The sequence below is a fragment of the Variovorax sp. 20P10.2.4 genome, from assembly GCF_058244205.1.
This window is the reverse complement of the sequence record NZ_JBZAYE010000003.1, coordinates 1-52,757: the sequence shown is the minus strand read 5'-3', so window position 1 is coordinate 52,757 and position 52,757 is coordinate 1. Positions and strand designations below refer to the sequence as shown.

The following is a 52,757-nucleotide window of genomic DNA, read 5'->3' as shown; positions in this document are numbered from 1 at the left end:
CACCACCGCCTGATGGCCCTGCTGCGCGACAGCGCCCGCACGCGCGCCGTGCTCGTGGTGCTGCACGACCTGCATGTCGCCAGCACCTGGTGCGACCGGCTCGCGCTGCTCGGCCAGGGCCGGCTGGTGGCGACCGGAACGCCCGCCGAAGTGCTGAGCGACGAACGCCTGGCGCAGGGCTATGGCCCGGGCATCGCCGCCTTCTCGAGCGGCGGCCTGCGCTTCTTCACGGCCGCCCCCGCGCCATGACCGCGCCCACACTGCGCATCGACCTGGCCGGCTGGTCGCGCGAGGCCACGCTCGGCCCGTCGCGCGAGTTCTTCGCGCTCTTCGAGGAGGCCGAGCGGCTGGGCTTCGATGGCGCGTGGTTTCACGAATTCCGCCTGCTGGCCGAAGGCGGCCCCTATCCCTCGCCGCTGCTGCTGGCCGCCGCGCTGCTCGCGCGCACCGAGCGCCTGCGCATCGGCGTCTCCGCGCTGGTGGTGCCGCTGCACCATCCGCTGCTGCTGGCCGAGGAGATCGCACAGCTGGCGTTGCAGAGCGATGGCCGCTTCGATGCGGGCCTGGGGCGCGGCACCGACGCATCGACCCTGCGCGCGCTCGAGATCGATCCGCAACAGACGCGCGAGCGCTTCGCGCACGGCTGCCGGCTGGTGATCGCGGCCCTGCGCGGCGAGAGCGTGTCGTCGAGCGACGGCCCCTGGCGCTTCGAGGCGCAGCAGATCCGCCATCTCACGACCTCGGCACCGCCGCTGTACATCGCGGGCTCGACCGAGGAGACGATGCGCTTCGCCGTCACGGAGGACCTGCCGCTGCTGTTGAGCCTGGAGCCACCGGAGCCGGCGCAGCTCGCGCATGTGGAGGCGGCCTTCGCTTCGCTCGACGCTGAAGCGATGGCGCAGCGACGTGCTTCCTTCCTGGCGCGCTCCTCGCTGTCGCGCTATGTCTGCATCGGCGCATCACCGGCCGAGGCGCGGCAGCAATTCGATGCGCTGCTGCCCCTGCTCCACCGCCGACGCGAGCATTTCGCGATCTTGCGCGGGCAGGCGCCGGGCACCTTGCCGATGCGCGATCCTGCCGAGGTGCTGCGCACGCAGGCGATCGTCGGCGATCCGGCTTCCTGCCTGGAACAGATGCAGGCCCTCACCGCACGCACCGGCATTCGGCAACTGCGCTGCGTCTTCAATGGCAACGGGGTGCTCGACCGCGCGGTGGCCATGCGCGGAATGCGGCTGTTCGCGCAAGAGGTGTTGCCGGTGCTCAAGCGAGACTGAAGAAACCGCCTTATCCTCCTGCGGGCCCACTCCCCTGGTACCTCGCATGCCCGCCTCGCCTTTCACTTCCGACGACCTCGCATTCCTGGGATCGCTTCTCGCCACTGCCGCCCGCGAGGAAATCATGCCGCGCTTCCAGACGCTCCACAGCGTCGACCGCCGGCGCAAGACCTCGTCCTTCGACATCGTGACCGACGCCGACGAAGCCTGCGAGGCCGCGGTGCTCACGGCCTTGCGCGCGCGCCATCCCGAGGCCGTGCTGATCGGCGAGGAGGCCTGCACGCGCGACCCCGCGCTGCTCGACGCCATCGACGACGCGGAGCTCGCGTTCATCGTCGACCCGCTCGATGGCACCAAGAACTTCGCGAGCGGCCTGCCGCTGTTCGGCACGATGGCGTCCGTGACCGTGCGCGGCGAGGTGGTCGCCGCGGCGATCCATGACCCGGTGCGCGCCGACACGGCCTTCGCGATCCGCGGCGGCGGCGCGTGGATCGAATCGACCTCGGGCGCGAAGCAGCAACTGCAGGTGGCGCCGGCCGTGCCCGTCGAAAAAATGGAAGCCATCGTCGGCACGAACTTCCTGCCCGAGCCGCTTCGCAGCGAAGTCAACGCGCGGTTGTCGCGCCTGGGCATGACCAACTGGTTCCGCTGCGCCGCGCACGAGTACCGGCTCGCGGCCGCGGGCGACATCGACGCCCTGTTCTACAACAAGCTCATGCCCTGGGACCATGCAGCGGGCTGGCTGCTGCATCGCGAAGCAGGCGGCTACGCGGCGCATCACGACGGGTCGGCTTACCGGCCCGCGCACCGGACCGGCGGGCTGATCTGCACCGCCGATCGCGCGGGCTTCGACGCGGTGCGCGCGGCCTTGCTGGGCTGATTCTCGCTTCTGCGGCACCGCCCTCGAAGTGCCACCGCCCCTTCGGCTCTAGAACCGCCCCTGCCCGTCCCCTGTGCGGTCATGCACCCACCGCATGGCTTGCTGCTGGCCATGCCGCAAGGCCTCTTCGGCGGTCGCATAGGGATCGGCGTCCTGCGGCAAGCGCGTTGGCTGGTCGGGCTGCGCCATCCAGTCCACCGCCACATTGCAGGTCCCGCGCGGATCCGGCGCGAGCACCAGCCGGAAGGCATGGCCGCCATAGACAAAAGCGTGTTCATTGGTCATTCGAAAGTCTCCAGACTGTCGCCCGCGGGCGAGCCAACGCGGCACCGCCACGGTCACGAGCATCGTGCGGAAGCGTGAACCCGTCCATGACGATGCTCATGGAGTGATCGTCTCTACACGCTAGAAGGCGGGCGGGGTCCGCAGCGCACGAGCTTCGCCCGCGCGGGCGTAGGACGTTCAGCCATCGGATCGGCTGTGCGCCGCGCCCTGCCGCGCGAAGCGCGGAACGCCTACGCGTCGAAGTCTGGCGAGGTCCGAGTGTTCGGCTCCATTCATTCAACCCAACGACCCAAGAGACACGCATGGCCGATGCTGCCCCCGGCACAGGACACGACAGTCCACAGACCACCGACGACCCGCCAGCGAGCCAGTTGCGACGCATTTCCGTCCACGTGATCGAATCCGACCCTGGCCGCTACTTCTGGGTGCTCCTGGAGCAGGGCGCCGACCCGTCGAGCTGGCGCGAACTGCTGGCGAGCCAGCGGCCGTGCAGGCATTGGAACCATGCCCTGACCGACGGCATGGCCGCGCTGATGGACCTCGCGGGCGACGTGCGCGAAGGGCCGCGAGAGAGCGGCACGGCCAAGCCCTGCGCCACGAGCGCGCCGGATGTCTCCTTGCGCAACTGGTAGCTCCGCGCGGCGCCGCGGCCGGACCCGGATCCCTTCGTCACTCCGACCGCTCGGCCCTGGAAATGGCGGCCCGGCCTTCGGGCGTGATGCGAAAGATGACCGAGGCGCCCTGCGTCAGCGGAACGTCCGGGGGAGGAAGCTGTGCCTCGACCAGCCCCGCTGCTTCGAGCACGATCGCGTTGCGGATGTCGGCCTCGTCGTGCAGCGCGAGCGGAAACTGGCAATCCTTGATACGGCGAAGAAAGTCCATGGGTGTTGCAGTCCCTGCGGCAGGCGAGAAGAATAGATCAGGAATCGGAGAAATCTTGGGGCAGTCCCACGACCTCGCCCGGTGCCCGGACGGTCTCCATCCGCTTGTCGGGCCCCTCGTTGACCGCTTTGGAAGCACGCCTCGCACGCGGCTGGCGCGTCGGCATGTCGTCGAAATGCTCGGGCTGCTGTCGCCGAGCGCGTGCCAATGCCGAATGCCCTTCCGCCGTCACTTCCAGCACGACCGCGCGCGGAATGTAGACATCGCCCGAGCGTTCCCGCACCGGGGCATCGAAGCTCGCCTTGACGAGGTTGGCGGCGTTCAGGCCGAGCAGCCGCTCGATGTCATCCCTCGACGTGCATTCGGCGGGCAGTTGCTGCTGCCCAAAACATGAAAGCAGCTTCATGCTGGCCAGCACGCGCAGTTCGCGCTCGCTCAGTGTCTTTCTACGCACCCGGCCGACCTTCGGTTGCAGGACCCGCGGCGGCCATCTGCTCGCGCGCCTGCAGCGCTGCCGCTTGAAGACGCTCCGCCGTCAGGGCGGCGGCATCCGCCGTCATCGTCACGGCGACCCCATCGGGGCCATCGAGGATCACCACGCCATCCTCGGCAGTGGCGTGGCCGGCGTCTTCGCGCGGTCCGGGAATGGTGCGGCGATCGCTCATGGAATGTTCCCGGTGTGGCCGACCGCGCGCGCCGCGGTCTGGGGGTTGAGGTACAGATAGTGAGGGTCGAACCGCGCTCTTTCGACCAGGCCGTTCAGGTCCAGGATCTGCACGTTGGCCCCGCGGACATTGCACAGGCCGGATTCGCGCAGCTCGCGCAACACGCGATTCACATGGACATTCGTGAGGCTGCAGACCTCGCCGATATCGGCCTGCGTCATGGGCAGCGAGAAGGCGTGGCCTTCGGACGCGCCGATCGCCAGCAGGCGGGCATGGGTCTCGCACAGGAAGTGCGACACGCGCTGCAGCGCGTTGAGGCTCGACAGGCGATAGATCCACTGCCGGTGCATCGCCGCGTCCAGCAGCGTGAGAAACCACAGCCGCCGGGCGAGGCCGGGCTCCGATGCCTGGATGGCTTCCAGCGAAGCATGGCGAAAGACAGCGACGGTGATGTCGGTCAACGCGGCGACATCGTGGTCGAGCTCCTTCAAGGCGTAGGCATGCAGGTCGACGAAGTCGCCGGGCACATGCAGCGCCACCGGGTGGCGCCGGCCATCCGGCGCATCGACATGGCGTGTCATGAGTCCCTTCACCAGCAGCGTGCTGATGTCGACCGGCACGCCCTGGCGAACGACCAGGCTGCCGGCCGTGTAGGTCTGCGTATGGGAGATCGCGCCTTCCAGCAGGCTGCGTTCGGCGTTGGAGATTTCCGCAGCACGGTTGCGAAATACGTTCTCGGTCAGCATGGAAGATTCCTTGTCATGGATGGTGCCCCGCATCGCGGCACGGCGCATTAACCTGGATCAAGTTTGAGCCTGTATCGGCTGTGCGGTGCAAACAGGCGTGGAAGGGGCCTTTGTCCTACGAATGAGCGCATCGCCCGTCCTCAGAGTTCGCGCTCCACCACGACCGAACCCAAGCGAGGACCCATGTCCAAGAAAAAAGCCACCCCTTCCGTTGCCAACCTCGATGCGGCGCGCGCGGCGGCCCGCAACACGGACAGCGGTCCCGCTGCACCGGCGCCCGCGGCCGCGGGGAAGGACGACCTTCCCGCGCAGAAGATGATCGATGCGCAGGCGCTTGCCGCCGCCATGCCCGCCAATCCGAACAAGGCGCTCGAGCATGGCCTGGCGAATGCGCAGTCCGCGCCCGTGGGCGCGACCGCCACACCGGCATCACGATTGCCTACGGGGAGCACGCTCTCGGAGGCCAATGCCTCGGCCAAGACGGGCAGTGCCGCGCTCGAGGGCGTGAACGCGACCATCGACACGCTGGACCGCGTGCGGGTGGACTCCTCGGGCCAGACGCTCACCACCAACCAGGGCGTGCCGATCGCCGACAACCAGAACTCCCTGAAGGCCGGTGCGCGCGGGCCGGCGCTGCTCGAGGACTTCATCCTGCGCGAGAAGCTCACGCACTTCGACCACGAGCGCATCCCCGAGCGCATCGTGCATGCGCGTGGTTCAGGCGCGCACGGCTTCTTCGAAGCCTACGAGCCGCTCACGAAGTACACCAAGGCCGCGCCTTTCAAGGAGGCGGGAAAGATCACGCCGGTGTTCGTGCGCTTCTCGACCGTGGCGGGCGAACGCGGCTCCAAGGACACGGCGCGCGACGTGCGCGGCTTCGCCGTCAAGTTCTACACCGACGAAGGCAACTGGGACCTGGTCGGCAACAACATGCCGGTGTTCTTCATCCAGGACGCGATCAAGTTCCCCGACCTCGTCCATGCCGTGAAGCCCGAGCCCCATCACCAGATGCCCCAGGCCGCGAGCGCGCACGACACCTTCTGGGACTTCGTCTCGCTGATGCCCGAGTCGACCCACATGCTGATGTGGCAGATGTCGGACCGCGCGATCCCGCGCAGCTACCGGATGATGCAGGGCTTCGGGGTCCATACCTTCCGCCTCGTCAACGACGCGGGCGAGTCCTTCCTCGTCAAGTTCCACTGGCAGCCCAAGCTCGGCACCCACTCGCTGGTGTGGGAGGAGGCGGTGAAGATCTCGGGCGCCGACCCGGACTTCCATCGCCGCGATCTGTGGGAGGCGATCGAAGCCGGCGAGTACCCGGAGTGGGAACTGGGCCTGCAGATCTTCACCGAGGAACAGGCCGAGCAGTTCAGCTTCGACATCCTCGACGCCACCAAGCTGATTCCCGAGGAGCTGGTGCCGGTGCAGATCGTCGGGCGCATGGTGCTCAACCGCAACCCCGACAACTTCTTCGCCGAGACGGAGCAGGTGGCCTTCTGCACCGCGCACATCGTGCCCGGGCTGGACTTCACCAACGACCCCCTGCTGGCAGGCCGGATCCACTCCTACGTGGACACGCAGATCAGCCGTCTGGGCGGACCGAACTTCCACGAGCTGCCGATCAACGCGCCGATCGCTCAGGTGCACAACAACCAGCGCGACGGCATGCACCGGCAGGCCATCCACCGCGGCCGTGTCGCCTACGAGCCGAACTCGCTGGCGGGCGGCTGCCCGTTCCAGGCCGGCGCCGCGCAGGGCTTCACGAGCGTCGCCAGGCGCCTGGATGCGAAGGAGAGCGCGGACAAGGTGCGCATCAAGCCCGAGAAGTTCGCCGACCACTACACCCAGGCCCGGCTCTTCTTCGAGAGCCAGTCGGAAGTCGAGAAGGCCCACATCGGCAACGCGTTCCGCTTCGAGTTGTCGAAGGTGACGGTGCCCGCGATCCGCGAACGCGTGGTCGCGAGCCTCGCGAATGCGTCACCCGAACTGGCGGCGCGGCTCGCGCAGGACCTGGGCATGGCATTGCCCGCGCCCCTGCCCAAGGCGCTAGAGAACCCGCCGCGACCCGAGGTCGAGGTCTCGCCGCCGCTGTCACTGCTGGCCCGGCCGGGCGATGGCGGCATCCGCACGCGCAAGGTGGCGATCCTGATCGCGCATGGCGTGGAAGGAACGTCGCTCGCGAAGCTGATCAGCGCGCTGGTCGAGGCTGGCGCCGTGCCGCGCCTCGTTGCCGCGAGGCTCGGGACCTACAACGGCGCCGCGGGCGAGCGCTTCGAAGCGGACGCCACGATGGAGAACTCGCCGGGCTTCCTGTTCGACGCGCTCGTCCTGCCCGATGGCGCCGCGGCCGTGGAAGCCCTGGACGCCGATGCCCACACGCTGGAGTTCCTGCGCGCGCAGTACTGGCACTGCAAGACGATCCTGGCCTTCGGCGCCTCGGAAGCCCTGCTGGCCGAGGCTCAGATCCCGCTGGCGCTGCCCGACGGTTCGGCGGATGCGGGGCTGGTCCTCGCGGACGCCGCCGACGCGGATGCGGCGATCGCGGCCTTCATCGCCGCCATGCCGCTGCGCCATTTCGAACGCGAGAACGATCCGCCGAAGAACTGATGCGTGCTCGTCGCGCCGCGGTGGCGCGCGAGTTCCGGATCGCCTCCACCGAGGCCCTCCGAGGCAGGACCCTGATCGGAATCGACATTCCCGCGCGGCAAGGGCGCGTGCTGTTCACACCGGCACGCGTGCTTCGTCCTTGTGCCTCACGCAGTACTCGAGCGCCGCCTCGAGCATGGGCCAGTTGGCGAACACGTAGACCCGTTCGACCCTGTCCCAGCGCCCACCGAATTCCTTGAGCGTCAACGCGAGCCCGGAGAGGCTGCCCAACACGGCGGGTTTGGATTTTCCATAGGGCTCGCAGTGTTCGGCCACTGTGCAGCCAAGCCGCGCCGCGAGGCCCTGTACGCGGTCCGTACCGCTCGGTGGAGAAAGAAGCATGCGCGGATTTTCGCAAAAGCCCGGCGCACGATGTTCTTCGCCGTATCCCCCAAAGGTGGGGTTGCCAATCGCGTGATCGGTGTTCGGGCTGCATCGACCACCGAGCGTTGCCTCACGATGAGGGCAGCTCGATCGAAGCCGACAGCGGTACCGCATCGATTCGCTCGGCGCTTGCGATCACGATCGCGCGGTCGTCCCGGCCAGCGCTCTCGGAGAGGGTGCGCCACAGGAAGCGAATCGAGTTGGCATCGAGCGCCGCGGTGGGTTCGTCGAGCAAGGTGAGTGCGCGTCCCGACGCGAGGGCAGCCGCCAGCCATACCTTTCGCTTCGACCCGGTGGAGAGCATGTACATCGGCTTCTCGAGGTGCGGCGTCAGGGAGAAGCCCTCCACGAGGGCGCGCCACTTCGCTTCATCGAAGCCTGGATCGCCGGCACTCAACGACGCGGTGCACCGCGTCGCCGAGATGTCATTGAAGGCGTCGGTCTCCGGGTCGACGAAGAACACGTTCCGGCCATAGGTGTCGGGGTCCTGGTCCAGGCGCGCTCCCGCGAGGTCCAGTTGGCCTTCGCCGCGAAGCTTCCCCGCAAGCAGCCGGAGGACCGTCGACTTGCCGCTCCCGTCGCCACCGTAGAGCTGGGTCAGCCCGGCGCCGACGCTGGCGCTCCAGGCGGACAGGAGCGCGGGCCGACGGGGGTAGGCGAAGCTCAAGTTCTTGACGACGAGGATGGGCGCGGTCGACGCTGGGTTCATGCCTCGACCCTACCGCAAAACCGGCGCGCGCCGCGCCCGCCGGGTCGACGGCGGCCCGACGATCTCAGGACGCCGCAATCACCGGAAAGTCCGTCCCCAGCCACTTCTGGTACAGCTTGTTGAGCTCGCCATTGGCGCGGTTGCGCGCGACGAACTCGTCGAGCGTCTTCTTCAGCTCGGCCTGGCCGGGCCGCATGGCGATGGCCATGACCTGCTCGCGTACGGTGAACTTCTTCTCGTAGGTATCGGGCGGCACGCGCTTGGCAATCTGCGCGGCGACGGTGGTGGAGCAGCCGATCGCATCGACCTGACCCGAGATCAGCGCCTGCATGCCCGAGGCATCGTCGTCGAAGCGGCGGATCTCGGTGCCCTCGGGCGCCATGGCGGTCAGCGCCACGTCCTGGACGCTCGCGCGCGCCACGCCGATGCGCCGCCCCTTGAGGTCGGCCGCGCTCTTGATGTCAACCTTCTTCGCGCCATACAGGATCACGGTGGCGGTCGCATAAGGCGCCGAGAAGTCGACCTGCTTGGCGCGCTCGGGCGTGATCGCGAGCGAGGCGACGAGCAGGTCGACCTTGTTCGTCAACAGGAACGGGATGCGGTTGGGGCCGGTGACGGGCACGAGGTTCAGCTTGACGCCGAGGTCCTTGGCCAGCAGCCGCGCGACATCGGCGTCGTAGCCGTCGGGCTGGTTCTGCGCATTGGTGGTGCCGTAGGGCGGAAAGTCCACGAGCAGCCCGATCGTGAGCTGGCCCTTCTTCTGGATTTCCGCGGCGCTTTGCGCCACGGCGGCACCGGACAGGCCGGCCATGGCGGCGCCGGCCGCGACCGCCAGCAGTTGCCGGCGCGACATCGAATCGAACATGTGAGTCTCCTTGTGAATGGGTCGGCAGGGAACGAGGGAGGGGCGAAGTAGGCCCGTCACATCACGCCGAAGGTCTCGAAGGCCTCGACCGTGCTCATCCCGTTGCGGATGGCGGTGCGCACCGCGTTCTCGGTGCTGGCCTTCTCGAGCGCGCGGCGGAAGGCCTCGACCTCGGCCTCCTTCGGCACGATCAGCACGCCGTCCTGGTCGCCGAACACGATGTCGCCCGGGCGAATGCGCACGCCCTGGATCTCCACCGGCACGCGGTAGTCGACGACCTTGCCGCGCGGGCCCTGGTCCTGCGAATAGCCGCCGAGCGAGAAGACCGGCAGGCCGAGCTCGAGCACCTCGTTGGTGTCGCGCGAGTAGCCGTCGAGCACCGCGCCCGCGGCCTTCAGGTGCTGGGCGCGCGTCGTCATGAGCCCGCCCCAGAGCGCGAACTGCGGCGCGCAGCCGGTCGCGACATAGACCTCGTGGGGCTTCAGGTCGTCGAGCGCCTGGAACAGCAGCCCGAAGGGCTGGCGGCTCAGCGGCGTCTTGCCCTCGGGCTCGGTGCGCGCGAAGCAGTTGGTCTCGAGCACCGGCATCGCGCGGCCCGCGATCACCATCGAGCGCTCCACCGGCCGGATGGCCGGCGGCAGGAACTGCCGCAGCAGCCCCATGGTGTCGAGGATGTCGCCCACGACGGCGGGGAACAGCTTGGTCTTCATGAGCTGGAACAGCTCGTCATCGTCTTTCCACATGCTTGTCTCGTTCATTCGTTCAGCCAGTCGATCAATGGCCTGATTGAACGAGGCGCCCGCCTGGGTCGCAAGCTCTCACCCTATATGATAGGTAGCGATGACCGCCCATCCCTTCGTCCTGGACAAGCTCGAGCGCGTGCCGCTCTCGGAGCAGGCCGTGCAGAGCCTGCTGGGCTACATCGAGCGCTCGCGGCTGGCGCCCGGCGCCGCGCTGCCCGGCGAAGGCCGGCTGGCCGAGATCCTCGGCGTGAGCCGGCCCGTGGTGCGCGAGGCGCTGCGCACGCTCAAGGGCATGGGGGTGGTCGACATCGCCAACGGCAAGAGCCCGATCATCCGGCGCGACCTCGACGCCACCGCGATGTCGATCTACTTCGCGCGCGCGCTGCAGGTGCTCGACAACTCCACCGAGGACCTGATGGCCGTGCGCGCGGCGCTCGAAGGCCAGTCCGCGGCGCTCGCGGCCGCGCGCCGGCAGCCGGCCCAGATCGAGCGCATGACGGCGCTGGTGACACGCATGCAGGGCTGCCTGCGCGACCCGGCCACCTATGCGGCGCTCGACACCGAGCTGCACGTCGAGATCGCGCGCGCCAGCGGCAACCCCTTGCTGTGGCAGATGATCGGCTCGATCCGCGCGTCGCTGGAATCTCAGTCGCGCCAGGGCATGGAGCGGCGCAAGACCCGCAAGAGCCTGCAGCAGGTGCAGGACGGCCACGCCGAACTCGTGGCCCGCATCTGCGAAGGCGACGTGGCCGGTGCCGCGGCTTCCATGCAGGCCCACATGGCCGCGGCGCTGCATGCGCTGCTGCGCGAACCTCAGGCGTGATCGGTCGAGCGCGTCACCGCCTCCCAGGCATCGATCTCATCGGACATCGCCGCGAGCTTGGCGCGCACGAGCCCCAGCGCGTCGGTGCCCAGCAGCAGGTGCGCCGGCGGATTCGGCGCGTCGACCAGCGCGAGCAACGCCTGCGCCGCCTTCGCGGGGTCGCCGGTCTGCGCCCCGCTCTTGGCCTGCCTGGCCTCGCGGATCGGATCGAAGAGCGCGTCGTAGTCCGCGATGCTGCGCTCCGATCGCACCATCGAGCGCCCGGCCCAGTCGGTGCGGAAGGAGCCCGGCGCGACGGCGGTGACATGGATGCCGAAGGCCGCGACCTCCTTGCCGAGCACCTCGGAGATGCCCTCGAGCGCGAACTTGCTGCCGCAGTAGTAGGCGATGCCGGGCATGGTGATGAAGCCGCCCATCGAGGTGATGTTGACGATGTGGCCGCGGCGGCGCGTGCGCATCGCGGGCAGCACGGCCTTGATCATCGCGACCGCGCCGAAGACGTTCACGTCGAACTGGCGTTGCATCTCGGCCAGGCTGGACTCCTCGAGCGTTCCCTCGTGCCCGTAGCCCGCGTTGTTGACCAGCACGTCGATGGGCCCGTGCTGGGCGAGCAGTTGGGGAACGGAGCGATCGATCGCGTCGAAATCGGTGACGTCGAGCACCACGGCATGCGATCGGCCGGGCGCGCTGCGCTCGAAGGCTTCCTTGTTGCTTTCATTCCTGACGGTGCCGAGCACCGTGTGGCCCTGCGCGAGGGCGGCTGCCGCGAAGGCTTTTCCGAATCCCGAGTTGACGCCCGTGATGAGGAAGGTTTTGGGTGTGGTCTGTGTCATGGTCGGCTCCTTGAAGATCAGGCACCGATCGTAGAAATCGCAGCACGGTCGCGATATGCCGAGTCGCACACATGGCTTGCCTAAAACTGCAAAGCCGTGGACCCGGCGGCCCGGCTGTGGCAGATTCGCGGCTCCCATGAACGACGCTCATCCACGCAACGCACCGCCGAAGGTCTCCCATGTGCAGCAGCAGATGGTCGATCTGGTGCAGCCCCTGGCGCCGATCGAAGGCTACAACCTGACCGTGCTGCCCGATGTCCGGATCCTCCGGTCCGACCGGCCGCTGGCCCGCGCGCCGGTGCTCTACGAGCCCGGCATCGTCATCGTGCTGCAGGGCCGCAAGCGCGGCTTCCTCGGCGACGAGGTCTATCTCTACGACGCGCAGCACTACCTGGCCGTGTCGGTGCCCGTTCCCTTCTCGATGGACACGGACGCCTCGGCGCAGGAGCCGCTGCTGGCGATCTACTTCCGCCTCGACTTCCAGGTCGCGGCGGAACTGATGATGAAGCTCGACGAGCACGGGTTGGCCGAAGGCGCGGCGCCCAAGGGCCTGATGTCGACCCCGATGGACGAACGCCTGGCCCGCGCCGTGCTGCGCTTCCTCGAGGCGATGAACTCGCCGCTCGAGGCCCCCATCCTCGGCCCCGACCTGGTTCGCGAGATCTACTTCCGCGTTCTCACCGGCGAGCAGGGCAGCGCCATCCGGGCCTCGCTCACGCGCCAGGGCCACTTCGGCAAGATCGCGAAGGCCATCCGCACCATCCATGCGCGCTTCGACCAGAAGCTCGACATCGACGGTCTCGCCGACGAAGCGGGCATGAGCCCTACCTCGTTCCACGCGCACTTCAAGGCCGTCACGTCGACCTCGCCGATCCAGTACCTGAAGACCACGCGCCTGCACCAGGCCCGGCTGATCATGGCCCGCCACCAGGTCACGGCCGCGCATGCCAGTGCGCAGGTGGGCTACGAAAGCCCCTCGCAGTTCAGCCGCGAGTTCAAGCGCATGTTCGGTCGCGGCCCGGCCGAGGAGGCCGCGCGCATGCGCGAGGCGTTCGCGCGGCCCGATCCCTCGCCACATGCGCTCTACGTGGCCGCGCACTGAAGACCATGACGCCGCTTCCACCGCTCAACCCGCTGAAGATGTTCGAGGCCGCGGGGCGCCTCCTGAGCATCTCGAAGGCGGCCGAGGAACTGTTCGTGACACCGGCGGCCGTCAGCCGGCAGATCCGCGTGCTCGAGGAGTTCCTGAACTTCCAGCTGTTCCGGCGCGAGCATGGCGGCCTGTCTCTCACGCCCGCGGGCGCGAAATACCTGTCGGAGATCACGCCCCTCTTCATGGCCTTGCGGGAGACCACCAACGCCGCGATGGGCGGCGGCTACCGGCGGCGCGTGCTGCGGATCCGCTCGCCGGCCACCTTCGCGGTGCGCTGGCTGATTCCGCGGCTCGCGGGCTTCCATCAGCTGCACCCGGGCATCGACGTCCAGCTGACCGCATCGGCGGCACCGCTGGACTTCAGCCGGGAGGACATCGACGCCGGCATCGAACTCGGCGACGGCCACTGGCCGCGGCTGATCGTGCAGAAGCTGGTGCCGAACGAACTCGTGCCGGTGATGGCGCCGCGCGCGGGCGCCGCCGTTCCGCGGGAGCCGCGCGCGCTGGCCTCCGAGACGCTGCTGCACTCGCTCGCGCGCATCGACGACTGGGCGCTGTGGCTGCGCGCGGCCGGCGCGCCTGGCGTCAACGCCTACCAGGGCATGAAGTACGAGACCTCGCTGCTGTCCTACCAGGCGGCGGTCGAGGGGCATGGCGTGGCCATGGCGCAGAAGGCGCTGGTCGAGAAGGACCTCGCCGAGGGAAGGCTGGTGATGCCGTTCGGGCTCGCGCTCGATCGCGGCGACCACACCTACTACTTCGCCTCGCCCCGCGAGCGCGACGAGTCGGTCGAGCTGGCCGCATTCCGGCGCTGGCTGGCGGACGCGGTCGCCGCGTCGAGCACTGCGGTGCCCTCGGCGCTTTAACAAAAAGTCAAAGCCTCGGCAGCAAATGTCGTTTGCCCGCCGGGCAGCCGATTTCTATTCTCGAGCCTCGTTGAAACCACCCCCTGAGGGTGGGCGCCGGCATACCGCCGGCTTCGAGAACAAGAGGCAAGAACAGATGTTGGGAACCAGTTTGGCCGGGCTGCGCGTGCTCGACTTCTCGCACGTCGTCGCGGGTCCGTTGTGCGGCATGCTGCTCGGCGATCTCGGCGCCGAGGTCGTCAAGATCGAGTCGCCCGAAGGCGAGATGGGACGGCGCATCGGCCCGCCCTGGATCCACGGCGAGAGCGTGATCTCGCTCAGCGTGAACCGCAACAAGCAGGGCCTCGCGGTCGACCTCAAGACACCGCAGGGCCGCGACCTCGTGCGGCGCCTGATGGCCTCCGCGGACGTGGTCGTCGAGAGCTTCAGGCCCGGCGTGATGAAGCGATTCAGTCTCGACTTCGACAGCGTGCGCGACGCCAATCCCTCGCTGGTCTACTGCTCGATCTCGGCCTACGGGCAGCACGGTCCTTCGAGTGGCAAGGCCGGCGTCGACGGAATCATCCAGGCGGTCGCGGGCTTGATGAGCACCCTCGGCCCGGCGGGGTCGCCGCCCTCGAAAGTCCCGAGCCCCATCGCCGACATGGCGACCGGCTACTTGGCGACCATCGCGATCCTCGGTGCGCTCGTTCCGGTGCGGCAGGGACGCGAGGGCCAGCACATCGACGTCAGCCTCTACAACGCCACGCTGATGCTCCAGCAAGTGGGACTCGCGTCCTTCCTCGCCAGCGGCATCGAGCCCGGCAAGAGCGGAAGCGCCGCACCGTATGCGGCACCGAACGAAGCCTTTCCGACCGCCGATGGCTGGATCATGGTGGCGGCCTACCAGCCCGAGCGATGGAGCGCGCTTTGCCATGCCATCGGCCAGCCCGCGCTCGAGAAGGATCCGCTGTTCGCGGACAACGTGTCGCGGGTCGGGCATCGCGATGCGCTGTTCCAGCAACTGGCCGCGGCGTTCCAGCAGCGGCCCACCGAGGCCTGGCTCTCGACGCTCGAAGCGGTGGACATCCTCTGCGCGCCGATCGCCGGCTATGCGGAAGTCACGTCCTCGCTCCAGTACCGCAGCAGCGGCGTCGAAACCGTGATCGAGCATCCGATCGCCGGCGCGGTGCGCATGCCCGGATTCGCGATCGGAAACCCAGGCGGCGATGGCGTGCGCGCCACACCGCCACCGCTCGTGGGACAGCACTCCGCGGCGGTGCTCGCGGCCTACGGCATCCCCGACGAAGAGATCGACGCGCTGTTGCGCTGCGGCGCGATCGCCACCCCCGCCACCCCCATCACTCCCTCCCGAAGCATCGCCGCATGACCTCCTCCCCTTCCGACCTCGTCGCATCGCGCATCGACGGCCCCGTTCTCACGATCACCATGCAGTCCGCCGCCACCGGCAACGCGCTGAACCTCGCGATGACCTCGGCGCTCGCCGATGCGCTAGAGCGCGTCAACGCGCACGAGGAGGTCCGCTGCGTGGTGCTGTGCGCCAGCGGCAAGAACTTCTGCACCGGCGGCAACGTCAACGACATGCGCGACGGCACCGACCTGATGGCGGGCAGCACGACGCAGGTGCGCGAACGGCTGCTCCAGCGCCTGCATCGCATCACGCATGCGGTCCACCGCATCGAGGTGCCGGTCATCGCCGCGGTCAACGGCCTCGCGATCGGCGCGGGCTTCGACCTGTCGCTCATGTGCGATGTGCGCCTGTGCAGCGAAGAGGCGCGCTTCTCCGAGAGCTTCCTGCGCCTCGGGCTGGTGTCGGGCATCGGCGGCGCCTGGTTCCTGACGCGCCTCGTCGGCCTGTCGAAGGCCATGGAGCTCACGCTGACGAGCGAGTTCATCGACGCGCAGACCGCCCTGCGCCTGGGCGTCGTTTCCCAGGTGTTCGGCGCGGGCCAGCTCCAGGAGGAAGCACGCAGGCTCGCCGAGCGGATCGCAAAGAACCCGCCGCATGGCATGCGCATGGCCAAGCGACTCGTTCGCGACGCCAGCCAGTCGACGCTGGCCGGCGCACTCGAGCAGGCGGCCTCGATGCAGGCCATCCTGCTGTGCGGCGACGAGCACAAGAACGCGGTGCGCGGCTTCCTCGCGAACGAGCGCGGCGCCCGGTAGCCACCGAGAACGAGCAAGACAGGAGACAAGCAGATGAACAAGACCACCAGCCAGCTTTTCCGCCTCGTCCGTGCGGCCTGCGTCCTCGCGGCCGCGACGATGGCGATGCACGCCGTGTGGGCGCAAGCCGCCCCCTATCCGAGCAAGCCGATCGTCCTCGTCGTTCCATTCGGCGCGGGCAGCGCCACCGACCAGCTCGCGCGGGCGGTCGGCGCCACCGTCGCGGAACGCCTCAAGCAACCGGTCGTCGTCGAGAACAAGGGCGGCGCGAGCGGGCTCATCGCGAGCCAGGAGGTGGCCCGGGCCGCGGGCGACGGCTACACGGTGCTGATCACGACCAACACCACGCAGGTCGCGAACCCGCACCTGTTCAAGAAGCTTCCCTACGACCCCGTGAAGGACTTCAAGCCGGTGACGGGCCTGGGCCGCGGCGGCATGGTGCTGGTGGTGCGACCGGATTCGCGCCTGAAGAGCCTCGCCGACGTGATCGCCGCCGCGCGCGCGGCACCGGGCAAGCTCTCGTTCGGCGCCGGCAACTCGTCGAGCCGCATCGCCGGTGAAATGTTCAAGCAGATGAGCGGCACGGACCTGCTCTACGTGCCCTATCGCAGCAACCCCAGTGCCATGACCGACCTCATCGGCGGGCAGCTCGACATGATGATCGTCGACACCGTGACCGGCATTCCGCAGATCGAGGGCGGGCGCCTGCGCGCGATCGCCGTCTCGTCGGCCAGGCGGGTGCCGGCGCTCGCCGGCGTGCCCACCTTCGATGAATCGGGCATCAAGGGCTACGACCTCGGCTACTGGTTCGCCGCCTATGTGCCGGCCGCCACGCCGGCGCCCGTGGTGTCGAAGCTGCGCGAGGCGTTGACCGCTGCCGTCGATGGACCTCGGACGCAAAGCTTTCTGCAGGCTTCGGGCGCCTCCGCGTGGACGACGGAGCCCGAGGAGCTCGCAAGATTCCAGGCCACCGAGTCGCGCCGATGGAGCGAGGTCATCAAGGCCGCCGGCATCGAGCCGGAGTGACGCACGCGCGGCTTTACTGAGGGCTGGTCGTGCGGCCCTGTCCCGTGGCTTGCGTGTTGGGGTTCTCGCCCATTCGGGAACCCGTCGTCGAGCTCGTGCCGGGGCGCGCCTTCTGGTTCGACGCCTTGCCCTGCGGGTTCAGGTTGCCACCCGACATCGAATTGCCCTGGCTGGTCGCGGAAGGCTGGGTGGCGGCCGAGGTGCCGCCATTCTTCGGTTGCGTCGCGACGCTGTCCGAGCTGTTCAGGCCCGGCCCGCCGCCACCACCGCCGCTGCCACCGGACTGGGCCAGGGCGGGCACGACGGCCAGCGCGAAACTGCTTGCGCAAAGGATTCGGGTGATTCGGTTCATGGAGAAGACTTTCGTGAAGTGGTGAAGAGAAGACTTCAATGAACCGCCATGCCGCATCGGCCCGGGTGGGGCATCCGCGCCCTCCCCTGTCAGCCAACGCGCACGCAGCGCGACCCACGCCATGAGCCGCCGGTTTCCTACGGCCGAGGCGCGAGGGCGCGGGCACGGTACCAGGCATGGCCTCCTCCTCGACCCGCACCGCCCGCTCGCCCGGTCTTCTCAGCCTGTGCAAGGACGCCGTGATGGCATGGATCGACGACTTCGCGCCGAGCATGGGCGCGGCGATCTCGTACTACACGATGTTCTCGCTGGCACCGCTGCTGGTGATCGTGATCGCGGTGGCCGGCGCGCTGTTCGGCGCGGAAGCCGTGCAGGGCCAGATCGCGGCGCAGCTCTCGGGCCTGATCGGCGCGGAAGGCGCGCTCGCGGTGCAGGGGCTGATCCGCAGCGCCAGCGAACCCTCGCGCGGGCTGGTGGCCGGCGCGATCAGCATCGTCGTGCTGGTGGTCGGCGCCACCACGGTCTTCGCCGAACTGCAGAGCGCGCTCGACCGCATCTGGCATGTGCCCGAGCGCGTGAAACCGCAGGGGGTGTGGGGCATCCTGCGCGCGCGCGTGCTGTCGTTCGGACTGATCCTCGGCCTCGCGTTCCTGCTCATGGTCTCGCTCGTGGTGAGCGCCGCGCTGGCCGCCCTGGGAAGCTGGAGCGCCGCGCTGCTGCCGGGATGGGAGGCGCTGCTGCAGGGTGTCAACATCCTCGTCTCGCTCGCGATCCTCACCGTGCTGTTCGCGATGATCTTCAAGTTCATGCCGAGCGCGCCCATTGCCTGGCGCGACGTGTGGATCGGTGCCGGCGTGACTGCCGTGCTGTTCGAGATCGGCAAGGTGCTGATCGGCCTGTACCTCGGCAAGAGCGGCGTCAACGAATCCTTCGCGGCCGCGGGCTCGCTGGTGGTGCTGCTGGCCTGGGTCTACTACGCGGCGCAGATCTTCCTGCTGGGCGCGGAGTTCACCAAGGTCTATGCCAATGCCCACGGCTCGGTGGCCGCGGGCAAGGCGCAAGCGGCCACGGAAGAAGCCGCGCGGCAGGCGGAAGTGGGCACGGACAGCCAGGGTCCGAGCGGGCGCGTGCCGTCGGCGGATGTCCGTCGCGCGCCGCGCAGGCTGGCATCGCCGCTGGCCATGTTCGCCGGTGGCGCGCTGTTCATGGCGCTGGCGATGCGCCGCACGCGGCGGATCAGGCCGGCGCGGGCACCGCGAAGCTAGCGGGGCCAGCCGCCGCGAGTCCGGCGGCCCTCTTGCGCGACGCGCGCCGGCGGCTCACGTAGTCGGGATGAAAGCAGCGCCGACTGCCATCTTCGAAGGCCACCGTCACCATCCCGTCGGTCGACGACACGACGACGCCGGCGCCGAAGCGCTTGACCTTCACGGGATCGCTCTCGGCGAAGGGCATGCGCTCGCGCGTCGCGGTCTTCGCGAGCTTCGCGGTCTGCTCGCTCACCACGATGGGCTGCACCATCGCGGCCTCGTGGGCCGCGATGCGCCGGCAGTTGTCGCAGGTGCCGCAGCGCTTGGCGGTGGCCGAGGGGTCGAGGTCGTCGAGCAGCAGCTGCCAGCGGCACTGGCCCGACTGCGCATAGGCCAGCATGCGCTCGAGGGTCTCGCGGTCCTGCTCGCGCCGCGCCTTGTAGCCGTCGAGCATGGCGCCGAAGTCGGCACGCTCGGCCATCGCCTGCCGCAGCGCGATGCGCCCGCGCCGGTCGATGGCGAGCAGCTTCTGCTGCCGCAGCAAGGCGATCGCCGCCTGCATGCGCGTGCGCGGACGCTCGAGCGCATCGAGCAGGTTCGCGGCGGTCCAGCCTTCGGCCGTTGGTGGCTCCGCGAGCAGTTGCCGGTACACGGCATCGAGGTCCTCGAGCTGCGGATAGCGGCCCGCGAGAAAGAACTGCTGCACCGACCGGTCCTTGGCATGGAACAGCAGCACGCAGCGTGCGCGCTCGCCGTCGCGCCCCGCGCGGCCGGCCTCCTGGTAGTAGGCATGCAGGCTCGACGGCATCTGGCAATGCACGACGAAGCGGATGTCGGGCTTGTCGATGCCCATGCCGAAGGCATTGGTCGCGACCATCACGCGCGCACTGCCCGCCATGAACGCTTCCTGCGCCTCGGCGCGCTCGCGCGCGCCGAGCTTGCCGTGGTAGAGCGCAACCGATTGATCGGCCGCCTTCAAGGCATCAAAAGCCTCCTGCGCGGCCTTCACCGTAGCGGCGTAGACGATGCCGCTTCCGGCCTCCTCGCGCACCAGTTCGACGATGCGGCGCTGGCGATCCGGCTCCTGCGTCATCTGCTCGACCGCGAACTGCAGGTTGGCGCGGTAGGCGCCGGTATCGATCAGGCCGGCGCGCGGAATGCCCAGGTTCTTCATGACGTCCGCCGCCACCTCCTCGCCCGCGGTGGCCGTGAGCGCGAGCACGGGCGGGCCGCCGAGCGCACGGACGGCCGGACCGATCTCGAGGAAGGCGGGCCGGAAGTCGTGGCCCCATTGGGAAATGCAATGCGCTTCGTCGACCGCGACCAGCGCCACGGGATGGGTCGACAAGCGTCGCACGAACGCGGGGTCCGACAGCCGCTCGGGCGTGACCAGCACGATGCGCGCACTGCCGTCGTCGATCGCTTGTTCGGCCCGTTCCAGCTCTTCGGCGCCCAGTGCGCTGTTGACCTGCACGGCGGCAATGCCCAGCGCGCGCAGCTTGTCGCACTGGTCCTTCATCAATGCGATGAGCGGCGACACCACCAGCGTGCGGCCCTCGAGCAGCAGGGCCGGCAGCTGGTAGCACAGCGACTTGCCGGCGCCGGTGGGCATCACGGCCAGGGTCGACCGGCCCGCCATCACGCGCTCGATGACCTCGGCCTGGCCCGCGCGCAGGCGGGCATGGCCGAACACGTGGCGCAGCGTGTGCTTCAGGCGCGCGGCCGCATCGGGAACGCCTGGCATCAGACGGTCTCTTCGTCGTCGTCCTCGCCGTCGTTCTCGTCGGCAAGTTCTTCGGGATTCAGCGCTTCGGGGTCGTCGACGGCGTCGGCGACTTCCGTCGCGGCGTCCGGGAAGACGCCCACGCGGTCAGGCAGGATGTCGGCGTTGGTCGCCGGCTCCTCGCCGCCGTCGATGACGGCGCGGTCGTCGCCCGCGGCATCGCTGCCGCTGTCGCTGGAATCGCTGGGGCCGAGGGCGTCGGCGTCGGTGCCCTTGGGGGCGGTCGGGGCGTGCTCGCCGCCGAGAATGCTGCTGGTTGCCATGTGCGTCGTTTCCTTGAAATCCTTGGGAGACAGACGCACAGACTGGGAGCCATCGGGCGCGGCGGAAGTAGGAAATTCGCGCATCCGGGCCGCCATCGATGTCTACGGCTGCGGATCGCCTCGACGGGCGCTTCAGACCGGCGGGTAGTTCCCGGTCCCGTCGGGCCAGCGCGTGAGCACCTCGTGGCCCTCGGGCGTGACGGCCACCATGTGTTCCCACTGGGCCGACAGCGACCGATCCTTGGTCACCACCGTCCACCCGTCGGGCAGGTGCCGGATCTCGCGCCCGCCCGCGTTGAGCATCGGCTCGATGGTGAAGACCATGCCCGGCACGAGCCGCAGGCCCTCGCCGCGGCGTCCGTAGTGCAGCACCTGCAGGTCCTCGTGGTAGACCTGCCCGATGCCGTGGCCGCAGAACTCGCGCACCACGCCGAAGTGCTCGCGCTGCGCCACCGACTGGATCGCATGGCCGATGTCGCCCAGCGTGGCGCCCGGTCTGACGGCGAGGATGCCGGCGCGCATCGCCTCGTAGGTCGTCTCCACCAGCCGGCGCGCGAGCACGCTGGGCGCGCCGACGAAGTACATGCGGCTGGTGTCGCCGAACCATCCGTCCTTGATCACGGCCACGTCGATGTTGACGATGTCGCCCTTCTTCAGGATCTTGTCGGGCGAGGGAATGCCGTGGCAGACCACCTGGTTGACCGAGGTGAGGATGGTCTTCGGATACCCCTGGTAGCCCACGTTGGCCGGGACGAGGCCCTGCACGTTCACGATGTAGTCGTGGCAGATGCGGTCGAGCGTTTCGGTGCTCACGCCCGGCACCACGTGCGGCTCGATCATGGCGAGCACTTCGGCCGCGAGCCGGCCGGCCTGGCGCGCCTTCTCGATCTCCTCGGGGGACTTGATGTGGATGCCGGATGCCATGGGTACTCAGTCGCCGTATATACGAAACATATATGAATCATACATGCTTCGTTGCATCGACCCTCGCCCGGACGGATGTGCCGACATGACACGGGCGCTGCCTATACTGGTTCGCAGGAGGGGAACATGCTGTCATTCATCCGCCGCCTTTTCGACCGGAAGCCCGGCACCGAACAGGTCGCCCGATTGCTCCTGCAGGAGCTGCAACGCCTTCTCCCCGAAGAGAAGCTGGTCCTCGATCCCGAGCAGTTCCTGATCCGCCGCGCCGACGGCGGCACGATCTACCTGCACAACCTCTACACCGACTACTGCCAGGCCCGGCCGGCGGAGCGCCGCGAGCAGATCGCGCGCTTCGCGCTGGGGGTCGCGGGCATCGGCAGCGACCGGCCCGCCGATTTCGACGAGGCCCGGCCGCGGCTGCTGCCGATCCTGCGGCGCCTCGCCGGCGTGGACCTCGCGCGGATCTCGCACGGCGACTTCTCGAAGAAGCTCGAGGACACCATGGTGTGGACCCCGTTCTCGCCGACGCTCGGCGCGGCTGTCGCCATCGACAGCGACCATGCGATCGCGCAGGTGAGCCCCGACGACCTCAAGCGCTGGGGCATCGGCTTCGAGCAGGCCTTCGAGATCGCGGTCGACAACCTGCGCCACAAGGCCGCCCCGGCCTTCGGCCAGCTCGCGCCCGGGCTCTACGTCTCGAACTACGGCGACTACTACGATGCCGGCCGCATCTTCGTGCACGAGCTGGCCTGGCAGCTGCCGCTCGACGGCGACCCGGTGGCGATGGCGCCGAACCGCACCTGCCTGCTGGTCTGCGGTGCCGGCGATGCGGACGCGCTCGAGAACATGATCGCCACCGCGCGCCGGGTGCTGCGCGAACAGTCGCGCCCGCTGAGCGCCGAGATGTTCAGGCTGCGCGACAAGGCGTGGTCGCTGTGGACGCCGCCCGGGCAGGCTGGCGTGCAGCTCACGGCGCTGTTGCGCGAGGAAAAAGCGGTCGACTACAACGACCAGCAGGAGGTGCTGGAGAAGGCCCACGTGGCGGCGGGCGTCGACGTCTTCGTCGCCAAGCACAGCCTGCTGCAGCGCGACTCCGATGGCGCCGTGATCAGCTATGCCGTGCTGCCCAAGGGCGTCGACACCTGGCTGCCCGAAGCCGACCTGGTCTTTCTCTGCGAGGTCGCGGGCGAAACGCCGACCATCGTCGCGTGGCCGCATTTCGCCGAGCATGCGGGCCACCTGATCGAGCGGCTGCCGCTGGCCGTGCCGCGCTGGAAGGTGCTCGGCTATCCCGAGGGCGACTGCCTGCGGCGGCTGCAGGAGCTGGCGACGACGGTGGAGGCCGTGCGGCTCCAGTAGGCGGGCCGACATCGGCGACGGACGCCATCGCGTTCAATCCGCCGCGTCCGGACTGGGTCCGCGTTCGACCAGCGTGCGCAGCGCCATCTGCGTGCGCGTTCCTTCCACCCCTTCGACCTCGTGGATGCGCGCCAGCAGCACTTCCAGCGCCTGCGCATCGCGCGTGCGCACCTTCAACAGGAGGCCGCTGTCGCCAGTGACGATGTGGATCTCCTCGATATCGGGAAGCGATTCCAGCGCCGCGATCTGGCGGGCACGCTTCACGGTGCTGGTGATCACCTGCACGAAGCACAGCAGCGGCCGCCCCAGCTTCGCGCCATCCAGCCGCGCCACGGTCGCGACGATCACCCCGTCGCGTTTGAGCCGCTTCACCCGCTCGTGCACCGCGGGCGCCGACAGATGAAGCAATTCACCCAACGCGGCATAGCTGAGCGTGCTGTCGTTCGCGAGAAGCCCTAACAGTCTTCGGTCGACAGCATCCAGGCGGGCGGGTGCCTTGCTCTCCGGTTGAAGCTGGTTCGTATTTTTGGCCATGGTCATGAAAGCGCTAGGGCAGCTGAATGATGTTCGGGAGAATAAGCCAAAGACAGAACATCATTCGGTGAACAACATGCCTGCACTTTCGGACCTCGCCCTTCCTCTCTCAGCGCCGGAGGGGGGCCCGCCCAGCCGCCTGCTCGGAGAGGTGCCACCGGACGCATGGGCACGGGTCCTGTCTCGCATGAGCCCCATCGGCCCTTCATCCCGCGAACAACGTCCGGTGGACGTGATTGATCACGCCAGCGCCGAGTCGCTTCGCGCGATCGGCGTGCCCACAGGGGCCCGGCCGCTGGAAGAGGTGATCGATCAGATGCTGGACGAGATCTACCCCTGGCGTGCGCGCATGGACCATCCCCGGTTCCTGGCCTTCATTCCGGGACCGTCTTCGCCGCTGTCGGCCCTGGGCGACTACTTGACCGCTGTTCACAACGTCCACGCCGGCAGCTGGCTGCAGAGTTCGGGGGCCAGCGTCATCGAAGCGGCGCTCATCCAATGGCTGGCAGCGCAGGTCGGGCTCCCGCCTTCGGCTGGCGGCCTGTTCGTGTCGGGGGGCTCCATGGCCAACCTGACGGCGCTCGCGATGGCGCGTGATTTCAAGCTCGAGCCGGCGCAGCGCCTGCAAGGGGTTGCCTACGTCTCGGAGCAAACCCATTCATCCGTTGCCAAGGGTCTGAAGATCCTCGGGCTTCTGCCGCATCAGATTCGCCGCATGCCCACCGACGCCGCGTTCCGCATGGACATGACGGCGCTGGCGGCCGCGGTCGAGCAGGACATCTCCGATGGGCTCAGGCCTTTCGCCGTGGTTGCGAGCGCGGGCACGACGAACACCGGCAGCATCGATCCACTGCGACGGATTCGCGCGCTGTGCGATGCACACGACATGTGGATGCACGTGGATGGCGCGTACGGCGCATCCGCCGCGCTGTCGCCATCGCATCGGGGTTTGCTCGACGGCATCGGCGAGGCCGACAGCCTGAGCTGGGATGCGCACAAGTGGCTGTTCCAGACGTATGGCTGCGGGATGATCTTCGTGCGTCAGCGCAAGCACCTCTCGCAGGTCTTCCATACCCGACCCGAATACCTGCTCGATGCGCAGGCCGACACCGACGCCGACCAGATCAATTTCTGGGACCTCGGCGTGGAACTCACGAGACCGGCACGCGCGCTGAAGCTGTGGCTCACCTTGCAGGTGCTGGGGTCGGACGCCATGGGCGAGGCGATTGCGCATGGTTGCCGGTTGGCGACCTGGGCTCAGGATGAGCTCGAGAAGGATCCTCGCTGGGACATCGTGTCGCCCGCGCAGTTGGGCATCGTCACCTTCCGCATGACGGATGCGGCCATGAGCCCGGAGGCGCTCGATGCGCTGAACAGCGAGATTTCATCGCGGGCACTTCAGGAGGGCTTTGCGACGGTCTTGACGACGCGCTTGCGCAATCGAACCGTGCTGCGAATTTGCGCGATCCATCCGGATGCCACTGAGAGCGACATGCGGGAGACGATCCGGATGCTGTCGTCGTATGCCGACGCGGTACTGGCTTCGGGCGTTCAGGCCTGAGAGAGCGGGCCGCTAAACCGCGGCCCGCAGACCGGCACTTACCCGCCAGTCTCGAGCGCGCCACGTCGCGGCATCTCGCTCAGTTGAAACAGCTCCCCGGCCTGGCGAGCGAGGTCCGACGCGAGCCAGAGCAGGTTGTCCAGTTGGCGAGGTCCGTCACCGCTGCACCAGTCGATGTCTCTTCCATGGGAGGCCCACCGCAACGCTTCGAGTTGGGAGAGGGTGTTTTCGAGAAGATCCGCCGGGCCTTGGGCGTTTTCTCCGGGGGATATCGGCGTGCGACGCCGGGCTATAGTCTTGGTAGCCATTTTTGTGCGTTTCCTTTCGAGGGGTGTGCACGAACTTGGTTAGACGGCTGGGGTGCTAGTAACGCCCTGGCCGTCGCCTTTTGATACCTCGCATTTGCGTCGTTGCTTTGGCAGTGACGACCTGCTGCGAGGCGGGCAGTTTTTTGAACGTCTCGGTGTGGTTGGGTGTGTTGTGCCTTTCTGCTTCCCTAGGTGGGGTGGTGAGTGAGAGGGGCATCCACTCTAGGGAAGAAGTGGGCGGGGTGCGGTGCCGTTTGGCATGAAGTTGCGGTAAGCGCCAATAAATGCAGCTTCCGCGATGCGCGGGGCACGGGCCTCGAGGAGGTGGTGGCGTGCAGGTCTCGATCGGCGTGGGCTCCGGCGGGATGCGGGCAAGAAGAGACTCAGTCCATCCAGGACCGCGCGCGATCCTGGTACTCGCAGCACTCGCGCACGATGCGCTCCAGCAGTTCCGCGCAAGTCGGGATGTCGTCGATCAGCCCGATGCACTGGCCGGCGGAGACCACGCCGTCCTGCACCGCGCCCGACTCCAGCGCCGCGTTGCCGCGTGCGCCTGCAACGAGCGGGCGGATCTCCTCGAGCTTGCATCCGCCGGGACGGTTCTCCATGGTCACGACTTCTTCGGAGATCGCGTTGCGGAACACACGCGCGGTGTTGCGAATGGTGCAGGACATCAGACTGGTGTCGCGCTTGCTCGCCCCCGAACTCACCTTCTAACCCATAGGTCAATTGTCAGCGTCGCTGCATTTGCTGCCGCCGCACACAATTCGGCGACTTCACTCTTATTGACACCAAGCAGACATTGGACGACGCGATTGGCGGAGACTGCGCTACACGAAAAACGAATTTTCATGCCAAGTGGGCGCGATGTGAGTCCGGCGCATAGCGCCGTCTCGATCGGCCCCACAATTGGCGATTCGAGCACGACTCGTTAAGGCCACTTCAGCCTTTCGGACGGCTGGTCCGTTGGACTGCAAGCTGGCGTCAGCGCACGAGAAGTCGCTGCAGGCGCGCTCAAATCGAGAGGGCCGAACGGCCACTGGACGCGCGAGTCGAGTAAGCTTTCTCAATGAGTTGCAACATCGTCCCTGTGGGCCGGCGCCGAGACGGCGGCACTCGGTATTGGTGCCTTGGGCATCACGCGAACGCCACGGCTAAATACGGCACCCCTGCGGAGAAGTGCGTGGCGGCCGACGACGAGCCGATCGCGCCCGAGGACACGCTGGACTTGGACTTCCACTGCTACCCTGGCGGCATCGCCTTGTGGGGCTCCGTGCCCGCCGTATACGACACCACGAACAAGCCCATCGACCGGGGCATTCACGTGCACGCCCGGCTCGAAAAAAGCGGGGGGAAAGTGATTGACCGGACGTATCGCAAGCTACGTATCCCGCTCGCCAAGGACTTGCTCTCGGACGGGTGGGCGGAGGTCGACGAAATCGACGCTATCAACTATATGGTTTCAGCCGTGTTCGGGTTCCAGACGATCACGGTCAACTGCACCTACTGCGGCTTCCCGCACCTAGACCGCGACTGGTTCGCCGTCCATGCGCACCGGCGCCACCAGTGCCACGGGTGCGGCAAGCAGTTCTCCGATAGCGGCGCGGGCGTGGGCAATCCCTTGGCCACCGTGAGGCATATGCTGGGCGCGCAGAAACCCAAGCTCGCACCGGCGAAGAAGAAGGTCAAGTTCAAACAGCGCGACTTCCCCGGGGGCGTTCAGATCTGGGGCTCGAATCCGGCGATCCTGTGGACCTCAGCGCGTGCCGAGGAGGACGGCATCCACGTGCACGCTTTCAAAACCGCCGACGAAGAGATGCCCAGCGGCTTGGACGACACGTTCACCGAGGTTGTGATCGACGGCGTGGTGCTTAACGCCACGCACGTGCGCGCCTTCATGGCGCAGTCGGCCATGCCGCACCTGGAGGGTAGAGTTCTGGATCTGGTCTGCCCCGGCTGCGGAGATCATCACTTTGACGAAGGCGAGCACGCATTCACGCCACACATCGAGCATCGTTGCGGCTCGTGCGGACTCTCCTTCGGCGCCCGCGGCCAGATGAAGAAGACGATCGCTAATCCGTTCGCAGGCGTGCGTCAGGCTCTCGCGAAGCTCGCGCCCAACCCCTTGCGCAACGACAAGTTGGGGCTGCGCCCGGAGACGATCTGAGCTAGAACCCGGCTTCGTCGATTGCGGGTAGGAAGCCTCCCCGCTCGCGCATCAGACGATAGGCGGTGAACGCCTCTGTCTGAGTGAGTAGCCCCGCCTTCACCGCCTCGCGCAGCAGGCCGATGGAGCCGGTGAGGCGATCTTCACCAAGAACTTTCACGATCACCTTGCGCGCCGCTTTGTCGTCGCAGGCGACCGAGGAACCTACCTCCGCTGCGGCCAAGATGCACTCGGTCTCGCCGTTGTCCAATTGCCACTCCGCTTTCGCCCTGAGGAAGCGCGAGATGCTGATCAACTTGTCGTCGACCAGTGCGAGGCGCCCGGCCGCGACAGCCGCGTCGATCGCCTGCGCGACGGTGTGTGACTCGTCGCGCACGACGCCGCTCACCTGGAACGATGTGCCCGGAAGGCGCAGGATTTTCGAAAGGACTTCGCCGTTGGCGAGGTTCAGGAGTGTTGAGGCGTCCAGGATCTGGATCACGCGGCTATTTCGGCGTTGGCAACGAACAGCGCGGAGAGCGGGATGTTAAGGAGCTCCGCAGCGCGCCCCACTGAAATCTCCCCGGCCCTCACCTTGCGCGCCGCCGCCTGCAGGAGCGCAGGGGACACGTCCACCGGGATGTCCGGGCGCGGCGGGATGCCCAGCTCTACGGCGCGCCGCTCGGGACTCTTGTAGTCGTCCTGCAGCTTTTGATACATGGCGCGCGCACCGCGCGGCGGCACCAAGCCCAGGCCTTCGCATCTGCGCGCGGCAACCTCGAAGCTGACGTGGAACAGGTGCGCCAGCCACAAGATCTCGATGTCGCCCAGTGGCCCCTTGGCCCCGAGCTGCTCTCGAATCGCCTTTATCGCCAGCAGCACGCCGTGACGCGGCAGCACGAGGGCTGAGCCGAAAGCGTCGGCGAACTTCTCTTCGAGCTTGCGCGGAACGCCTGGAATACCGTCGAAGTCCTCTTGGCGATCAAAGTGCGCGTAGCCGCTTGCCTGATCGTCGTGATGGGCGACCAAGTGCCCGAACTCGTGGGCCATGGTGAAGAGCAGGCGCGGCTTGAACGCACGCGCGCCTAAGATCATCAGCGCGTAGCCCTCGACGATGACGGACACCCCTTCGATGGCCGAGTCGCGCGAATAGAGGACGATGACGCCTAGCTCGTGGGCGACTTGCGGTAGGCGCGGGAAGGGCTCCTTGTCGTCGAGGCCAGCGAACGCCTTGCGAAAAAGCTGCGCAAATTCTTCAGCCGCCTCGAACTTCGGCTCCATGCCTCGAAACAGGTCGAGCCACGCGGTGTTGCGGGGCATGCCTCGTGCGATCGCCAACGCATCGCGCACCTGGGCGGACACGACGTTGACCTCCGAGGAGACTTCAACCTCGCGTTGCCCTAGCGTGTGGCGGAACAGCGCCTTAACGGGGTCGGCGGGCTCCGCGTCCAGCAAGCTCTCCAAAGGCAAGCGCATGGCCTTGGCGATGGCGCGCATCTCCGCCAAGCTCGCGTCGGCGCCGGCCGCGATCTGCGCGAAGCGCTCGGACGGTAGCTTCGCCTTCGCGGCGATCTGGTCGGCGGCGAGCTTGCGGCTGGCCAAGTGCTCGCCGAGGTTCATCAAGCCGCCGCCTCGCGCTTAATGTCCATCAACTCCCGGCGCAGCCGGTCCGCCTGTTCGTCGGTGAGCTTGCGGTGGCGCCCCACAATCTGGGCCACGCGCGGCCCCGAGCGGTCGAATAGGCTCGAAAGAATGTCGATGGTCCGCTCGCGCCCCAGCTCGACCTCGCGCGGGGTCTCGAGCACCACGGGGTTCTGCCCCACTAGGTAGTTCTTGATTCGATTCTCGAAGGACTCCGGCTTATGGGTGTCCTGAGGGTGCTGGTAGCCGTCGGGGGTCACGATGATGTTGCCCATCTTCTTGCCCGCGTCGAAGCGCAAGGCGTTCTCAGGAAACTTTCGCAAGGCGGCGAGCTGGTCTTCAAGCTTCTCTGCGATCTCCAAGCCGCCGATCACGTATTGCCGGTGCTTGGGCCCCATGCTGCCGCTGATCACGAAGATCTGGTCGCCAGGGCGGACGAGGCGGCGTAGGTCAGGCCTACAAGAGCCCATGGTCGGGCGCGACCCGGAGGTGAGTAACGGGTCGGCCAGCGGGTGGCCCATGCCGGGATCAGACTTGGGCGAGATGAAGATGTAGCTGGACACAGCACTCTCCTAGAAAGAAGTCGCATGGGACTGTATTTTTGAACAGTATTAATTTCTGTGCAAGAACTATCGAGATCAAAGTGTTCCAACACGCCTTCATTTCAACGGGCGCATGCCCGCTTCCTGATCTGTTCCTCTTATAGCCTGCCCGCTAGGCGTGGGCGGCTGGAACGGCCTGGCTGCCGAACAACGGGCATGTCTTGGTGTTCAGCGCTGGCTCGCGGCAGGTTTCAACTGTCAGTCTGGAGCAGCTACGCCCAAAGGCGATAGGGCAGCGCCTGCGGTCCAGCGACTCGCACAACTTGGCGACCTGAAACTCTCGTTCAAGGTTGGCAGCGGAACCGCCAGCGGTGGCATCACGCGTGGGCGTTGGCGATTCGTCACCAGTTGTTCAGAGGCTCCTGGCTGCACGCGGCTTCCAAACAATTTTGGCCCTGCCAACTGTCCGCAACAAATTGCTACCATCTTTTAATATGCGCGGAGACCGCTTGAGGAAGAAAAATGGGTGTGCCTGTGTTCATCAGAGACGTCGAGGATGTTCTAGCCTTGCGGGGTCTGGAGACTCCGGACCTGGCAATGCTTCAGGCAACGCACCAGAGCTACCGCGCGTTGTTTCTCCAGCCGTCAGGTCCCATCTACGCGGACACCCAGCGAATTGGTCACCAAGACTTGGCCGCCGCGGCAGCCAAAGCCGACGCCTTCCTCGCGCTGGCTGCACAGCGCGGCGACCAACTCGCTGTTACGCCGGAGTATTTTTTTCCGGTGAGTTCGCTGGCGAAGGCGGCGCAGGGCGGCCCCTTCCCCGCTGAGGGTGCCATTTGGGTACTTGGGTGCGAAAGCATGACGCCCGCGCAGCTCGATGGTTTCAAGGCTGACTGCGCCGGCTATTGCGACGTCATCTACGAGAATGACCCGTTTCCAGCGGTGCAGGGAAACTACTTCGACCCCGTCGCTTACTGCTTCGTCACCCGCGACGCGGATAAGAGCCTCAAGCGGGTCGTCCTGTTCCAGTTCAAGACCGCGCCGTCACGGGATGACCACGGCTTTGAGAATAAGCAGTTGCGCTGCGGCCGCGCCATCTACCGGTTCCTAAGCAAAGACGGTGCCATCAAGCTCTCGACCATCATCTGTTCCGACGCGCTGGACCTTGGAGAGGACCTCGCCGCCAACAAGAAGCTGTCCGACAGAGCTATCCTCATCCACATCCAGCTGAACCCCAAGCCCAAGCACACCGACTACCGCAGGTACCGGAACGAGGTCTTCCGGCGCAGTCCGGTCGCGACCGACTGCGACATCGTCTGCTTGAACTGGGCTCACAACGTCGTGCAACACGACGCTCCTGACCAGGCGCCGCATGCGTGGAAGAACGAGAGCGGCTCAGCTTGGTACGTGCCTGAGCGTCGTTGCTCGGTGAAGGAAGATGAGGTTGCCAACAATGAGGCCAAGGGGCTGTACTACACCTGGCATGAGAAGAGGCGCCACGTACTGCACTTCCACTATGACGAGGCTATCTTCGCGCTGACAGTCCCCAAGGTTTGGCAGGACGGCCCGGCGGTTCACGACGTGCTAATCGGGCCGCAACTAGATACACGTTTTTCCTGGGACGACGGTAGCGGCGCATGGGCGCAGAACACAAGCTGTCCAGAGACAGGATGGGGCGCAGTCATCAACGTGAACCCGGAAGTAAGCGCAGCCTTCCAGGGCCTGCAAGATGTCGCCAACCGGCTGCACATCGAGCGGGCCATTTCGCTTTCTTGCGGTCCTCAAAGTATGAAGGAGCAGTGGCATTGCGTGAATAACCTGGACGTGTGCCGAATCCCAGAGTCCGAAGTCGTAGCTCGCGCCACTCTTCAGCTCGACCGAGACGTCGCAGCCTCCGAGGAGCGTCAGCGGCGCATCAGCCAAGTTGCAGTGCTCAGCCACATCCTCCAAACGGGCCCTTTACCTGCGCAAATCAAAGACCTCGCAGGCGGCGACGCCTCCATTGCGTGGTCTCCCACCTCACCAAACACCAATGTCCTCAAGGCCGGCGCGCGTCCGGCCCTGGTGGCCTATCTCGGCGAAAACCCGCCAATGGATTTGGTCAGGAGGGTCAGCGAGAACGCATTTGAGCTCCTGCGAAGGGAGAACAAGGAGCACAAAAACCGCGTAGCCATCTTCTATCGCACGGTCGCAGGCGTCACGAAGTTCGCCGAGATCAAGCAGCAGACTGACATTACATACGATGGGGGCAGCATGGCGTCCATCACAGGGGGACAGTGACATGCCTGAGATGCAAGCTGCGCGCGAAGCGCTGACTCATCTTCTCGTCGGGCTTCGCGACATTGACGACTCCGTGGTGCGTGGCGAGAAGAAGCTCGGCGAGCAGACCTACGCCGTTGCCTACGTCGACTTTGCCGATGAAGTTGTGGAGCGCTCACTGCACCTGCGCGACTTCCAGGAACGCATCCTTGCTGATGACTTCTTCGATTCGACAGGCGACCTACGCTGGAACAAGTACCTTTACTTCGTCGCCGGGCCCAACTCCAAGGCAAATCCTCAGTTTGCCGTCGCGAAGGCCGCAATCGAGGCTGATAGGGACTACGCGCGCAAGCGTGTCATCTCGCAGGACGACCTCGAATCCCTGCTGGGAGGGCCGAAGCTGTTTGAGGCAGCAGAGCACGGAAGCACTTATGACGTGCTGACGGATTGGCAGCAACGACTTTCAGCGGCCGGGCTCGAGCTGCTTCTCGATGCTCCTACCCCTCGCACCACGGTTGTGGAGAAGATTGCCCAGCGCGCAGCTGGTGCGGCTCCGAACGGGAAGCAGAGGGTGAAGGAGTTATCCGCCGCCGACTCTCCGCTAGCGACGGCAAAGCTGTTGAGATTGGACGTTGCGGGGTTCCGGCCGATACACAACGGCAAGGGCTATGACTTCGGCGACGTCACGCTGCTCGTCGGCGCGAACGGGAGCGGGAAAACTTCGCTTCTCGAGGCTATCGAGTACTTCTACTGTGGGAACAATCGCAGGAGCTCGGCCGTCGGGCCGGTTCGCCTCAAAGGCAAGCTGTTGCTTGGCGCGGGCGGTAGCACCGTCGAGCTTTCATCTACTGGAGACGGGCCTCGTATCAAGGCTAGAAATCTTGCTTGGTACAACCGCAAGGAGCACAACGTTGCCGACATTGTTGACAGCTTCTCGCTCTACAACTTCCTCGACACCGATGCCGCATATCGCCTGTCAGGCAAGCTGAAGCCCGATGACATTACAACTGAGTTAAGTCGGTTGTTGGTCGGCTCCTCGGCCGCTACGACCTTCGACTACCTGCAGAGGATTCGTGCAGATGTGGACAAGGCCTGGGACAAAGCACAGCGCCGAGCTGACGAATTGCAGGTGGAGCTCACTGTCTTCGAGCGGCGGCTGAAGGAGCTTCAGGGAAAGCCGTCCACGGCAAAGACTCTGACGGACGCCTATCGCGCTGCACTTGTAGGCGTTGGTTGGAAGAGGCCAATAGAAGCCGGCGTGCCCACGCCGAAGGAAGGTCAGGAGCTTCTCGCCGCGTTGGCGCACTTGCAGGCGCTGGCCTCCTTGGGAGCTGCAGCGCGAACCATCAAGGATGTCGAGCATCGCTCGAAGCAGCTGGAGGCCGCGGTTAGCAACGCAAGGTCGGTCGAGACACAACTCGTGGGGCACGTTAGGGATGAGAGGCGGCTCGCCTTGAAGACTGACGAGCTCGAGGCCAACGTCAGAAACCTCGATCGGTGGATTGCCTATGAGTCCGCCGGATTTCATGACGTTCGCCGGCGATATAAGTGGGCCCGCGAGGTCTCGGAGCAACTGGCTACACGTCTGGGAGGCATGGTCGCCGGCGACCTGCCGCAGGTACCGCAGCGCTACGCGTCCCTCCAACTACAAGAAGCCGTGCACGCTGCGGGTGAAGCGGCCACTTCAGCCCATGCGAGGTTCACCCGCGCTCAGCAAGCCCTGGACCTTCACGGTAGGGCAACATCGACTCGCGCCGCTGCTGCCGCAAAGCTGAAGGACTCGGTAAAGGAAGCGCTGAAGTCGTCGGAGAACCCGGACATGTGCCCGGTCTGCCGCACGGTGCATGCCAGCGGCGCTTTGATGCATCTCATTGAGGAGCTCACCGCGGGGCCGGAAGCCACGCTGGAGGTCAAGGGCCTTGCGGAGTCTCTGCGTTTGGCGGAGGGAGAAGCAAACGAAGCGCGGCGGTGGTCTGAGGCTGTTGAGCTCTGCCAGAAGCTGGTGGCGCAAATGCAGCTGAAGGGCACCACGCCCAAAGGGGTCCTGGAAGAAATAGTTGAACTGCGCGAGCGGGCGAACCAAGCCCAGTTGGAACTCCAACGCGTCATCAAGGAAGGGCAGAACCTTCGCAATGAAGGCTTCTCAAGCAACGAGGCTGATTCGGTTTGGGGCCTTATCTCTAGGCTGTTCGACCTTGTTGAGCCGAGCAATCTGACTGCCGACGTCGCGTATGCGGAACGCAATCGTCAGTTGGAATTCGTGGAGGCGAACCGAAAGGCACTTGTTGAGTGCCGCAGCAACATCGAGGCTCTTGTCCGTTCCATCATGGGCTTTGCTCAGCCTGTCGACCTGGACGGCTGGGTCACACGTGTAGAAATCATCGGTACGTTTGCATCGCTTGTGGCGCTCCAAGATGAGTTCCTCGCCGCTACAAGCAACGTCGCTGGGCTTCGTTCCTACCTTGACGTTGAGGACGATGTTCCACTCGTCGAAATCCAGGCACGCATCGCTGCCGTCGCCTCAGCGTTCAAGCAAGCAGATGAAGCGTCGCGCAGCGATTCGGAAAGCTCGGCCGAGCAGCGGGACCTGCCGAAAAAGATTGAGGACTGGAAGCTCAGACTTGGGGAGTCTCGCAACGAGGAAAAGGCGCTCCAAGAAGCGGGCAAGGTCTTGGACGACCTCATTGAGAACGCTTCCCTGGAGAATGCTACGCGGGAGGCGCTTGATGCCATTGGCGATCAAATCAATGAGGTGTTTTCGCGCATCCATTCGCCTCTAGAGTACGAGTACGTTGGTAGTCCCGACGTTCTGTTGCGGACCGCGGATGGTCATGGCGCCCGCACGCTAGACGAGGTCAGCACCGGGCAGCGTGCCGCATTTGCGTTGTCCATCTTCCTCGCCAGGAATCGCACGGCCACGTCGGCCCCTCCAGTCCTGCTCATCGATGACCCAATTGCACACATCGACGACCTCAATGCGTTATCGTTTCTGGACTACCTGCGCGACCTGGCGGTGAACTCAGGTCGGCAAATCTTCTTTGCCACCGCAGACACGCGTGTGGCATCCCTGTTTTCAAAGAAGTTCAGCTTCCTGGGAGAGTCGTTCAAGACCATCAACTTGGTGCGCAGCCCACAGGTTGAGGTGGCCGCCGCTGCAGGCTGACGCCCTGTGTGGGTCGCGTTGATCGACATAGGGCATGCGGGCCGCGGGCGGACGTCAAGACAGCTCGTCGAAGCTATCTGAAGTGCCGGCGCTGCGCATCGAATACGTTGATTTACGTCACCGCCGATCTGCGTGCGCGAGGGCACACGAAGAGGACATGCGCGTAAACGCAGCAATGGACAAAGTGCTTCCAGACAAGACCCTGCAGGACTACCTAAATCTTCAGGGCATGAAGCTCGGCACCAAGCCGCTCGATCAGTTGAGCCAGTTCCTGGCCAACGACTATGTGACAGCTTATATATTGGCCAAGTCAGCGGGTGCGGCAGTGGAATAGAAAATTGTGTCGCGGTGGTGAGAGCACAGAGCGCGCTTCACAGGCGACCGCTTTCCCTCGTAGCGGTCTTTCGCTGTGATCTAAGCGAAAGGCACTTCTTCCGCTGGGATCGGTCGCGCAGGGTGGTTGCCAAGCTACGGGCAAGAGTCGGCCAAAAGCAGACACTCTCCGGTGCCAACGTAACGCTCATTCAGACGTCTACGATGGAAAAATGGCGGGCCAGAAGCGAATGACGCTACATCAACTTGCCCCCCGAACGGCGGAGGTCGCCTTACCCGCCTGCTTTCTCGACACGCGCTAGCATTGCGGCCATTGGAAGAAGGCGATTAAATGAGCGGCAAGGCTTCACAACCAGGCAAGAAGAAGGTCAAGGCGACATCTACCCCTGGTAGGCCGGCGACGAAAAAGAAAAAGCCTGGCGGCGGGACCGCCACGGGTGGAGGCATCAACTTTCAAGCTGCGGTGACGGCCATCATCGCGGTTCATGTTCTGCGCGGTTCTCCCCTCGACTGGTTCTCCGTGGCTGACGTTCCTTTGGCGATCTGGGCTGAAAGCGAGGGAGCAGGCGACGACATTCGACTGGAGTTCTCCTCCGGACTTATTGCGGAAGTTCAAGCGAAGAAGGGGCTCGAGCGCACCGATGCCATGTGGAACTCGTTAGAGGGTATGGCCATCGCGATCGACAGCGGGCAGATGGCTTGCGGCGCGTTGGCTGTGGCGCCCGATTCATCCAGGACCATCCGAGAAGATCTGTCCCAAGACATCCTTCGATTGGGACAAGGAAGGGATGATCGCCTTAACGACATTGGCGAGGACTTCCAGCGCCGGCTCGAGAAGATTGGCCTTGAGCCCGAGACAGCATGCGGTCAGATCCGCGTCCGCGTCGTCCACGCTTTGAAGGCGGACGGAGCTGACATCAAAGCGGCAAAAGAGGCTCTGAGCTGGGTATGCGAGCAAGATGACCAGCGCGATGCTGCATGGGACGCGCTTTACCAAGAGGCCGTTGCCAGCATCGAACATCGAGGCCGCTGGACGATCCCATTTTTGCTGACCGTCCTCGCCAAGGCGAATATACGCATTCGTGATGAAAACTTTCCAGCCTCAACGTCCGCGAAGCTTTCCAACTGGCTACTGCAAACTGGCAGCAACTTCACTCTCGCTGGGTCCAAGAAGCCGCTGCCATTGAACAAGCTCCTCAAGTTGCACGCCTTGGTGGCTGAGTTTGATCCTCCACAAGCTCCATCGCCAGCAGCCGCATTGGAGAAATACCACGAGCCATCGAAACCACGTACCTTCAGTTCGGAGACGCTTGACGCGGAATGGATCGGACGCTTTCGGCGCCGCGCCGTTGTTGTGGCCGGCCCCGGTATTGGGAAGTCGACTCTCGTCTCCCTACTCGCATGGCGCTACGCTTTCGACGGACACCCGGTCCTTCAAGTAAAACTTGATGGAATCGCCGCGGCAATGCGACATGGGCAGAGCTTCTCTTCGGCGCTCGTCACGCACGGCTTGGACGGCTCTGGAATCACGCTTGACAGGTTTCATAGTGCAAGGCTCGCTGACATTGTTGTTCTGGCTGACGGCCTGGATGAATGTGGAGATATGCATGAGACCGTCGCGCAAGCACTTCACGATTTCGCTGCGGGTCATCGGCACGCTCGTATCGTCGTTACCACTCGGCCGATCGGGTACTCGACACCGGCCCTCGCTCAGTGGCGCCACTACCACCTCTTAGGCCCAGAGACAGACAAAGGCGCGGACAATTTGCGCAAGCTCCTAGAGGCATTGGAGCCCTCACAAGATTGGTGGCTAGTCGCAAGCCGTGAATTGAGCCGTTCGCGAGCTGCGAACGCAATTAGCCGTAGTCCTCAGTTACTAGGGATGGCGGCTGTCTTAATCGCCCGGAACGGAAGCCTTCCGAACACTCGACCAGCCTTGTACGCCCAGTTGCTGCAGATGCTTGAGCAGACTTCCGGCGAACCAGCGGGTTCACCTCACACCTCACCTGTACGCCGCCGCATTCTCGAGGCATTTGGCTGGTCGTACATGCTCAATCCGCTGCGCCCGGGAGACGTGGTCGTTCAAGAGTGCGCCGACATTCTCTCTGCAGAATTGGGCAATGGGAGGCTCACCGCATTGGCGACGGTGGGTGAAGCGCTGCACTTCTGGGAAGAGGTTGGCCTCATTGAGCGTGTCCATCATGACGGAACGTCCTATTGGGCGTTCATGCACAAGACATTTGCTGAGTACGCAGCGGCGCGACACCTGTCCACAATGCCACCCGAAGAGTGCAAACAAGGGTTGCTGAGGGCATTGGATGACCCCGCATGGAATGAAGTCGCCATCTTCGCAGCAGCATCCGGTACGGCTGTCGAAATTGCCCGCATCCTCATCGAGCGCAGGGACACGAGACAAGCCGGCGAGGTTGCCAGGGCTTTGTCGATTGCTTGCGATGCAGACGTCAAGATCGATCCGTCTCAGGTTGTAGAGATTGCTCGCCTCGCGTTCGCCGCACTTGAATCTGACGGCAAGGACCGATTTGCGCTGGGGCCCTCCCTCGTGACCCTGTCGGCTGCTTATCCAAATGTGCTAGCAGTGGTGGTGGCGCCTATGCTTGACGACGAACGACCGTGGTTACAGCTGATTGCATGGGCCTGCGCGGTTTCAGCGACTCCCAAACAGTTCAGCCACGAACCACTGGAGGATGCTTTTCGAAGGTTCTTGCCTTATCTCACGGGCATCACCATCGATACGACTCTTGCAGGGCGTCCGCGCGTACCGATGAATTCCAATCGTGAACTTTTGCAGACGATCGCACTTGCTGCGCTCGCAGCCCAGCCAGACGCGAGTGTTGCGCGATTTGGTGACGCGCTGCTGGAACAAACGGCGCTGTGTAACGTCGGGTTCATGGCAAAGGTATCTAACGCGCTGCGGGCTCGGGGTGTGAAGAGAGACTCCTTGTCGGTGTTGCAGCCGCTGCAAGGGCGCAGTTCGCTGTTGACCGAAACCGCCTTCGCACTTCTCGCGCCTCCTGCGGATTGGAAGCGTGCGTCGGCTAAGGCCATTCTCGCAGTAGCGAGTGCCTTCCCAGCACGGGCGCACTCATCGCTGAGTTCGCGCCCGGCATCCGACTGTCCCAACTTTGCCGCTCTGCTTGCGACCATCGCGTTCAGTGAGACTCCCGCAAGCGATGTGTACGCGTGGGAGAAGCCATACGATGCCGCGGCGGTGCGGGACATTCTTCAGGCTGTTGCCCAGAGCTCCGAAATCGATCTGCACGCACTCCACGATGAGGCCCAGCGGATCGCGGATGTCGTGAACCAAGGCGGTGACATTCTAGATATCCGACTCCAGTGGCCGCGTGTTGATGTGACCGAGCCCGATTGGCTCGCAGCGTCAGCGCGTTTGGCAGATCGTAAGTCGATTGCATGCGCGCTCGGCCACGGGTCACGGTGGCTCACCTATCTTGCTGTCAGCATCTTCAGCGCCTCAAGACCGGAAGAGGAAGCGCTACGCGCATTGCTGCGCGAGGCCCCTTGCGAGTCGATGTGGGCCGCTTCCGGTGTAGTGCTGACCGCTTGTGACCCTGAAGTTGCCGTCCGAATTCTTCTTGAGCGCATTAACGATGGGCAATTGACGGATGGGGCAGAGTACCTCTTCTCGGTCCTGAGCGAATTCGACTTGAAGTATTCGCCAGACTTGGCCAGAGCCTTGTCATCTGGCTTGCTATCTCCTTCGGGCTCGGTGTCAGAAGCCGCGGCGGGCGTTGCTAAGCACCTAGTAGACCTCAACGAGTTCGACGATGCGAATCTGCTGCTCCGGGCATACGACCATTCCCGCCAGATTCAGCCCATTGAATCCGGTCTGCTCGTTCAGCACAGTCCCCGTGCGACGCTCGTGCAGGTTCTGCTGGAAATGGATGCCCTCGACACTGAACGTTGCATCAAGTTCTTAGGCGACGATCGCTCGGATGTGCGGCACATCGCCCAAGAGCGGCTTACCAGCCTCATGTCCACATCAGAAGATGACCGAGAGAAAATCCTCTCAGCAGTTGCCCGCAAGGAGTTCGCGCCAGAAATGGCGATCGTCTTCTTGCGAAGCGTTCCGACGCTCACTGCGCGCCAACTCACAGATCTTGAGCCTCTTCTCTCTGACACTGATCCCCGCTGGAGGCTGGCGGGAACAGAACTGTTGAGATCAGAGCACTTGGCCAGCGACCGACTGCATGCTCACCTTGAGCGCCTGCGCGCCGATGAAGTTGATGAAATTCGCAAGAGAGCCGTGCACTTAGACGGCTCGATAACCGGAACACCACCCGGATAGCACACGCCGCCACTCGACTCGTCTTCGGACTGCCAGCGTCCTACCGGGTCCTGCATTCGCCAAACGATTGGCATCCCCATAGGCTCGGAAGCGCCCGAGGATCTTGGGCACGGCAGTCACACCTGAGGTGGGCGCTTTCATGCAATGAAGCTCTCGCACAAGACCATTGCGTCGCCGAACTACTCTGAGACCCTACACTCGAGGTGGCTCAGCGCAACGCGTTGTCGATCAGGTTCGCCAGCACGCGCCGCAGCGCGAGCGGGCAGGGACCACCGGGTGGCCGATGCAGCCGTCGGGCGCGATAGCGCGGCCGGCGTCGCGGTAGCCGCACACCAGGTTGTTGAGTAGGCCGTCGGCATCGACGCGCTGCAGCGGCTCCGCCACGCTGCGCTGCATGCGCGCGCTGACAACGCTGGCCTCGACCGGCTCCTGCATCTCGACGAGATCGCGCTCAACAAAGCCGCGCAGGCGCCAGCCTGGAAGTCGGTGCCCTCGTGGTTCGTCTACGGCGACCGCGACAAGAACATTCCGCCGGCCGCGATGGCCTTCATGGCCGAGCGCACGCACGCGAAGAAGACGGTGGTGGTCAAGGGTGCCTCGCACGTGGTGATGACCTCGCAGCCCGAGGCGGTCACGCGCGTGATCGTCGAGGCCGCGACGCGCTGAGGATGCGGCGCCCTATTCGAGCTGGATATCGGCCCGCTTGATCAGCGCATTCCATCGCGCCTCCTCCGCCGCGATGTGCGCGCCAACCTGCGCCGTGGTCGCGGGCCGGGACAGCTCGACGCCACCCACGGGCTTGACCTTGCCGTAGAAGGCGTCGCTGGCCACGACCTTGTTAGCGGCGGCGTTGAGCTTGGCGAGCACGTCGGGTGGGGTCTTCTTCGGGCCGACGAGCACGAAGTTGACCGTGGCCTTGAAGCCGGGCATGCCCGACTCCTCCATGGTGGGCAGCTCGGGGTAGGCCGGGTCGCGCTGGCTGGCGGCCAGGCCGAAGGCCTTGAGCTTGCCGGCGCGCACGTAGTCCATGGTGCCGGTCGGCAGGAAGGCGTAGGTCACGCGGTCGCTCATGAGGTCGAGCTGGACCTGGTTGGCGCCCTTGTAAGGCACGTGCAGGGTCTTGACGCCGAGCTCCTTGTTGAACATCTCCGCCATCAGGTGGATCGGCGTGGAGATGCCCGAGGAGCCATAGGAGTACTTCGACGGGTCGGCCTTGAGCAGCGCGACGAACTCCTTGAGCGTGGTGGCCGGCACGTTGGGCGCAGTCACGAGCATGAAGCCGATGGTCAGCACGTCGGACACCGGCGCGAAGTCACCCACGCCCTGGTAGGGCAGGCTGGCGCGCAGCGAGGGCGCGACCACGGCCGGCAGGTTGGCGAAGAACAGGGTGTAGCCGTCGGGCGCCGCGCGCGACACGTAGCTGCCGGCGATGGTCTGGTTGGCGCCGGGCTTGTTGTCGACCAGCACCGGCGTGTTGAGCGCGAGCGAGAACTCGCTGGCGAAGGCGCGCGCGACGATGTCGGTCGGGCTGCCCGCCACGAAGGGGACCACGAGGGTCACGGGCTTGGCGGGAAAACCCTGGGCCAGCGCCGCGGCGGGCCCGAGGGCCAGCGCGAGCGATCCGGCCAGCCGTCGAAGGAAGGTCTTGCGCGAAATGAAGGGTGGCATGTCGTCTCCGTTGTTCTGTGATGTCCGCGGCGGGCTTGCCTGGGCCCTGCGCAGAATATCGAGCACCCCCGCGGCGTGCGCTCGTGGCGGCGCGCGAAAGTTCAACCCATGAAATTCCGCTGCCCACGGTCCGGCCGGGGCGCGGAACGGACGGCTATCGTCGCCACAGCATGACGACACCCTCGACATCCTCGACACAGCGGCCTTCGCCGCGGCTCCCGCCCGGCGCCTGCGACTGCCACACGCATGTCTTCCTCGACGAGCGCGAGTTTGCGTTGCTGCCCGCGCGCCGCTACACGCCGCCGCCGGCGTCGATCGAGGCCCTGGCGCAATGGCACGACGCGCTCGGCATCGCTCGCGTGGTGATCGTGCAGCCCAGCGTCTACGGACTCGACAACGCGGCGACGCTGCAGGCGCTGCGGCAGCTGGGCCCGGCGCGGGCACGCGGCGTGGCGGTGATCGACGACGCCACCACCGACGCGCAATTGCAGTCGCTGAACGCGGCCGGCGTTCGCGGCGTGCGCGTCAACCTCGAGATCGATCGCGAGGGCGATGCCCGCCGCGCCACCGTGCAGCTTCGGCGCACGGCCGAACGCGTGGCACCGCTGGGCTGGCACGTGCAGGTCTATGCGAGCCTGCCGCTGCTGGCCGATTGCGCCGCGGCGATCCGCGAGCTGCCGGTGCCGGTGGTGCTCGATCACTACGCGGGTGCGCAGGCGGTGGACGGCCTCGACACGCCAGCGCTGGCCGCGGTGCTCGCGCTCGTCGAGGAGGGGAAGGCCTACGTCAAGCTCTCGGCCCCCTACCGCTGCAGCACGATGTCCGGCCATTCCGACATGGAAGCGCTGGCGCGCCGCTTCATCGGCTGCAACCCCGAACGCATGCTGTGGGGCAGCGACTGGCCGCATCCGCAGCCGGGCGCGGCCGCCTCGGCCACCGAGGTCAGCGCGCCGCACGAGGTCGACAACGCCGGCGTGCTCGCGCAGTTGCGGCAGTGGTCGCCGGACGCGCGGACCTTCGATCGCATCCTCGTGGACAACCCGGCGCGGCTCTATGGCTTCGGCGGCGACTGAGGAGCGGGCGAGGTGTCTTCGCTGATCGCGCGCATCCCGCGCATCCCTCCATCGCAGAATGCATGGTTCGCGCCCGCCGCGCCCCTGTCCGGTGGGCCTCCCCCGCATCTGCCCGAGGAAGCACCGACGATGGACACCGACCAGCCGATCATCCAGGACGCATTCGCCGCCACCGCCACCGAACGCCCCGGCACGCGCAGCCTGGGCCGAGCGATCAAGCTGATGCGCGTGGTCGCGTCGCGGCCGCAGTTCGGCTGGCGGCTGTCCGACCTGGCCGTGGCCTGCGAGCTCGACAAGGCGACCGTGCACCGCATGCTGGCCTGCATGGTCGAGGAACGCCTGGTGACGCAGCGCGCGGCCGACCGCCACTACCTGCCGGGCCCGCTGATGCACGAGCTGGGACTGGCGCTGCCCGACCACCTGCTGTTCCAGCGCCGCGCCGAAGTGCTGCTCGAGGCCTTCGCGCGCCGCATGCGCGGCATCGCGGTGCTGCTGCTGCGCAGCGGCAACGAACACGTGTGCAGCGTGCGCCAGGGCCAGCTTCCGCTGACCGGCTCGGTGCTCTACCCGGGCGCGCGCCGGCCGCTGTTCACCACGGCGGGCGGGGTCGCGATCCTGCAGACGCTGGACGCGGCGCAGGCGCGCGCGGTGCTGCTCGACAACGTGGCGCAGGAAGTGGCGCGCTGCGGCTCCGGGCGGCTCGCGGCGCTGCAGCGCATGCGCGAACGCTCCGACCGGCACGGCTTCGGCGTGAACCTCGGCGACGTGGTGCCGGGCATCCATGCCTTCGCGTCGCCGGTGCGTGGTGCCGATGGCGAGGCCTTTGCCGCGCTGTGCCTGCTCGGCACGCCCGAGCTCTATGGCGAGCGGCACCTGGCGCAGCTGCGCGGCGAACTCGAGGCAGCGGCCGCCGAGCTGGGCACGGAGGCGCGCGCTTTCAATCTCTGAGGCGCGGCGCCCTCCCCCTTCGGGCGGCTGGCGGCGCGCTTCGCGTTTTCAACCGATCGAAGAAGGAGCAACGGATGACGCGGATATGCATCGTGGGCGCGGGGGCCGTGGGCGGCTATGTGGGCGCGCACCTGGCCAGGGCGGGGATCGACACCACGCTGGTGGACGCCTGGCCCGAACACGTGGAGGCCATGCGGCGCGATGGCCTGAGCGTGACCGGAATGAACGGCATGGACGGCGCGGGCGCGGTACACGCGAAGGTGCGCGCGCTGCACGTGGGCGAGGTGGCGCAGCTCGCGCGCGAAGCGGCCTTCGACGTGGCATTCATCGCCGTGAAGTCCTACGACACCGCCTGGGCCACGCAGCTGATCCTGCCGCTGCTCGCGCCCACGGGCTGCGTGGTGTCGCTGCAGAACGGCATCAACGAGGACAGCATCGCGGCCATCGCCGGCTGGGAGCGCACGCTGGGCTGCTCGGTGAGCGCGCTGGCGGCGGAGCTGGTGGCGCCGGCCCGCATCGTGCGCAACTCGCCGCTGGGCGACGAGAAGAAATGGGGCATGCGCGTGGGCGAGCTGCACGGTCGCGTGACGCCGCGCGCCGAAGCGATCTCGGCGCTGCTCGCGCATGGCGACACCAGCCGGGTCACGACCAACCTCTGGGGCGAGCGCTGGTCCAAGCTCACGATCAACGCGATGCGCAACGGCGTGTGCGCGCTCACGGGCCTGAGCGGCAAGCAGCGCGACATGAACGAGGTGGCGCGCGAGCTCACGATCCGGCTCGGCAGCTCGAGCATCCGCGTGGGCCGCGCGCTGGGCCTGGCACTCGAGCCGGTGGGCGGGCTCGACCTCGACCTGCTGGCGCGCGCGGAGGAAGACGCCGCGGCGCGCGACGCGATCACGCGCATGATCCTCGAGGTGGCGAACTCGCGCAGCGACGGCCAGCGGCCCTCGATGGGCCAGGACATCCAGAAGGGCCGGCGCACCGAGACCGAGTACATCAACGGCCTGGTGGCGCGGCGCGGCGAGGAGGTCGGGGTGGACGTGCGCTACCACCGGCGCGTGAACGAGATCATCGGGCGCATCGAGCGCGGCGAGCTGGTGCCGAGCCCGGACCTGCTGGCCGACGTCATGGGCTGATCGGGGTGATCCGCATGGCGCGCGCGGCGCCGCGTGCTTAGGATCGGTCTCCATCGGCGGCCTGCCGCCCCAAGGAGACCTGCATGCACGACATCGCCTCGCTCCAGCAACTGCTGGAACCGATCTTCCCCGGCCTGATGGGCGTGCGCCTCACCGTGCTGAAACCCGATCGCGTGGTGGCGCAGATGGAGGTGCGTGCCGACCTCTGCACCGCCGGCGGCATCCTGCACGGCGGCGCCTACATGGCCTTCGCCGACACGCTGGGCGCGGTCGGCACGATCGCGAACCTGCCCGAGGGCAAGCGCACGACCACCACCGATTCGAGCACCAAGTTCATCGCGGGCGCGAAGCTGGGCACGACCGTGACCGGCACCTGCGTGGCGCTGCACCGCGGCCGCACGACGATGGTGTGGCAGACCTCGGTCACCAATGCCGATGGGCGGCTCTGCGCGCTGGTGACGCAGACGCAGCTGGTGCTCGACTGACCGAGGATCAGGCGGCTTTCTTGCCGCCCTCGACCTTCTCGGCTTTCTCTGGCGTCTTGTGCTCGGCCAGGCCCGGCTCGTGGAGCTTCGGGTTCTTCACGTCCTTCATCAGCTTCTCGCCCTCGGTGTCGCGGCCGTCGGTGGGCACCGACTCCTCGCTGCCGACCTCGGGCTCCTCGCGCGGAAGCGGCTCGGTGTTCTCGGCGTGCTCGGCGCTGTGGGTGCTGGCTGGCATGGGGACCTCCTTTTGCGGATGAAAGGCTCAGCCTCGCCAGCAGTCACGGCGCGGCACGCCATCCTTCGGCGACAGCGCATGCAGGACATTGGCCATGGTCGGCCGGTGCTTCCCTACTTCTTGAGCAAGGTCACGACGCCGGTGACCACCGACACGATCGCCGTCACGATCGGCGTGACCAGCGTGATGAAGTCGCGGATGCGCTCGGTGTACTGGCGCAGCCGCTGCGCCTTGCCCGGCGCGGGCGAACCGTCGGTGAGCGCGCTCGCGAGTCGGTGCGAGAGCCGGTCGATGCCGCGGTTGCGGCGATGGAACACCAGCAGGCCGGTGAAGATGCCGGTGATGTGGCTGAAGGCGATGCTCGTCACGTAGTAGAGGATCTCGCGCCATTCGCGCGCGCCGCGTGGCATCAGCGGCACGTCGTCGGCATAGGCGATGACGGCCGCCATGCCGAGCACCGACAGCACGGCGATGGCCACGGCCATCAGCAGCTGGTAGGGCAGCCGCACCCTGAACAGCGCGACGAACAGCATGCCCAGGCCCAGCGGCAGGATGACCGAGGCCACGCGCAGGTACAGCTCGTTGAGGTCGAGCAGCACGATGGTCACGGCATGCATCGCGACCAGGCACAGCACGGGCAGCACGAGGAACAGCAGCACCGAGCCGATGCCGGGGCGCTGGGGTTGCGTGGGGGTTGGCGGGATCGCGGGCTCGGCTGCTTCCGGCGCCGGGACCACCGGCGCGGCAGCGGCGCTGCGCGATACGCTCAACGCGCTCTCGAGTTCCGCGACCCGCCGCGACAGCGCCTCGAGCTCGCGCCGCAGCGGCGCGAAGAAGAACAGGTCTCGCCCGCAATGCCGGCACGCCAGCGCCTGCTCGGCGATGGGCTCGGCGCAGTAGGGACAGGCGATGGTGCGCGGCGCGTCCGGCGAGATTGCGGTAACCCCCATGCGGCCTACTGCGCCTTGAACTGGATCAATTTGCTGCTGACGCGCCCCTCGGCGTCGCCGACCTGCACGCGCAGCTGGTGTTCGCCCGCGGGCACGCGCGCGGCGTCGATCGCGATGCCGGTGTCGCTGATGTAGGGCCGCACGCGCTCGGTGAGGTCGACCACCGGCTCCTTCATGTACTGCACCTTCACCGTCTTTGGATCGATCACGACGCCGCCGCGCGGCTTGAAGCCGATCTTCAGCGCGACCGCCTCGCGGCCGGCTTCGGTGCTCGGGCTCGCGACCTCGATGCCGGGGCCGCGCGTGAGGCCGGCGCGCTTGTTCTCGAGATAGGCCGAAGGCAGCTTCGCTTCGGCATCGGTGATCAGCTCGAGGCTGGAGGCGGCATGGCAGTACGCCGCGCCGCAGAGCAGGAAGACCAGGGTTGAGAACTTTCCTTTGAACATCGATTGCCTCGCCATTCGCCATTGCCGAAGACCAAAGTCTCGCGCCATCGCAGCGGGCCTCGCGCTACGAAAGCTCGTAGTCGTGCAGCGGCGCCGGCGCCCTTAGCTTCGGGGCATCCACCGCGCGAAAGATGCCCTTGCCCACGCTGCTCCACCGCCTCCTTCTTTCATTGCTCCTGCTGCCGTTGGCCGTCGCGGCCGCGCCGCCGTTTCCGCCGCTGGGCGCGGCCTACTCGGAAGTCGGTGGCCTCGTGCGCGAGTCCGACGAGTTCGAGAAAGCCGGCCGTTTCCGCGACAGCGACGAACTGCTTCGCCGCGCGCTGCGGCAGTTGCCGCGTGAGCAGGCGACTTCGCTGTCGATGGAGGCCTTTCTCGCGAAGGACCTGATCCTCGGCCGGCTCGCCGACAACAGCGATGCGCGCGCCGACGATGCCGCGCTGCTGGCCTGGCTCGAACAGCGCGCGGCCTGGCGCGATGCCTTCTGGGGCCGCGAGGCCAATGCGGCGCTGTCGGGACGCAACGCACTCGCGCTGCAGTTGTGCAAGGTCGGCCGCTGCCGCGAAGCGCTCGCGCTGCAGGAAGAGATCTACCGCCTCACGCTGAAGTCGGCCGGCCCGGCCGCGCGCAACACGCTGGTCGCGCGCCACAACCTGGCGGGCACGCTCGGCGAATCGGGCCGCTACGGCGAGGCGCTGGCGATCGGCGAGGAACTGGCCGCGGCCGCGCAGGCGCAATGGGGCGCCGACGATCCGACGACGCTGCGCATGCGCAACGCGGTGGCGGTGAACCTCAGCGACCTCGGCCGTTTCGCCGAGGCGCTGAAGCTGCACGAGCAGGTCTACGAAGCGCGCCGCCGCGTGCTGGGCGCGCAGGCACCGGACACGCTGAGTTCGCTGGCCAGCCTGTCTGCCACCTACTCGGCGCTGTACCGCCACCGCGAGGCGCTGGCCTATGCGCAGCGCGTGCACGAGCTCACGGCCGCGGCCCATGGCGACACCGATGTGCGCAGCGCGCGGGCCGCGAGCGCCGAGGCCATCGAACTGCGCCGCATGGGCCGGCTCGGCGCGGCGCACGACAAGGCGCGCATGGCCTGGACGCAACTCGCGGCCGCGCGCGGCGCGGGCCACCCCGACACGCTCTATGCACTCAACGTCTACGCGAGCGTGCTCGAGACGCAGGGGCGGCACGCGGAAGCAGCGCAGCGCTCGCGCGAGGCACTCGACCTCCGCGTCGCGCTGATGGGCGAGCAGCATCCGCTGACACTGGCCGCGGTCCACAGCCTGGGCCGCTCGGTGCTGTCGGCCGGCGATGCGAACGAGGCGCTCGCGCTGTTCGAACGCGCGCACGAGGGCCGGCGCGCGCTGCTGGGCGACGCGCATCCCGAAACGCTGCTGTCGCTGATCGAGCGCATGGGCGCCGCGCTGGCGGCCGACCGGCTCGACACGGTGAAGCCGCTGATGCCGCGGTTCCGGCGCGACGTGGAAGCCCTGCGCGCGCAGCACGGCCTGAGCGTGAAGAGCCGGCGCGCGCTGTTCGAACGCTATGTGGAAGGCTATCGCCACCATGCGCTGGCCAGTGTGCGCGACGGCGAGAACGCGCGGGCCTTCGAGATCGCGGAGCTGTCGAAGGCGCGCACGCTGATCGAGAGCACGGCACTCCAGCAGGCCAACCGCGGCCGGCTGCTGCCAGCGAAGGAGCAGGAGGCGGTCGACCGGCACGAGGCCGAGCTGGCACGCATCGACCGCAGCCTCGACGAGACCGGCGCGCAGGTCGACCGGCGTCAGACGCTGGAGGCCGAGCGCAACCGCGTGGTGCTGTCCTATGCCGACCTGCAGCGGCGGCTGCGCGCGCAGCATCCGAAGTACGCGCAGCAGTCGCAGCCGCACATCGCCTCGCTGGCCGATGCGAAGCGGCTGCTGCCGGCCGACAGCGTGTTCGTGAGCTACCTGCTCGATGGCGACCGCGTGATGGCCTTCGTGGTCGATGGCAGCGGGCTGCTGCAGGCCGCCGAGCTCGCACCGCTGCCCGGCCTGGCCGACAGCATCGATGCCTACCGGCGGCTGGTGGGCGATGCGCTCGGCGAGGGGCAGGCGGTATGGCAGCTCGGCCCCGAGCGCTATCGCGTGGCACCGGCCGCGCAGCCGCCGCAGGAGGGCGCGCAACGCGTGAGCGATGCGGCGCCGATCGGGCAATGGCTGTCGAAGCGGCTCATCGCGCCGCTGCAGGCGAGCATCGGCACGCGGCGACGGCTGATCGTCTCGCCCGATGGCGCGCTCGCGATGCTGCCGTTCGAAACGCTGCCCGTCGATGGCGAGCTGCTCGCGCAGCGCCACAGCGTGGGCTATGTGCAGTCGCTCTCGATGATGGAACTGCTGCAGCGCCGCTCGGTCAGCTACGGCCGCCTGCCGCCGCGCAAGGCGATGCTGGCGATCGGCAATCCGGTGTACGAGGGCAATGCACGGACGGCACCGCCTTCGGCCAAACGTGGCGCAAGCGTCGGCGACGATGCGCTGCTGTCGGCCCGGGCCTCGGCCGAGAGCGAGGAAGGCATCGGCGCGGCGGTCGAGGAACTGCGCGAGAACAGCTGGGAGAACCTGCCGGGCACGCAACGCGAACTCGAGAGCATCGCGCGCGTGTTCCAGCATCGCCAGGTCGACCTGATCAGCGGCGCCGACGCGACCGAGCAGAACCTGCAGCGGCTCGACCGCAGCGGCGAGCTCGCGAAGTACCGGCACCTGCTGTTCTCGGTGCATGGCTACCTGAGCCCGAGCGTGCCGGCGCTGAGCGCGCTGGTACTGGGCCAGGTCGACAACCCGCCGTCGGTGGACGGCTATGTCACGGCCGCGGAATGGCCGGGCTACACCTTGCGCAGCGACCTGGTCGTGATGTCGGCCTGCGAGACCGGCATCGGCAAGGTGGTGGCGGGCGACGGCGTGATGGGGCTGCCCTATGCGCTGTACGTGGCGGGCAACGTCAACACGGTGATGACGCTGTGGCCGGTCAGCGACGAGAGCACGGCGCGCTTCATGGAAGCCTTCTTCGCGCGCATCGAGCGCAGGCTGCCGGTGGAACGCGCGCTGGCCGAGACCAAGCGCGCCTTCGCCGAGGGCGAGTACGGGGAACGCCTGCGCAAGCCCGCCTACTGGGCGCCGTTCGTGCTCTACGGCACCTGAGTCGCCGATTGCAGCGGCACGTGGCGCGCCATCGCCTCGGAGGTGGCGCGATCGCGCGGGAACCACATCTCGACGCGCAGCGAGGCCGGCGTCACGTCCTGCGGCAGCGCGAACACGCTCTGCATGACCTCGAAGGACAGCGCGCCGAACTCGGTGTCGAACACGAAGCTGAAGTAAGGCACGCCGACCGCGCGGCCGCGCTCGGGCATGCGGCCCGGGTAGCGGCGCTCGAGCGCGCGTGCGAGCCATTCGACGCGCGCGGCGAGCGCGGGCCGGCTCCAGGTTTCGGCGCGCAGTTGCGTGAGCAGCGCGGCGGCCGTGGCCTCGGGTTCACGGGCACGCGACAGCAGGCCCTGCGGATGGCCGATGGCCGTGATGATGTCCAGGCCCATGCCGCCGCCGCCGGCCGTGCGCCAGAGCCCGGGCATCACGACCGACGACAGCCAGCGCGCGCCGCGGTTCTGCTCCACCGTCTTCCAGTCGGCATCGAAGGCCAGGCCCGGATGCGGCAGGTGTGCCTCGAGCGTGCGGCGCACCGCGTCGCGCACGAGGCTGGCTTCGGCGCCCTGTGTGTCCTCGTCGGGCTGCGGCAGCGCGAAGCCGCATTGCAACAGCGCTGCGTTGCGCACCGACACCGGCACGCCCAGCTCGGCCATCCACGCGAGGATCAGGCCGCGGCTCGGCAGCGCGCGGCCCGACTCGAGAAAACTGACGTGCCGCTGCGAGACGTCGAGGCGCCCCGCCAGTTCGAGCTGGCTGATGCCGTGCTCGAGCCGCGTGCGACGCAGGATCAGCGCGATGCTCACGCGGCCGGCCGCTCGCCCATCGCGGAGATCGTGCCTTGCGCGACGGCGACCAGCTTCTCGCCGCCTTCGGCATCGATCGCGAAGATCTCGCAGGCACAGACGGCCTGGCGCTTGCCGCCGTGCAGCACGCGGGCGCGCGCGAGCAGCGTGTCGCCCTGCGCGGGGCGCAGGTAGTTGATCTTGTACTCGGCGGTGACGACCGCATCGGACAGCGCGCTGCCGCCCGCGAAGGTCAGCGCGTTGTCGGCCAGGTAGCTGAGCACGCCGCCATGGGCGAAGCCGTGCTGCTGCTTGAGCTCGGGCCGCAGCGCGAGGCGCAGTTCGGTGAGCGCGGGGCCGAAGGCCAGGATCTCGGTGCCCAGCAGCACGCTGAAGGGCTGGGCCTGCAGCACCGAGCGTGCGTAGGCCAGTTGCTTGGGCTCGCTCATGGCGCGGGCTTCTTCGGCGCCATCTGCGCGGGGTCGTAGAAGAACTGCTCCGACGCAATGCGCTCGCCCGACCAGCGCTGCCAGGCGACCTCCTCGATGCGGCTGCTGCTGCCGTCGAGCCAGTCGAACTCGAAGATCCAGCGGATCGCGACATGGTCGCCCTGCACGAAGGCCGGTCGCACGCACTGCGAACGGACTGCGGAGGCGCGGGCCAGCGTGGCGCGCTCGCGCGCGATGTTGGCGGCCAGGCCCACGCGCGGGGGCGACTGGTTCTCCTGCATGGACGAGTCCTCGGTGTAGAACTCGGCGAGGGCTTCGGCGTGGAAGTTGGACTCCACGCGCGCGATGAATTTCTCGAGGGTCTCTGCTGTGGGCATGGGAAAGGCTTTCGAATCCGGGAGGGGCGCCGGGGCCGCAAGGGGCCGGCCGACGTCGGCCATCATGCGACGCGGCACGAAGGCTGTCGATGACCTGCCAAGTAGTCAGGCCTGGGACGCAGGCAAGCCCTCGCGCGCGGCGCGGCGCAGGTGATGCGTGGTCAGTTGGCGAAGCTGCGCGGCCTGTGTTTCGTCGAGGCCGTGCGCGGCCTGGTGCAGGAAGCGCTTCATGGCCTTGTGCAGGCCCGAGGCCGACCAGGCACCGGGCTGCAGCGGATGCGCGACGAAGCGCGCGAGCACGGCGATGCCGTGGTTGGCATGCGCATCGACGCGCGGCTCGAAGCCGTGGCGCGCGAGTTCTTCCTCGAGCTCGCGCACGTGCTCGGCCGCGAGCGGCACCTGGCGGGTCGCGCCACGCGCGCCCTTCACCTGGAGTTGCCAGGGGTGGGCCGTGCGCGCTGCTTCGTCCACTGACGGCGGCACGAGGTCGCCGCAGCGCAGCGCCACCACCTCGCCGAGCCGCAGGCCGGTGGCGCGGATCCATTGCAGCGCGCGACGCAGCCGGCGCGCGGCTTCGTCGTCGGCACGCAACTCGAACTGCAGATCGAGGTGCGCCCATGGCGCAGATGCCGCGGGAACCGTCGTCGCGGCGGGCACCGGCAACTCATGGGGTGCAAAAGGATTGCACACAAGGTAGTTGCGTCGCACCAGATGGCCGAACAGCCCGCGCAGGATGACCAGCGACTGGCGCCGTGCCGCGGGCGACAGCGCGCCCTCGAAGGGCCGCCACTGCGGCGACCAGCGCTGGTGATGGCGCGGGCCGCACCACGCGGCGGGCGGCGCGCACAAAAAGTCGCCATAGGCCGCGGCATCGTCGGGCGTGAGCGAGGACAGCGGCTTGCCGCGTTCGAGCACGGCCCACAGCAGCAGCCGTTCGGCTTCCTTGCGGTAGGCGCGCTGCGTGGCGCTGAGCGCCGGCGGTGTTGCGGACGCGCGCGCATCGCGCGGTACGCCGCGACCGGCCAGCCATTCGGTGATGGCTTCGGGATCGGTGCGCGCGCCGCTGCCCGATGCCGGCGAACGGAACAGGCCCAGGCTGCCGTCGAGCGCGGGCGGTAGCACCAGCTTCTCGAGCGGCCGCAGCTCGGTGGCGGGCGCCACCACGGCATGCAGCACCTCGGGCGCGAGCTGCGAACGTCGGCGCAATGCATGGTGGCCGATGCGCAGGCCCAGCGCCTGTTCGTTGACCTGCAGCCACTCGATGACGCGCGCCGCCTTGTGGGCGCCGATGCCCGGCACCCGGGTCCACCAGCGCGCGCCGCTCTGGTTCACGCGCGCGACCAG

52 protein-coding genes and 1 pseudogene are annotated in these 52,757 nt (G+C 67.0%); 25 read left to right on the top strand and 28 right to left on the bottom strand.

The features are described from left to right. The 3 genes and pseudogenes from AC27VN_RS00870 to AC27VN_RS00860 form a co-directional block, all read left to right on the top strand. Positions 1 to 249: pseudogene (locus tag AC27VN_RS00870) on the top strand (ABC transporter ATP-binding protein); the annotation flags it as partial. Next, a complete protein-coding gene (locus AC27VN_RS00865; protein WP_490875277.1) occupies positions 246 to 1,274 on the top strand; it encodes an LLM class flavin-dependent oxidoreductase in 1,029 nt (342 codons plus the stop codon). The pseudogene AC27VN_RS00870 and the gene AC27VN_RS00865, both read left to right, overlap by 4 nt. 46 nt (positions 1,275 to 1,320) lie before the next feature. Further along, positions 1,321 to 2,154 (top strand): inositol monophosphatase family protein, encoded by an 834-nt coding sequence (locus AC27VN_RS00860; RefSeq protein ID WP_490875276.1) that lies wholly within the window; start codon positions 1,321 to 1,323, stop codon positions 2,152 to 2,154. 48 nt (positions 2,155 to 2,202) lie between these two features. Here AC27VN_RS00860 and AC27VN_RS00855 read toward each other — a convergent pair whose 3' ends face one another. Beyond that, complete coding sequence (locus AC27VN_RS00855; RefSeq protein WP_296734321.1) at positions 2,203 to 2,439, bottom strand: hypothetical protein; 237 nt, start codon at positions 2,437 to 2,439, stop codon at positions 2,203 to 2,205. Positions 2,440 to 2,741: 302 nt separating this feature from the next. Here AC27VN_RS00855 and AC27VN_RS00850 point away from each other — a divergent pair, with 302 nt between their 5' ends. Further along, positions 2,742 to 3,071 carry a hypothetical protein gene (locus AC27VN_RS00850; protein ID WP_490875275.1) on the top strand — a complete coding sequence of 110 codons (330 nt, stop codon included), beginning with the start codon at positions 2,742 to 2,744 and terminating at the stop codon, positions 3,069 to 3,071. Between the two features lie 37 nt (positions 3,072 to 3,108). Here the strand turns inward: AC27VN_RS00850 and AC27VN_RS00845 are convergent, their stop codons facing one another. From AC27VN_RS00845 to AC27VN_RS00830, 4 genes are read right to left on the bottom strand one after another with little or no spacing between them, the layout of a single operon-like run. After that, the gene (locus tag AC27VN_RS00845) at positions 3,109 to 3,321 is read right to left on the bottom strand and encodes a hypothetical protein (RefSeq protein ID WP_296734327.1); all 213 of its coding nucleotides are present in this window, start codon (positions 3,319 to 3,321) and stop codon (positions 3,109 to 3,111) included. Between the two features lie 37 nt (positions 3,322 to 3,358). After that, entirely contained in the window at positions 3,359 to 3,775 is a 417-nt protein-coding gene (locus AC27VN_RS00840; RefSeq protein WP_490875274.1) for a hypothetical protein, read from the bottom strand. Continuing rightward, positions 3,768 to 3,986, bottom strand: coding sequence for a hypothetical protein (locus tag AC27VN_RS00835; RefSeq protein WP_296734331.1), 219 nt, complete (start codon positions 3,984 to 3,986; stop codon positions 3,768 to 3,770). Before AC27VN_RS00835 ends, AC27VN_RS00840 begins: the two co-directional genes overlap by 8 nt. Then, the gene (locus tag AC27VN_RS00830) at positions 3,983 to 4,732 is read right to left on the bottom strand and encodes a Crp/Fnr family transcriptional regulator (protein ID WP_490875273.1); all 750 of its coding nucleotides are present in this window, start codon (positions 4,730 to 4,732) and stop codon (positions 3,983 to 3,985) included. The genes AC27VN_RS00835 and AC27VN_RS00830 overlap by 4 nt, the downstream gene beginning before the upstream one ends. Before the next feature lie 183 nt (positions 4,733 to 4,915). On the opposite strand from AC27VN_RS00830, the gene AC27VN_RS00825 reads away from it, so the two are divergent. Next, on the top strand, positions 4,916 to 7,339 hold the full coding sequence (locus tag AC27VN_RS00825) for a catalase (protein ID WP_490875272.1): 2,424 nt from the start codon (positions 4,916 to 4,918) through the stop codon (positions 7,337 to 7,339). A 114-nt stretch (positions 7,340 to 7,453) separates the two neighbouring features. Here AC27VN_RS00825 and AC27VN_RS00820 read toward each other — a convergent pair whose 3' ends face one another. From AC27VN_RS00820 to AC27VN_RS00805, 4 genes are all read right to left on the bottom strand, one after another. Continuing rightward, entirely contained in the window at positions 7,454 to 7,612 is a 159-nt protein-coding gene (locus AC27VN_RS00820) for a hypothetical protein (protein WP_177239534.1), read from the bottom strand. A gap of 220 nt (positions 7,613 to 7,832) precedes the next feature. Next, positions 7,833 to 8,471: an ABC transporter ATP-binding protein gene (locus AC27VN_RS00815; RefSeq protein WP_490875271.1), complete on the bottom strand. Its 639-nt coding sequence runs from the start codon at positions 8,469 to 8,471 to the stop codon at positions 7,833 to 7,835. 64 nt (positions 8,472 to 8,535) lie between these two features. Beyond that, positions 8,536 to 9,336 carry a transporter substrate-binding domain-containing protein gene (locus AC27VN_RS00810; protein ID WP_093352892.1) on the bottom strand — a complete coding sequence of 267 codons (801 nt, stop codon included), beginning with the start codon at positions 9,334 to 9,336 and terminating at the stop codon, positions 8,536 to 8,538. 56 nt (positions 9,337 to 9,392) lie between these two features. Next, positions 9,393 to 10,079: an RraA family protein gene (locus AC27VN_RS00805; RefSeq protein ID WP_490875270.1), complete on the bottom strand. Its 687-nt coding sequence runs from the start codon at positions 10,077 to 10,079 to the stop codon at positions 9,393 to 9,395. Between the two features lie 97 nt (positions 10,080 to 10,176). Between AC27VN_RS00805 and AC27VN_RS00800 the strand changes: the two genes are divergently transcribed. Then, positions 10,177 to 10,902, top strand: coding sequence for a FadR/GntR family transcriptional regulator (locus AC27VN_RS00800; RefSeq protein WP_490875269.1), 726 nt, complete (start codon positions 10,177 to 10,179; stop codon positions 10,900 to 10,902). On the opposite strand, the gene AC27VN_RS00795 is transcribed toward AC27VN_RS00800, so the two are convergent. Beyond that, positions 10,893 to 11,735, bottom strand: a complete 843-nt coding sequence (locus AC27VN_RS00795; protein ID WP_490875268.1) for an oxidoreductase — start codon at positions 11,733 to 11,735, stop codon at positions 10,893 to 10,895. The two genes, AC27VN_RS00800 and AC27VN_RS00795, sit on opposite strands and share 10 nt — an antisense overlap. A 136-nt stretch (positions 11,736 to 11,871) precedes the next feature. Between AC27VN_RS00795 and AC27VN_RS00790 the strand changes: the two genes are divergently transcribed. The 5 genes from AC27VN_RS00790 (at position 11,872) to AC27VN_RS00770 (ending at position 16,946) form a co-directional block, all read left to right on the top strand. Then, entirely contained in the window at positions 11,872 to 12,837 is a 966-nt protein-coding gene (locus AC27VN_RS00790; RefSeq protein ID WP_490875267.1) for an AraC family transcriptional regulator, read from the top strand. 5 nt (positions 12,838 to 12,842) lie between these two features. Next, positions 12,843 to 13,754, top strand: coding sequence for a transcriptional regulator GcvA (gcvA, locus tag AC27VN_RS00785; protein WP_490875266.1), 912 nt, complete (start codon positions 12,843 to 12,845; stop codon positions 13,752 to 13,754). Between the two features lie 136 nt (positions 13,755 to 13,890). Beyond that, the gene (locus AC27VN_RS00780) at positions 13,891 to 15,123 is read left to right on the top strand and encodes a CaiB/BaiF CoA transferase family protein (protein ID WP_490875265.1); all 1,233 of its coding nucleotides are present in this window, start codon (positions 13,891 to 13,893) and stop codon (positions 15,121 to 15,123) included. Then, entirely contained in the window at positions 15,120 to 15,920 is an 801-nt protein-coding gene (locus AC27VN_RS00775; protein ID WP_490875264.1) for an enoyl-CoA hydratase-related protein, read from the top strand. Before AC27VN_RS00780 ends, AC27VN_RS00775 begins: the two co-directional genes overlap by 4 nt. A 33-nt stretch (positions 15,921 to 15,953) precedes the next feature. Next, complete coding sequence (locus AC27VN_RS00770) at positions 15,954 to 16,946, top strand: Bug family tripartite tricarboxylate transporter substrate binding protein (RefSeq protein WP_490875263.1); 993 nt, start codon at positions 15,954 to 15,956, stop codon at positions 16,944 to 16,946. Between the two features lie 13 nt (positions 16,947 to 16,959). On the opposite strand, the gene AC27VN_RS00765 is transcribed toward AC27VN_RS00770, so the two are convergent. After that, complete coding sequence (locus tag AC27VN_RS00765; RefSeq protein ID WP_490875262.1) at positions 16,960 to 17,298, bottom strand: hypothetical protein; 339 nt, start codon at positions 17,296 to 17,298, stop codon at positions 16,960 to 16,962. 176 nt (positions 17,299 to 17,474) lie between these two features. Here AC27VN_RS00765 and AC27VN_RS00760 point away from each other — a divergent pair, with 176 nt between their 5' ends. Continuing rightward, positions 17,475 to 18,563, top strand: coding sequence for a YihY/virulence factor BrkB family protein (locus tag AC27VN_RS00760; RefSeq protein WP_490875261.1), 1,089 nt, complete (start codon positions 17,475 to 17,477; stop codon positions 18,561 to 18,563). Here the strand turns inward: AC27VN_RS00760 and AC27VN_RS00755 are convergent. The 3 genes from AC27VN_RS00755 to map all read right to left on the bottom strand — a co-directional run bounded on the left by AC27VN_RS00755 (position 18,535) and on the right by map (position 21,515). Then, entirely contained in the window at positions 18,535 to 20,289 is a 1,755-nt protein-coding gene (locus AC27VN_RS00755) for a RecQ family ATP-dependent DNA helicase (protein ID WP_490875260.1), read from the bottom strand. The genes AC27VN_RS00760 and AC27VN_RS00755 overlap by 29 nt on opposite strands. Further along, the gene (locus AC27VN_RS00750) at positions 20,289 to 20,591 is read right to left on the bottom strand and encodes a hypothetical protein (protein WP_490875259.1); all 303 of its coding nucleotides are present in this window, start codon (positions 20,589 to 20,591) and stop codon (positions 20,289 to 20,291) included. The genes AC27VN_RS00755 and AC27VN_RS00750 overlap by 1 nt, the downstream gene beginning before the upstream one ends. 132 nt (positions 20,592 to 20,723) lie before the next feature. Continuing rightward, complete coding sequence (gene map, locus AC27VN_RS00745; RefSeq protein ID WP_490875258.1) at positions 20,724 to 21,515, bottom strand: type I methionyl aminopeptidase; 792 nt, start codon at positions 21,513 to 21,515, stop codon at positions 20,724 to 20,726. Positions 21,516 to 21,641: 126 nt separating this feature from the next. On the opposite strand from map, the gene AC27VN_RS00740 reads away from it, so the two are divergent. Next, positions 21,642 to 22,874: a DUF1444 domain-containing protein gene (locus AC27VN_RS00740; protein ID WP_490875257.1), complete on the top strand. Its 1,233-nt coding sequence runs from the start codon at positions 21,642 to 21,644 to the stop codon at positions 22,872 to 22,874. Between the two features lie 33 nt (positions 22,875 to 22,907). Here the strand turns inward: AC27VN_RS00740 and AC27VN_RS00735 are convergent, their stop codons facing one another. After that, a complete protein-coding gene (locus AC27VN_RS00735; RefSeq protein ID WP_490875256.1) occupies positions 22,908 to 23,414 on the bottom strand; it encodes an Lrp/AsnC family transcriptional regulator in 507 nt (168 codons plus the stop codon). A 181-nt stretch (positions 23,415 to 23,595) separates the two neighbouring features. Here AC27VN_RS00735 and AC27VN_RS00730 point away from each other — a divergent pair, with 181 nt between their 5' ends. Further along, positions 23,596 to 24,969 (top strand): pyridoxal phosphate-dependent decarboxylase family protein, encoded by a 1,374-nt coding sequence (locus AC27VN_RS00730; RefSeq protein ID WP_490875255.1) that lies wholly within the window; start codon positions 23,596 to 23,598, stop codon positions 24,967 to 24,969. A gap of 691 nt (positions 24,970 to 25,660) precedes the next feature. Here AC27VN_RS00730 and AC27VN_RS00725 read toward each other — a convergent pair. Continuing rightward, a complete protein-coding gene (locus AC27VN_RS00725) occupies positions 25,661 to 25,951 on the bottom strand; it encodes a hypothetical protein (RefSeq protein WP_490875254.1) in 291 nt (96 codons plus the stop codon). A gap of 509 nt (positions 25,952 to 26,460) precedes the next feature. On the opposite strand from AC27VN_RS00725, the gene AC27VN_RS00720 reads away from it, so the two are divergent. Then, the gene (locus AC27VN_RS00720; protein ID WP_490875253.1) at positions 26,461 to 27,444 is read left to right on the top strand and encodes a hypothetical protein; all 984 of its coding nucleotides are present in this window, start codon (positions 26,461 to 26,463) and stop codon (positions 27,442 to 27,444) included. A gap of 1 nt (position 27,445) precedes the next feature. Here AC27VN_RS00720 and AC27VN_RS00715 read toward each other — a convergent pair whose 3' ends face one another. From AC27VN_RS00715 to AC27VN_RS00705, 3 genes are read right to left on the bottom strand one after another with little or no spacing between them, the layout of a single operon-like run. Next, positions 27,446 to 27,925, bottom strand: a complete 480-nt coding sequence (locus tag AC27VN_RS00715) for a PIN domain-containing protein (RefSeq protein ID WP_490875252.1) — start codon at positions 27,923 to 27,925, stop codon at positions 27,446 to 27,448. After that, positions 27,922 to 29,043, bottom strand: a complete 1,122-nt coding sequence (locus AC27VN_RS00710; RefSeq protein ID WP_490875251.1) for an ImmA/IrrE family metallo-endopeptidase — start codon at positions 29,041 to 29,043, stop codon at positions 27,922 to 27,924. Before AC27VN_RS00710 ends, AC27VN_RS00715 begins: the two co-directional genes overlap by 4 nt. Then, positions 29,043 to 29,627 (bottom strand): hypothetical protein, encoded by a 585-nt coding sequence (locus AC27VN_RS00705; protein ID WP_019656097.1) that lies wholly within the window; start codon positions 29,625 to 29,627, stop codon positions 29,043 to 29,045. The genes AC27VN_RS00710 and AC27VN_RS00705 overlap by 1 nt, the downstream gene beginning before the upstream one ends. Positions 29,628 to 30,134: 507 nt before the next feature. On the opposite strand from AC27VN_RS00705, the gene AC27VN_RS00700 reads away from it, so the two are divergent. The 4 genes from AC27VN_RS00700 to AC27VN_RS00685 all read left to right on the top strand — a co-directional run bounded on the left by AC27VN_RS00700 (position 30,135) and on the right by AC27VN_RS00685 (position 39,688). Further along, positions 30,135 to 31,889 carry a hypothetical protein gene (locus tag AC27VN_RS00700; RefSeq protein ID WP_490875250.1) on the top strand — a complete coding sequence of 585 codons (1,755 nt, stop codon included), beginning with the start codon at positions 30,135 to 30,137 and terminating at the stop codon, positions 31,887 to 31,889. 1 nt (position 31,890) lies between these two features. Then, on the top strand, positions 31,891 to 35,031 hold the full coding sequence (locus tag AC27VN_RS00695; protein ID WP_490875249.1) for an AAA family ATPase: 3,141 nt from the start codon (positions 31,891 to 31,893) through the stop codon (positions 35,029 to 35,031). 34 nt (positions 35,032 to 35,065) lie between these two features. Beyond that, positions 35,066 to 35,365, top strand: coding sequence for a hypothetical protein (locus tag AC27VN_RS00690; RefSeq protein ID WP_490875248.1), 300 nt, complete (start codon positions 35,066 to 35,068; stop codon positions 35,363 to 35,365). 330 nt (positions 35,366 to 35,695) lie between these two features. Continuing rightward, entirely contained in the window at positions 35,696 to 39,688 is a 3,993-nt protein-coding gene (locus tag AC27VN_RS00685) for an NACHT domain-containing protein (protein WP_490875247.1), read from the top strand. 228 nt (positions 39,689 to 39,916) lie between these two features. Here AC27VN_RS00685 and AC27VN_RS00680 read toward each other — a convergent pair whose 3' ends face one another. Continuing rightward, complete coding sequence (locus AC27VN_RS00680) at positions 39,917 to 40,123, bottom strand: hypothetical protein (RefSeq protein ID WP_490875246.1); 207 nt, start codon at positions 40,121 to 40,123, stop codon at positions 39,917 to 39,919. Here AC27VN_RS00680 and AC27VN_RS00675 point away from each other — a divergent pair. Continuing rightward, positions 40,046 to 40,354 carry an alpha/beta fold hydrolase gene (locus tag AC27VN_RS00675; protein WP_490875278.1) on the top strand — a complete coding sequence of 103 codons (309 nt, stop codon included), beginning with the start codon at positions 40,046 to 40,048 and terminating at the stop codon, positions 40,352 to 40,354. The two genes, AC27VN_RS00680 and AC27VN_RS00675, sit on opposite strands and share 78 nt — an antisense overlap. Positions 40,355 to 40,366: 12 nt before the next feature. On the opposite strand, the gene AC27VN_RS00670 is transcribed toward AC27VN_RS00675, so the two are convergent. Further along, a complete protein-coding gene (locus AC27VN_RS00670) occupies positions 40,367 to 41,356 on the bottom strand; it encodes a Bug family tripartite tricarboxylate transporter substrate binding protein (RefSeq protein WP_490875245.1) in 990 nt (329 codons plus the stop codon). Between the two features lie 170 nt (positions 41,357 to 41,526). Between AC27VN_RS00670 and AC27VN_RS00665 the strand changes: the two genes are divergently transcribed. From AC27VN_RS00665 to AC27VN_RS00650, 4 genes are all read left to right on the top strand, one after another. Then, positions 41,527 to 42,429, top strand: a complete 903-nt coding sequence (locus AC27VN_RS00665) for an amidohydrolase family protein (protein WP_490875244.1) — start codon at positions 41,527 to 41,529, stop codon at positions 42,427 to 42,429. A 129-nt stretch (positions 42,430 to 42,558) separates the two neighbouring features. After that, positions 42,559 to 43,377, top strand: coding sequence for an IclR family transcriptional regulator (locus AC27VN_RS00660; protein WP_490875243.1), 819 nt, complete (start codon positions 42,559 to 42,561; stop codon positions 43,375 to 43,377). A 74-nt stretch (positions 43,378 to 43,451) separates the two neighbouring features. Continuing rightward, positions 43,452 to 44,513: a ketopantoate reductase family protein gene (locus tag AC27VN_RS00655; RefSeq protein WP_490875242.1), complete on the top strand. Its 1,062-nt coding sequence runs from the start codon at positions 43,452 to 43,454 to the stop codon at positions 44,511 to 44,513. 83 nt (positions 44,514 to 44,596) lie between these two features. Further along, positions 44,597 to 44,998, top strand: a complete 402-nt coding sequence (locus AC27VN_RS00650) for a PaaI family thioesterase (protein WP_490875241.1) — start codon at positions 44,597 to 44,599, stop codon at positions 44,996 to 44,998. A gap of 7 nt (positions 44,999 to 45,005) precedes the next feature. Here AC27VN_RS00650 and AC27VN_RS00645 read toward each other — a convergent pair whose 3' ends face one another. The 3 genes from AC27VN_RS00645 to AC27VN_RS00635 all read right to left on the bottom strand — a co-directional run bounded on the left by AC27VN_RS00645 (position 45,006) and on the right by AC27VN_RS00635 (position 46,629). Further along, entirely contained in the window at positions 45,006 to 45,233 is a 228-nt protein-coding gene (locus AC27VN_RS00645; protein WP_490875240.1) for a hypothetical protein, read from the bottom strand. Positions 45,234 to 45,346: 113 nt separating this feature from the next. Beyond that, a complete protein-coding gene (locus AC27VN_RS00640) occupies positions 45,347 to 46,183 on the bottom strand; it encodes a zinc ribbon domain-containing protein (protein WP_490875239.1) in 837 nt (278 codons plus the stop codon). Positions 46,184 to 46,188: 5 nt separating this feature from the next. Continuing rightward, a complete protein-coding gene (locus AC27VN_RS00635; RefSeq protein ID WP_296779262.1) occupies positions 46,189 to 46,629 on the bottom strand; it encodes a hypothetical protein in 441 nt (146 codons plus the stop codon). 137 nt (positions 46,630 to 46,766) lie between these two features. Between AC27VN_RS00635 and AC27VN_RS00630 the strand changes: the two genes are divergently transcribed. After that, on the top strand, positions 46,767 to 49,802 hold the full coding sequence (locus AC27VN_RS00630) for a CHAT domain-containing tetratricopeptide repeat protein (protein ID WP_490875238.1): 3,036 nt from the start codon (positions 46,767 to 46,769) through the stop codon (positions 49,800 to 49,802). Here AC27VN_RS00630 and AC27VN_RS00625 read toward each other — a convergent pair. From AC27VN_RS00625 to AC27VN_RS00610, 4 genes are all read right to left on the bottom strand, one after another. Then, entirely contained in the window at positions 49,790 to 50,608 is an 819-nt protein-coding gene (locus AC27VN_RS00625) for an MmyB family transcriptional regulator (RefSeq protein WP_490875237.1), read from the bottom strand. The two genes, AC27VN_RS00630 and AC27VN_RS00625, sit on opposite strands and share 13 nt — an antisense overlap. Further along, positions 50,605 to 51,036 (bottom strand): PaaI family thioesterase, encoded by a 432-nt coding sequence (locus AC27VN_RS00620; RefSeq protein ID WP_490875236.1) that lies wholly within the window; start codon positions 51,034 to 51,036, stop codon positions 50,605 to 50,607. The genes AC27VN_RS00625 and AC27VN_RS00620 overlap by 4 nt, the downstream gene beginning before the upstream one ends. Beyond that, the gene (locus tag AC27VN_RS00615) at positions 51,033 to 51,413 is read right to left on the bottom strand and encodes a nuclear transport factor 2 family protein (protein ID WP_398494283.1); all 381 of its coding nucleotides are present in this window, start codon (positions 51,411 to 51,413) and stop codon (positions 51,033 to 51,035) included. The genes AC27VN_RS00620 and AC27VN_RS00615 overlap by 4 nt, the downstream gene beginning before the upstream one ends. Positions 51,414 to 51,518: 105 nt before the next feature. Next, a partial coding sequence (locus tag AC27VN_RS00610) for a site-specific integrase (RefSeq protein WP_490875235.1) occupies positions 51,519 to 52,757 on the bottom strand: 1,239 nt, incomplete at its 5' end.

Coding starts and splice junctions, on each gene's coding strand:
- AC27VN_RS00865 (WP_490875277.1), top strand. CDS start 246: ATGACCGCGCCCACACTGCGCATCGACCTGGCCGGCTGGTCGCGCGAG.
- AC27VN_RS00860 (WP_490875276.1), top strand. CDS start 1,321: ATGCCCGCCTCGCCTTTCACTTCCGACGACCTCGCATTCCTGGGATCG.
- AC27VN_RS00855 (WP_296734321.1), bottom strand. CDS start 2,439: ATGACCAATGAACACGCTTTTGTCTATGGCGGCCATGCCTTCCGGCTG.
- AC27VN_RS00850 (WP_490875275.1), top strand. CDS start 2,742: ATGGCCGATGCTGCCCCCGGCACAGGACACGACAGTCCACAGACCACC.
- AC27VN_RS00845 (WP_296734327.1), bottom strand. CDS start 3,321: ATGGACTTTCTTCGCCGTATCAAGGATTGCCAGTTTCCGCTCGCGCTG.
- AC27VN_RS00835 (WP_296734331.1), bottom strand. CDS start 3,986: ATGAGCGATCGCCGCACCATTCCCGGACCGCGCGAAGACGCCGGCCAC.
- AC27VN_RS00830 (WP_490875273.1), bottom strand. CDS start 4,732: ATGCTGACCGAGAACGTATTTCGCAACCGTGCTGCGGAAATCTCCAAC.
- AC27VN_RS00825 (WP_490875272.1), top strand. CDS start 4,916: ATGTCCAAGAAAAAAGCCACCCCTTCCGTTGCCAACCTCGATGCGGCG.
- AC27VN_RS00815 (WP_490875271.1), bottom strand. CDS start 8,471: ATGAACCCAGCGTCGACCGCGCCCATCCTCGTCGTCAAGAACTTGAGC.
- AC27VN_RS00810 (WP_093352892.1), bottom strand. CDS start 9,336: ATGTTCGATTCGATGTCGCGCCGGCAACTGCTGGCGGTCGCGGCCGGC.
- AC27VN_RS00805 (WP_490875270.1), bottom strand. CDS start 10,079: ATGTGGAAAGACGATGACGAGCTGTTCCAGCTCATGAAGACCAAGCTG.
- AC27VN_RS00800 (WP_490875269.1), top strand. CDS start 10,177: ATGACCGCCCATCCCTTCGTCCTGGACAAGCTCGAGCGCGTGCCGCTC.
- AC27VN_RS00795 (WP_490875268.1), bottom strand. CDS start 11,735: ATGACACAGACCACACCCAAAACCTTCCTCATCACGGGCGTCAACTCG.
- AC27VN_RS00790 (WP_490875267.1), top strand. CDS start 11,872: ATGAACGACGCTCATCCACGCAACGCACCGCCGAAGGTCTCCCATGTG.
- gcvA (WP_490875266.1), top strand. CDS start 12,843: ATGACGCCGCTTCCACCGCTCAACCCGCTGAAGATGTTCGAGGCCGCG.
- AC27VN_RS00780 (WP_490875265.1), top strand. CDS start 13,891: ATGTTGGGAACCAGTTTGGCCGGGCTGCGCGTGCTCGACTTCTCGCAC.
- AC27VN_RS00775 (WP_490875264.1), top strand. CDS start 15,120: ATGACCTCCTCCCCTTCCGACCTCGTCGCATCGCGCATCGACGGCCCC.
- AC27VN_RS00770 (WP_490875263.1), top strand. CDS start 15,954: ATGAACAAGACCACCAGCCAGCTTTTCCGCCTCGTCCGTGCGGCCTGC.
- AC27VN_RS00765 (WP_490875262.1), bottom strand. CDS start 17,298: ATGAACCGAATCACCCGAATCCTTTGCGCAAGCAGTTTCGCGCTGGCC.
- AC27VN_RS00760 (WP_490875261.1), top strand. CDS start 17,475: ATGGCCTCCTCCTCGACCCGCACCGCCCGCTCGCCCGGTCTTCTCAGC.
- AC27VN_RS00755 (WP_490875260.1), bottom strand. CDS start 20,289: ATGCCAGGCGTTCCCGATGCGGCCGCGCGCCTGAAGCACACGCTGCGC.
- AC27VN_RS00750 (WP_490875259.1), bottom strand. CDS start 20,591: ATGGCAACCAGCAGCATTCTCGGCGGCGAGCACGCCCCGACCGCCCCC.
- map (WP_490875258.1), bottom strand. CDS start 21,515: ATGGCATCCGGCATCCACATCAAGTCCCCCGAGGAGATCGAGAAGGCG.
- AC27VN_RS00740 (WP_490875257.1), top strand. CDS start 21,642: ATGCTGTCATTCATCCGCCGCCTTTTCGACCGGAAGCCCGGCACCGAA.
- AC27VN_RS00735 (WP_490875256.1), bottom strand. CDS start 23,414: ATGACCATGGCCAAAAATACGAACCAGCTTCAACCGGAGAGCAAGGCA.
- AC27VN_RS00730 (WP_490875255.1), top strand. CDS start 23,596: ATGAGCCCCATCGGCCCTTCATCCCGCGAACAACGTCCGGTGGACGTG.
- AC27VN_RS00725 (WP_490875254.1), bottom strand. CDS start 25,951: ATGTCCTGCACCATTCGCAACACCGCGCGTGTGTTCCGCAACGCGATC.
- AC27VN_RS00710 (WP_490875251.1), bottom strand. CDS start 29,043: ATGAACCTCGGCGAGCACTTGGCCAGCCGCAAGCTCGCCGCCGACCAG.
- AC27VN_RS00695 (WP_490875249.1), top strand. CDS start 31,891: ATGCCTGAGATGCAAGCTGCGCGCGAAGCGCTGACTCATCTTCTCGTC.
- AC27VN_RS00690 (WP_490875248.1), top strand. CDS start 35,066: ATGCGGGCCGCGGGCGGACGTCAAGACAGCTCGTCGAAGCTATCTGAA.
- AC27VN_RS00685 (WP_490875247.1), top strand. CDS start 35,696: ATGAGCGGCAAGGCTTCACAACCAGGCAAGAAGAAGGTCAAGGCGACA.
- AC27VN_RS00680 (WP_490875246.1), bottom strand. CDS start 40,123: ATGCAGGAGCCGGTCGAGGCCAGCGTTGTCAGCGCGCGCATGCAGCGC.
- AC27VN_RS00670 (WP_490875245.1), bottom strand. CDS start 41,356: ATGCCACCCTTCATTTCGCGCAAGACCTTCCTTCGACGGCTGGCCGGA.
- AC27VN_RS00665 (WP_490875244.1), top strand. CDS start 41,527: ATGACGACACCCTCGACATCCTCGACACAGCGGCCTTCGCCGCGGCTC.
- AC27VN_RS00660 (WP_490875243.1), top strand. CDS start 42,559: ATGGACACCGACCAGCCGATCATCCAGGACGCATTCGCCGCCACCGCC.
- AC27VN_RS00655 (WP_490875242.1), top strand. CDS start 43,452: ATGACGCGGATATGCATCGTGGGCGCGGGGGCCGTGGGCGGCTATGTG.
- AC27VN_RS00650 (WP_490875241.1), top strand. CDS start 44,597: ATGCACGACATCGCCTCGCTCCAGCAACTGCTGGAACCGATCTTCCCC.
- AC27VN_RS00645 (WP_490875240.1), bottom strand. CDS start 45,233: ATGCCAGCCAGCACCCACAGCGCCGAGCACGCCGAGAACACCGAGCCG.
- AC27VN_RS00640 (WP_490875239.1), bottom strand. CDS start 46,183: ATGGGGGTTACCGCAATCTCGCCGGACGCGCCGCGCACCATCGCCTGT.
- AC27VN_RS00635 (WP_296779262.1), bottom strand. CDS start 46,629: ATGTTCAAAGGAAAGTTCTCAACCCTGGTCTTCCTGCTCTGCGGCGCG.
- AC27VN_RS00620 (WP_490875236.1), bottom strand. CDS start 51,036: ATGAGCGAGCCCAAGCAACTGGCCTACGCACGCTCGGTGCTGCAGGCC.
- AC27VN_RS00615 (WP_398494283.1), bottom strand. CDS start 51,413: ATGCCCACAGCAGAGACCCTCGAGAAATTCATCGCGCGCGTGGAGTCC.